The organism is Desulfovibrio sp. MES5 (genome assembly GCF_002237645.1).
Classification (GTDB): domain Bacteria; phylum Desulfobacterota; class Desulfovibrionia; order Desulfovibrionales; family Desulfovibrionaceae; genus Desulfovibrio.
This window is the reverse complement of record NZ_MJUZ01000048.1, coordinates 57,672-115,342: the sequence shown is the minus strand read 5'-3', so window position 1 is coordinate 115,342 and position 57,671 is coordinate 57,672. Positions and strand designations below refer to the sequence as shown.

The 57,671-nt window shown below is 56.9% G+C and carries 43 protein-coding genes, 1 tRNA gene and 1 riboswitch (1 of these 45 only partly in view); of the genes, 17 read left to right on the top strand and 27 right to left on the bottom strand.

Annotated features, from left to right (window positions below):
* Positions 1–277 precede the first annotated feature (277 nt).
* Positions 278–1,726, top strand: a complete 1,449-nt coding sequence (locus BCS36_RS11825; protein ID WP_291303125.1) for an RsmB/NOP family class I SAM-dependent RNA methyltransferase — start codon at positions 278–280, stop codon at positions 1,724–1,726.
* Between the two features lie 569 nt (positions 1,727–2,295).
* Here BCS36_RS11825 and BCS36_RS11820 read toward each other — a convergent pair.
* A complete protein-coding gene (locus BCS36_RS11820; protein ID WP_291303078.1) occupies positions 2,296–5,139 on the bottom strand; it encodes a carbamoyltransferase HypF in 2,844 nt (947 codons plus the stop codon).
* 193 nt (positions 5,140–5,332) lie between these two features.
* Here BCS36_RS11820 and BCS36_RS11815 point away from each other — a divergent pair, with 193 nt between their 5' ends.
* The 5 genes from BCS36_RS11815 (at position 5,333) to BCS36_RS11795 (ending at position 10,208) form a co-directional block, all read left to right on the top strand.
* Entirely contained in the window at positions 5,333–5,902 is a 570-nt protein-coding gene (locus BCS36_RS11815) for a helix-turn-helix domain-containing protein (RefSeq protein WP_291303077.1), read from the top strand.
* A 53-nt stretch (positions 5,903–5,955) separates the two neighbouring features.
* Positions 5,956–7,641 (top strand): AMP-binding protein, encoded by a 1,686-nt coding sequence (locus tag BCS36_RS11810; RefSeq protein WP_291303076.1) that lies wholly within the window; start codon positions 5,956–5,958, stop codon positions 7,639–7,641.
* 57 nt (positions 7,642–7,698) lie between these two features.
* Complete coding sequence (gene sppA / locus BCS36_RS11805) at positions 7,699–8,883, top strand: signal peptide peptidase SppA (protein WP_291303075.1); 1,185 nt, start codon at positions 7,699–7,701, stop codon at positions 8,881–8,883.
* A gap of 246 nt (positions 8,884–9,129) precedes the next feature.
* Positions 9,130–9,612, top strand: coding sequence for a hypothetical protein (locus BCS36_RS11800; protein WP_291303074.1), 483 nt, complete (start codon positions 9,130–9,132; stop codon positions 9,610–9,612).
* A 110-nt stretch (positions 9,613–9,722) separates the two neighbouring features.
* Positions 9,723–10,208, top strand: a complete 486-nt coding sequence (locus BCS36_RS11795; RefSeq protein WP_291303073.1) for a hypothetical protein — start codon at positions 9,723–9,725, stop codon at positions 10,206–10,208.
* A gap of 441 nt (positions 10,209–10,649) precedes the next feature.
* Here the strand turns inward: BCS36_RS11795 and BCS36_RS11790 are convergent, their stop codons facing one another.
* The gene (locus tag BCS36_RS11790; RefSeq protein ID WP_291303072.1) at positions 10,650–11,567 is read right to left on the bottom strand and encodes a diguanylate cyclase; all 918 of its coding nucleotides are present in this window, start codon (positions 11,565–11,567) and stop codon (positions 10,650–10,652) included.
* Between the two features lie 208 nt (positions 11,568–11,775).
* Positions 11,776–13,488 (bottom strand): 30S ribosomal protein S1, encoded by a 1,713-nt coding sequence (locus BCS36_RS11785; protein ID WP_291303071.1) that lies wholly within the window; start codon positions 13,486–13,488, stop codon positions 11,776–11,778.
* Between the two features lie 165 nt (positions 13,489–13,653).
* Positions 13,654–13,879, top strand: a riboswitch (cobalamin riboswitch).
* Positions 13,880–13,911: 32 nt separating this feature from the next.
* Between BCS36_RS11785 and BCS36_RS11780 the strand changes: the two genes are divergently transcribed.
* On the top strand, positions 13,912–14,832 hold the full coding sequence (locus tag BCS36_RS11780; RefSeq protein ID WP_291303070.1) for a sirohydrochlorin cobaltochelatase: 921 nt from the start codon (positions 13,912–13,914) through the stop codon (positions 14,830–14,832).
* A 415-nt stretch (positions 14,833–15,247) separates the two neighbouring features.
* A complete protein-coding gene (locus BCS36_RS11775; RefSeq protein WP_291303069.1) occupies positions 15,248–16,024 on the top strand; it encodes a transcriptional regulator in 777 nt (258 codons plus the stop codon).
* Positions 16,025–16,349: 325 nt separating this feature from the next.
* Here BCS36_RS11775 and BCS36_RS11770 read toward each other — a convergent pair whose 3' ends face one another.
* The 5 genes from BCS36_RS11770 to BCS36_RS11750 all read right to left on the bottom strand — a co-directional run bounded on the left by BCS36_RS11770 (position 16,350) and on the right by BCS36_RS11750 (position 24,906).
* Positions 16,350–16,919, bottom strand: a complete 570-nt coding sequence (locus tag BCS36_RS11770) for a hypothetical protein (RefSeq protein ID WP_291303068.1) — start codon at positions 16,917–16,919, stop codon at positions 16,350–16,352.
* 648 nt (positions 16,920–17,567) lie between these two features.
* Positions 17,568–20,702 carry a hypothetical protein gene (locus BCS36_RS11765; protein WP_291303067.1) on the bottom strand — a complete coding sequence of 1,045 codons (3,135 nt, stop codon included), beginning with the start codon at positions 20,700–20,702 and terminating at the stop codon, positions 17,568–17,570.
* A gap of 883 nt (positions 20,703–21,585) precedes the next feature.
* Complete coding sequence (locus tag BCS36_RS11760) at positions 21,586–22,866, bottom strand: phenylacetate--CoA ligase family protein (protein ID WP_291303066.1); 1,281 nt, start codon at positions 22,864–22,866, stop codon at positions 21,586–21,588.
* A 391-nt stretch (positions 22,867–23,257) separates the two neighbouring features.
* Positions 23,258–24,319, bottom strand: a complete 1,062-nt coding sequence (locus BCS36_RS11755) for an asparaginase (protein WP_291303065.1) — start codon at positions 24,317–24,319, stop codon at positions 23,258–23,260.
* A 74-nt stretch (positions 24,320–24,393) separates the two neighbouring features.
* Entirely contained in the window at positions 24,394–24,906 is a 513-nt protein-coding gene (locus BCS36_RS11750; protein WP_291303064.1) for a GNAT family N-acetyltransferase, read from the bottom strand.
* 571 nt (positions 24,907–25,477) lie between these two features.
* On the opposite strand from BCS36_RS11750, the gene BCS36_RS11745 reads away from it, so the two are divergent.
* Entirely contained in the window at positions 25,478–26,728 is a 1,251-nt protein-coding gene (locus tag BCS36_RS11745) for an MFS transporter (RefSeq protein ID WP_291303063.1), read from the top strand.
* Positions 26,729–27,718: 990 nt separating this feature from the next.
* Positions 27,719–27,795 (top strand) — tRNA-Met (locus tag BCS36_RS11740).
* Positions 27,796–28,075: 280 nt separating this feature from the next.
* Here the strand turns inward: BCS36_RS11740 and BCS36_RS11735 are convergent.
* The 10 genes from BCS36_RS11735 to BCS36_RS11690 form a co-directional block, all read right to left on the bottom strand.
* Positions 28,076–29,155 carry a DUF3644 domain-containing protein gene (locus tag BCS36_RS11735; protein ID WP_206215565.1) on the bottom strand — a complete coding sequence of 360 codons (1,080 nt, stop codon included), beginning with the start codon at positions 29,153–29,155 and terminating at the stop codon, positions 28,076–28,078.
* Positions 29,124–30,026 carry a restriction endonuclease gene (locus tag BCS36_RS11730; RefSeq protein ID WP_291303062.1) on the bottom strand — a complete coding sequence of 301 codons (903 nt, stop codon included), beginning with the start codon at positions 30,024–30,026 and terminating at the stop codon, positions 29,124–29,126. The genes BCS36_RS11735 and BCS36_RS11730 overlap by 32 nt, the downstream gene beginning before the upstream one ends.
* Positions 30,027–30,109: 83 nt before the next feature.
* Positions 30,110–33,052 (bottom strand): type I restriction endonuclease subunit R, encoded by a 2,943-nt coding sequence (locus tag BCS36_RS11725; RefSeq protein ID WP_291303061.1) that lies wholly within the window; start codon positions 33,050–33,052, stop codon positions 30,110–30,112.
* Between the two features lie 13 nt (positions 33,053–33,065).
* Positions 33,066–34,130, bottom strand: a complete 1,065-nt coding sequence (locus BCS36_RS11720; protein ID WP_164561354.1) for a macro domain-containing protein — start codon at positions 34,128–34,130, stop codon at positions 33,066–33,068.
* A gap of 8 nt (positions 34,131–34,138) precedes the next feature.
* Complete coding sequence (locus BCS36_RS11715) at positions 34,139–34,777, bottom strand: DUF4433 domain-containing protein (protein WP_164561355.1); 639 nt, start codon at positions 34,775–34,777, stop codon at positions 34,139–34,141.
* A 20-nt stretch (positions 34,778–34,797) separates the two neighbouring features.
* Positions 34,798–35,313: a hypothetical protein gene (locus tag BCS36_RS11710; protein ID WP_164561356.1), complete on the bottom strand. Its 516-nt coding sequence runs from the start codon at positions 35,311–35,313 to the stop codon at positions 34,798–34,800.
* A 19-nt stretch (positions 35,314–35,332) separates the two neighbouring features.
* Complete coding sequence (locus BCS36_RS11705) at positions 35,333–36,307, bottom strand: hypothetical protein (protein WP_164561357.1); 975 nt, start codon at positions 36,305–36,307, stop codon at positions 35,333–35,335.
* A 3-nt stretch (positions 36,308–36,310) separates the two neighbouring features.
* Complete coding sequence (locus BCS36_RS11700) at positions 36,311–37,681, bottom strand: restriction endonuclease subunit S (protein ID WP_206215566.1); 1,371 nt, start codon at positions 37,679–37,681, stop codon at positions 36,311–36,313.
* Positions 37,678–39,504: a class I SAM-dependent DNA methyltransferase gene (locus tag BCS36_RS11695; protein ID WP_164561358.1), complete on the bottom strand. Its 1,827-nt coding sequence runs from the start codon at positions 39,502–39,504 to the stop codon at positions 37,678–37,680. Before BCS36_RS11695 ends, BCS36_RS11700 begins: the two co-directional genes overlap by 4 nt.
* Positions 39,505–39,557: 53 nt before the next feature.
* The gene (locus BCS36_RS11690) at positions 39,558–39,800 is read right to left on the bottom strand and encodes a helix-turn-helix transcriptional regulator (RefSeq protein ID WP_164561359.1); all 243 of its coding nucleotides are present in this window, start codon (positions 39,798–39,800) and stop codon (positions 39,558–39,560) included.
* 73 nt (positions 39,801–39,873) lie between these two features.
* On the opposite strand from BCS36_RS11690, the gene BCS36_RS11685 reads away from it, so the two are divergent.
* Positions 39,874–40,137, top strand: coding sequence for a hypothetical protein (locus BCS36_RS11685; RefSeq protein ID WP_291303060.1), 264 nt, complete (start codon positions 39,874–39,876; stop codon positions 40,135–40,137).
* On the opposite strand, the gene BCS36_RS11680 is transcribed toward BCS36_RS11685, so the two are convergent.
* The 9 genes from BCS36_RS11680 to BCS36_RS11640 all read right to left on the bottom strand — a co-directional run bounded on the left by BCS36_RS11680 (position 40,132) and on the right by BCS36_RS11640 (position 49,015).
* Entirely contained in the window at positions 40,132–41,709 is a 1,578-nt protein-coding gene (locus tag BCS36_RS11680) for a relaxase/mobilization nuclease domain-containing protein (RefSeq protein ID WP_164561360.1), read from the bottom strand. The genes BCS36_RS11685 and BCS36_RS11680 overlap by 6 nt on opposite strands.
* On the bottom strand, positions 41,700–42,047 hold the full coding sequence (locus tag BCS36_RS11675) for a MobC family plasmid mobilization relaxosome protein (RefSeq protein WP_164561361.1): 348 nt from the start codon (positions 42,045–42,047) through the stop codon (positions 41,700–41,702). The genes BCS36_RS11680 and BCS36_RS11675 overlap by 10 nt, the downstream gene beginning before the upstream one ends.
* A gap of 184 nt (positions 42,048–42,231) precedes the next feature.
* On the bottom strand, positions 42,232–44,574 hold the full coding sequence (locus tag BCS36_RS11670) for a DUF6371 domain-containing protein (RefSeq protein ID WP_241158695.1): 2,343 nt from the start codon (positions 44,572–44,574) through the stop codon (positions 42,232–42,234).
* A complete protein-coding gene (locus tag BCS36_RS11665) occupies positions 44,571–44,783 on the bottom strand; it encodes a helix-turn-helix domain-containing protein (protein WP_164561362.1) in 213 nt (70 codons plus the stop codon). The genes BCS36_RS11670 and BCS36_RS11665 overlap by 4 nt, the downstream gene beginning before the upstream one ends.
* 245 nt (positions 44,784–45,028) lie before the next feature.
* Positions 45,029–46,060: a hypothetical protein gene (locus BCS36_RS11660; protein ID WP_164561363.1), complete on the bottom strand. Its 1,032-nt coding sequence runs from the start codon at positions 46,058–46,060 to the stop codon at positions 45,029–45,031.
* The gene (locus BCS36_RS11655; protein ID WP_164561364.1) at positions 46,023–46,361 is read right to left on the bottom strand and encodes a hypothetical protein; all 339 of its coding nucleotides are present in this window, start codon (positions 46,359–46,361) and stop codon (positions 46,023–46,025) included. Before BCS36_RS11655 ends, BCS36_RS11660 begins: the two co-directional genes overlap by 38 nt.
* Positions 46,358–47,200: an ATP-binding protein gene (locus BCS36_RS11650; protein WP_291303059.1), complete on the bottom strand. Its 843-nt coding sequence runs from the start codon at positions 47,198–47,200 to the stop codon at positions 46,358–46,360. Before BCS36_RS11650 ends, BCS36_RS11655 begins: the two co-directional genes overlap by 4 nt.
* Positions 47,194–47,793, bottom strand: coding sequence for a helix-turn-helix domain-containing protein (locus tag BCS36_RS11645; RefSeq protein WP_206215568.1), 600 nt, complete (start codon positions 47,791–47,793; stop codon positions 47,194–47,196). Before BCS36_RS11645 ends, BCS36_RS11650 begins: the two co-directional genes overlap by 7 nt.
* An 85-nt stretch (positions 47,794–47,878) precedes the next feature.
* A complete protein-coding gene (locus tag BCS36_RS11640) occupies positions 47,879–49,015 on the bottom strand; it encodes a tyrosine-type recombinase/integrase (protein ID WP_164561365.1) in 1,137 nt (378 codons plus the stop codon).
* Positions 49,016–49,382: 367 nt separating this feature from the next.
* Here BCS36_RS11640 and BCS36_RS11635 point away from each other — a divergent pair, with 367 nt between their 5' ends.
* The 6 genes from BCS36_RS11635 to BCS36_RS11610 all read left to right on the top strand — a co-directional run.
* Positions 49,383–50,042 (top strand): hypothetical protein, encoded by a 660-nt coding sequence (locus BCS36_RS11635; protein ID WP_291303058.1) that lies wholly within the window; start codon positions 49,383–49,385, stop codon positions 50,040–50,042.
* Positions 50,043–51,135: 1,093 nt separating this feature from the next.
* Positions 51,136–52,092, top strand: coding sequence for a glycosyltransferase (locus BCS36_RS11630; RefSeq protein ID WP_291303057.1), 957 nt, complete (start codon positions 51,136–51,138; stop codon positions 52,090–52,092).
* Positions 52,093–52,411: 319 nt separating this feature from the next.
* Positions 52,412–54,574 (top strand): polyphosphate kinase 1, encoded by a 2,163-nt coding sequence (gene ppk1 / locus BCS36_RS11625; RefSeq protein ID WP_291303056.1) that lies wholly within the window; start codon positions 52,412–52,414, stop codon positions 54,572–54,574.
* 1 nt (position 54,575) lies between these two features.
* Entirely contained in the window at positions 54,576–55,511 is a 936-nt protein-coding gene (locus tag BCS36_RS11620) for a hypothetical protein (RefSeq protein WP_291303055.1), read from the top strand.
* Positions 55,512–56,055: 544 nt separating this feature from the next.
* Complete coding sequence (locus BCS36_RS11615; protein WP_291303054.1) at positions 56,056–56,469, top strand: cytochrome c maturation protein CcmE; 414 nt, start codon at positions 56,056–56,058, stop codon at positions 56,467–56,469.
* 125 nt (positions 56,470–56,594) lie between these two features.
* Positions 56,595–57,671, top strand: partial view of a cytochrome c-type biogenesis CcmF C-terminal domain-containing protein gene (locus BCS36_RS11610; RefSeq protein WP_291303053.1) — the 5' portion only. 924 nt of this gene lie beyond the right edge of the window; the window shows 1,077 of its 2,001 coding nt (coding positions 1–1,077); the start codon lies at positions 56,595–56,597; the stop codon falls past the right edge of the window.

Sequence of the window (57,671 nt, the reverse complement as noted above, 5' to 3'; positions counted from 1 at the left end):
GTACCATACGGCCATCTCAACGGCTGTAGTGACGCCTGGAGCTCAAAAAAACCGATGATCAGATTTCCTGGGGCCGTGCCAGCCGTAAAAATTCGGCAGCAGTCAGGCCCAAGGGACCACCCGCGCCAGGCGCGGATGGCGTGGCGCCGCATGGATGCCACACGGGCGCACTATACTCGCAGTTGGCGCGCCACGCAACATCTTGAAAATGCCGTCAGCACGGATTTTCCGGCAAAAAGCTCTTGCGGCTCCGCCCGCCTGCCCATACTATGCCGCCATGTCCAAGCCCGCCGCCCGTTCATTCCGTATTGTCTGTGAGGATAGCCATACCACAGCCGTGGAGGCCCTGTTGCGCGCTCAGGGGTACGAATTCGAACCTGAGCCCTTTTCGCCCCTGTGCCGCCGCCTGCTGGCCGAACCGCGCCCTCTGGGCAGTTCGCTGGCGGCCTTTTTTGGCTATATTTACATCCAGGACCGCTCGTCCATGCTGCCGCCCGTGGCTCTGGCCCCGGCTGTGGGAGCCTCTGTGCTGGACATGTGCGCAAGCCCCGGCAGCAAAACGGGCTTTCTGGCGCAACTTGTGGGGCGCACCGGCTTTGTGCTTGGCAACGAGCCCTCGCCGACGCGCCTGGGCACGCTGCGCGCCAACCTGCACCAGTGCAACCTGATTCAGGCGGCCACCTGCTCCTACAGCGGCGACGCCCTGCCCCTGCACCCCCATTCGTGGAACGCCATTTTGCTTGACCCGCCCTGCTCCGGCTGGGGCACAGCCGAAAAGCACCCGCAGGTGCTCAAGCTCTGGCAAGGGGACAAGCTGGACACTCTCACCAGCCTGCAACAGCGCCTGCTGCGCCATGCCGCGCGCCTGCTGGCTCCCGGCGGGAGCCTCGTCTATTCAACCTGCACGACCAATGTGGCTGAAAACGAAGATCAGGTACGCTTTGCCGAAGAGGAACTGGGCCTTGTGCGCGAGCATCTTGCGCCCATTCCCGGTTTTGTGTGGGAAGAACTGCCCGGCGGCGAAGGCACCCTGCGTGTGGATGGCGCACGCTCCCAGGCTCAGGGATTTTATGTGGCCCGCCTGCGCAAGCCCGGCTCCATGCCGGACGGCGGAGCAGGTAGCGCATCGGACAACGGGCCGGACAGCAAGATGGAGAGTGGGATGGACAGCGGGCCAGACGCCGCATCCGGCAACGCGGACGGGTTTTCCCCAAGGTCTGTATCGGACTCCGAATTTCCCGGTTCCTCGCGCTTTGGGCGCAAAAGGGCTGGCCGGGCGTCCCGTCAAGCGCCCGGCCAATCACCCGGTCAGGCGCAGGCCCAGGCGTTAGGACAGGCACTGCCGCTGGACTGCCTTGCCGGGCCCACGTGCGACCCGGCCCTCCTGCCCCCTGGCGAGGCCGTGCTGTATGGCGAGCACGTACGCTTCATTCCGGCCCAGGCCGCAGCCCTTTTGCCGCAGAACTGCATCTGGCAGGGCGCGCTGCTGGGAAAACTTGGCGGCGGCAGGCTGGACGCAGCCCCGCGCCTGCGGGCCCTGATGCCCGAAAAGCCGGACGCGGCCTCAAGCCTTGTTCTGGAAGATATCAACGACATCAGCGCCCTGCTCAGCGGGCAGAGCCGCCAGACAGGGCTTCAGGGACGCGAGGCCGCCCTGTGGTGGCGCGACCTGCCTCTGGGTCGCGTGGCCCTCAAGCAGGGACGGGCTGTGGCCGGTTTCCGGTAGCCAGATTCAGGCGGCAAAACAGCCGCGCTTCACGCCTCCCGCACGCCCACTGACTGCAATCTTTGAGATTGCCGATGTTTCATCGCCGCCAGATTGCGCCGCTTGCGCGGACCTTGAACAAGCAAACTCTGAAATGGTGTGACGCCGTGAGGCGCGGCCTCTGCCCTCCCTTGCTTCAGATCTGCTCCCTTGCTTTAGAGCTGAAACCTCATTGGAGTAGACCAGGTCAAACTGCCTTTGAAATACTTCATATTTCAATTTGTCATTCTGCCGAAAATCGCATTTTTCGGCAGAATCTATACTACGTTGCGACGCTGCACTCTAGCGAAGCAAATTAAGGTTTTAAACAGTGCCGTCACGAGATGAATTTTCAGTCATATCAAGGAGAACGAGCCTTTTATGCAGGGAGTGCACTCTGATGGTACTCGACCGGAATAAACGGAGAAGTTCGACGCAGGAATGACTGAAAAGCGCTCGTGACGAAACTGTCTGGGGGGCGGGGGGTGTGAAAGTAAATTACTCCTGCCGGGACGTGCTGCCCGCGCCCGCCCGCAGCCCCCTCAGACCCCCTACTGCCCGGCCCTGGCGGCCAGCATTCTTCTGCCCCACACGGCCTGCCCCAGGGACAGGCCGCCGTCGCCGGGCGGCAGTTCATGATGGGTGAGCGCCTTCAGCCCCAGATGGTCCAGGGCCTGCGGCAGCAGCCGCGCCATAATGGCGTTCTGCATGACGCCGCCGCTCAGACCCACGGTGGTGATGCCAAGCGATCTGGCGGCTTTTCCCGCCATGCCCGCCAGAGCCTCCGCCAGACTCAGATGAAAACGCCCTGCCGCCTCGGGCACGGGCATGCCGTGCGCAAGGCCCTGCGCTACCCTGGCGAAAAGTCCGGCGCTGTCCAGTTCCAGCAGGCCGTCGCGCGCCGTCACGCCCACGGGCCAGATCATTCCCGAAATTTTACGCATGTCCGCCATAGGCGCGCGGCCAGCCAGCACGGCCCCAAGCGGGCCTTGCGCCCGGTTGGCCGCATCCTCCAGCCGTATGGCAGCCTGCCCCTCGTAGGTGGTTGTCATGCACAGACCGGCCTGCGCCGCCACGGCGTCAAACAGCCGCCCACAACTGGAAGTGGCGGGGCAGTTGATGCCGCGCGCCAGCATTTCACCCACGGCGCGGGAAGCCTGGGCATGCTCCGGCAGCCAGGGCGCGCAAGCCAGGGCGCTTGCCGCATCAAGACTGTCGCATTCTGCAGCCTGGCCTTTCAGGTTCTGGGTTGTCTGGCCCTGAGTTAGCGGGCCCTGAATCATCAGGCCTTGGGCTATGCGCCACGGTTCGCGCACTGCGGCGTCCCCTCCCGGCAAGAAGAAGGGAGAGAGCCGCCCAAGCCGCCGCCATTCCGGTTTGGCAAGTTCCATAACAAGCAGTTCGCCGCCCCATATCGTGCCGTCGTCGCCAAGGCCCGTGCCGTCCAGACACAAGGCCAGGGCAGGGCTGAAGCAGGCGTTCTCGGCCAGGACAGCGGCGGCGTGGGCCGCGTGGTGCTGCAAACGCCACAGGGGCAGACCTTCGCGCGCGGCGCGGGCTTCGGCATAGCGGGTGGAAAGAAAGTCGGGGTGCAGGTCGCAGACAAGGGCCTGGGGGCGAACCTCCAGCAGCTTTTCCAGATGCGTGACCACCTCTTCGTAAAAAGCCATAACCGCCGGGTTTTCCAGATCGCCCACATGCTGCCCCACAAAGGCTTCATTGCCGCGCGTGATGCAGACGGTGGCCTTGAGTTCGGCTCCTGTCCCCAGAACACAGGCAGGAACGGGGCTTGCAGCCTGCGTCGCAACAAAAGCGTCAGCCGTGCCCGCCGCTGCCTCTGTTACCTCCGTACCTGCCGCAGCCTCCATATCCTCCGTTGCCCGGCTGTCAGCCAGAAACACAGGGCGCGGCACATAACCCCGCGCGCGGCGGTAAAAAAGCGGTTCGCCCCTGCCGGGGCGCGATGCGCCGGAAAGGGCGGCCGCTGCCGGGCCCGTGTGCGGCTGCAGGGTAATGACGCTGTCGTCAACGCGCACCAGAATGTCCCTGTCGTGCAGCAGCCAGGCGTCCGCAAGATGCGACAGCCGCTCAAGCGCCTCCCTGTTGCCCAGGCAGATGGGCTCGCCCCCGGCATTGGCCGAGGTCATCACCAGAACAGGCGGCTGCGGCGCGCGGGCGGCCAGCCAGTCAAAAAGCACGCTGTGCAGGGGAGTGTTGGGCAGCATGAACCCCACCTGCCGCGTATCCGGGGCCACCTGCGGCGGCAGTGCGGGCGATTCTTCCTGACGGCGCGGGCAGAGCACAATGGGCTTTTCCGGGCTTACAAGCAGGGCTTCGTGCTCCGGCGTGAGATCACAGAGGGAGCGGACGGTCGCAAGGTCGCCAGCCATAAGCGCCAGCGGCTTGTGCGGACGGTTTTTATGCTGCCGCAACAGGGCTACGGCCCGGGCGTTGCGGGCATCACAAGCAAGCTGGAAGCCGCCGAGCCCCTTGATGGCCAGAATGCCGCCGTCAAGCAGCACCTGCCCCGAACGCTCCAGAGCGAGGCGCGCCAGGGCTTCCTTGTCCTGCGCGCAGCTTTGGCGATACGCGGCTTCCCCGGGCTTATCAGCGGGACACGGGCTTGCCGACTGAGCGCTGGCCGTATGTGGACGGGTTGACTGCTGCGAAGCTTCAGCCCCCGATCCGTCGCCCGAACACGGGATGGCCGACTGTACGCCGTCAGATTGCGAACCGAACACCTGCATGGTGGCTGGCTGCAAGCTGACTGACTCCGGACGGGTACGCCCTGCCGCCGCGTCTTCTTTGTCCACAAACCAGAGCGCAGGCCCGCAAACCGGGCAGGCCACGGGCTGCGCATGAAAGCGCCTGTCCGCAGGGTCAGTATATTCCGCCTTGCAGCGCGGGCACAGGGGAAAGCAGCTCATGGACGTGACGGCCCTGTCGTACGGGATGGAACGGGTGATGGTATAGCGCGGGCCGCAATTGGTGCAGTTGGTGAAAGGATAGTTGTATCGCGGATTTTGCGGATCAGCCATGTCTGCCAGGCAGTCGGCGCACACGCCCACATCCGGGCTGACCAGCACGCTGTGCCCGGCATGGCCGCTGCTCTGCACAATGGCAAAGGCGTCCTCCTGCTGCACAATTGGCAGGTCTTCCTCTTTCAGGCCGGTAAGACGGGCCAGAGGGGGAAGCTCCGCCTGCAGGCGCTGGCCGAAACGGCGCACCTCTTCCTCCACCCCCTGCACTTCCATGCGCACGCCTTCCGAGGTGTTGCCCACGGTTCCCGTGAGGCCGCCCTCATGCGCGAGCCTGTAGACAAAGGGGCGAAAGCCCACGCCCTGTACCTGCCCGGAAGCCACAAAAGCCCGCCGTACTGTGAGTTTTTCGTTCATGCGACACAGTACCGCACAAGCCGCGTTCTGTCAGCAGGGATGCCCCGGCGGCAGCAGTGATACCAAGGCTTGCGGGCGAGACAGCTTTTAGCTAGGTTGAGGCCCATATTGACGTTCCAATCACCTCAGAAAAGCCCGCCCGGACAGTCAGCGCTGCAACGCATCCAGGCCGGGTCACAGTCAGGAGCCCGCCATGCCCTCTGCCCGCACCATTGGTTCCCGCATACGGTCATTCCGTGAAGAACGCGAAGTTGACCTTGAAACACTGGCCCGGGATACCGGCCTTGACCAGAATTACCTGCAAAAGCTGGAGAGCGACGCCATCTACCCCAGCATCGGTCCCTTGCAAAAGGTGGCCCGCGCCCTTGGCGTGCGCCTGGGAACTTTTTTGGACGACCAGTTTACCCACGACCCCATCATCGCCTGTATCAGCAACGAGTGCGAAGGCGAAGAAGCCCTGCACACTGGCCGTATCCCCCGCCCCAGCTACACCTATCAGCCCCTGGGCAAGGGCAAGAACGACCGCAACATGGAGCCCTTCCACATCCGTATTTTCCCCGACGCCGGTGAGCGCAAAACCAGTTCGCACCAGGGTGAGGAGTTCATATTTGTACTCAAGGGCACGCTGCTTGTGGTCTACGGACGCGAAAACTACGTGCTCAAACCCGGCGAAACCATCTACTACAATTCCATCGTGCCCCACTTTGTGGGCGCGGCTGGTGACGAGCCGGTGGAAATTCTGGCCGTGACCTACAACTCGTAGGACAACTGAAAAAATTTCCGCCCGACCAACTCACGCGCGCCACAGGAGACACTATGGAAGAAAAAGTTCGCCAGCGTCAGGCCCAGTTTGAATTACGCGAATGGACACTGGGGCAGATTCTTGACCACACCATAAGCCGCTTCCCCGACAATGAGGCGCTTGTGTACGCCGACCGCGACTTTCGCCAGACCTGGCGCGAGTTTGGCGAGGTTGTTGACCGCTTTGCCAAGGGGCTCATGGCCCTTGGCGTGCAGAAGGGCGAAAAGGTGGCCGTATGGGCCACCAACGTGCCCTACTGGGTCGCCCTGCAATTTGCCACTGCCAAGATCGGCGCCATACTCATTACGGTAAACACCAACTACCGCGAACACGAACTGCGCTACCTGCTCACCCATTCGGAATGCGAGAATCTCTTTCTTATCGACAGCGTGCGCGACCATGACTATCTGGACACCCTGTACCGTATCGCGCCCGAACTGCGCGTGCAGGCCCGCCGCTCGTTCGTGTGCAAAAGCCTGCCCCACCTCAAGCGCGTCTGTTTTCTGGGGATGGAGAAGCACCGGGGCATGTACTCCGTGCCCGAAATCCTTTCCCTGTCCGTTATGGTGGATGATGAGGAGTACCAGGCCCGGCAGGCTACGCTGCAACCCTGGGACGTCATCAACATGCAGTACACCTCGGGCACAACGGGCTTTCCCCGCGGGGTCATGCTCACCCATGTGGGCGTGGGCCTCAACGGCTACTGGATAGGCCGCCACCAGAACTTCGGCCCCAATGACCGCGTATGCCTGCCCGTGCCGCTCTTTCACTGCTTCGGTTGCGTGCTCGGCGTTTCGGCCTGCGTCAATCACGGGGCCACCATGGTCATTCTTGAGTCCTTCAACCCGCTCAAGGTGCTGGCCGCCGTCGACGCTGAGCGTTGCACCGCGCTCTACGGCGTGCCCACGATGTTTCTTGCCGAGCTGGAGCACAAGCTCTTTCATCGCTTTGACATGTCCAGCCTGCGCACGGGCATCATGGCGGGGTCAATCTGCCCCGAACCCCTCATGCGTCGCGTCATCGAAGACATGAACATGAAGGAGATCACCATTTGTTACGGCCTGACCGAAGGCTCGCCGGTCATGACGCAGTCCGACATGCACGACAGCCTGGTACAGCGCTGCGAAACCGTGGGCTGCGCCATGCCGGGCATCGAGGTGCGCGTGGCAAATCCTGAAACCTGCGAAGAGCTGCCGCGCGGCCAGGTTGGAGAAATCCTTTGCCGGGGCTATAACGTCATGAAGGGCTACTACAATATGCCCGAAGACACGGCCAAGGCCATCAGCCCCGATGGCTGGCTGCACTCCGGCGATCTGGGCGTGATGGACGAAGAGGGCTATCTGCGCATCACGGGCCGCATCAAGGACATGATCATCCGTGGCGGCGAAAACGTGTACCCCCGCGAGGTGGAAGAATACCTTTTATCCATGCCCGGCGTTCTGGACGTGCAGGTGGTCGCCTTGCCCAGCTTCAAGTATGGCGAAGAGGTGGCGGCCTTCATCATTCCCCGTCCCGGCGTCGAGATACAGCCCGAAGATGTACGCGCGTTCTGCCGGGGCAAGATAGCCTGGTTCAAAATTCCAAAGTATGTTGCTATGATTTCTGGCTTTCCTCTTACGGCCAGCGGCAAGATACAAAAATACAAACTGCGCGAGCAGGCGGCCGAACTGTGGCCCGAAGCCATGCAGGCAAAATTGTAGGCGCTTTGCGCCTGCAACCGCGAAAGAGCCCTGGCCCGTTCCGCAAAGGATTACAACGTGAGTGATAAAGAATTTTCGTATGACGAGCCCCTGTCAATGATTGGGACTCCAAGCCCGTCCACCAACGGCGGCAACGGTGACAATGGCGGCAACGGCCGCAATGGAAGCAGGAGCGACAAGGACGCGGCCTCGGCTTCGCAGGTCGCCGGGCAGGCCGCGCAGCCCTCTGTCCAGCAGGTCGCCCCGCAGGCCGTCCAGGCGGGCTGCGCAACCGCCTGCCCTCTGGCCCAGATCCCGGCAGAGATATGGAAAACCCTGCTGCGTCGGCCCTTCCGCAAAAGGCGTCCCATTTTGTTCTGGGGCGGCGTCCTGCTGGTTCTTGGCCTGCTCGGCGGCCTTATCGTCAAGGCAAGCGATGATGGCAGTTCCTTCACCGGCGGTGGCCGCATCGCCCTTGTCTCGGTGAACGGCCCCATACTCTCCGCAGAGCCCACGCTCGAATGGCTGCGCAAGGTGGCGCAGAATCCTTCCGTCAAGGGCATCCTTGTGCGCGTGGATTCGCCCGGCGGCGGCGCGGCGGCCTCGCAGGAAATCTATGACGCCCTGAAAGAAGTGGCGCAAAAAATGCCTGTGGCCGTCAGCATGGGCTCCATGGCGGCGTCCGGCGGGCTCATGGTCAGCATGGCCGGGCAGCGCGTGTTCGCCAACCCCTCCACGGTGACGGGTTCCATTGGCGTGCGCATGGACGTGCCCCAGCTTCAGGGCCTTATGGACAAGGTGGGCGTCGGGCAGGAAACCCTTGTGGTTGGCACTTACAAAGACGCCGCCTCCTACATGCGGCCCATGACGCCAGAACAGCGCGCCTATTTTCAGGGCGTGCTCAACGACATGTATAGCCAGTTTGTGGATATTGTGGCCCAGGGCCGCAACATGCCGCGCGAGCAGGTGGTCAAGCTGGCCAACGGCAAGGTATACACCGGGCAGGAAGCGCTCAAGCTCGGCCTTGTGGATGAAATGGGCGGCCGCGAGCAGGCGCAACGCTGGCTGGCGCAGAAGACGGGCGTGCCCGTTGACCGCAAACTGCTGACCCGCCCCAAAGAAGGCAACTGGCTGGGACGTGGCCTCACGGCCATGCTCGGGCTTGATGCGGACTCCATCGGCGGGCTGGCGGCCCTTGTGGGCCTGCATTCAGCCGGCGGCCAGGCTGATCCTCGTACTCCGGCCTTTTTATACCAGTTTTAAGGAAACGCTGATTTATTCCGTTTGGCGGCGTTGCTTCACTTTTTTTGAAACAGTCGAGGACAGAAGAGTCCACTCCTGCTTCAAAAAAGAGCGCGCCTTGCCAAACGGAATAACTGCGCGTTTCCAAGAGGCTCTTTAATCAGCGTTTCCTTAACTGCGCGTTTATCAAGGCGGAGCACCAGGCCCATGGCGGACCATAAACCCGCAGTGGGCCGCGCCCGCCCGTGCCTATCCGGAGAACACATTATGCCGCTCCAGCGTTTCCTTACCTTTTTGCTGCTGGCCCTGAGTCTGCCGCTTATTGCTGTTCACGCCTCGGCCAAAAGCTACGAGCTTGCCTTTGTGACCGCTGACATTCCTGACTCCTGCAACTTTATGACGCGGGACGGCGCGCTCTTTGTGCTTGACGATGAAGACCATTTTTTCACCGTTAACGTAACCGACCGCGCCAAGGACGTTTCGCTGCAGCAACACGCCGAAAACCTGTCCCGCAGCCTCAAGGGCGGCCCCATCAGCAAGGTGGGCGACGACGGATGGGGCTTTACGGTGAAGATTGCCATGGTGCCCTTTGATGTGCTTGTCATGGCCGATGAAAAACATGTGGTGGAACTGTTCACCGACCTGAACAAGGCGGAATGGCCCGAAGACATCGGCAGCGCCTACGCCTCGGTGAAGGGCAAGACGCCCGAACTGGCCCCCCTGCTGCACAAAATCCTCACTGCAAGATAGCGTATAACACACCATATTTACTAAATTTTTACCGACATATTTTTTTATGGACAAATACCGGACAGCGTGACAAAGCTTGCCCAGCAATGCCCGTTTTTCAGGAGGACGAAATGCTGAAAAAGTTTCTCATGTTCCCCGTCTGCTGTCTGGTTCTTCTGGCCTTGGCCCTGCCCGCGCAGGCCAAGCAAGTGAAGTTCGCCCATTTCAGCATAGATGTGCCCGCTGGCTGCAATGCTCAGGAAAAAGACGGCGTCGTGACCGTAACGGCCTCGAAAGACGCTTTCTTTTCCATCGCCCTGTACACCAAGAGCGAGGCCAACAACCTTTCCGACAAGGATTTTGCCGCCAAGCTTTCACGACAGATGAAGGGCAGCACGCCCGAACCTTCCGAGGACGGCGGCTGGACCTTCACCGCCACCAGCAACGGCATGCTCATGAACGTGGATGTGGTGGCCGAACATGACTACCTCGTGATGTTCATGAGCGACGCCAGCGACAAGGAATGGCCCGCCTCGCTGCAGACTGCCTATGACTCCATCACCGGCAATGACGACGCGATCGACACGGTTCTGAGAAAAATCCTGTTCCCCGAATAGGGCAGTTTCAGCTTAAAACTGCTCCAGTCACAGCGGATATATGAAAACCGCCCGGCGTCAGACAACGCCGGGCGGTTTTATTATGTTCTGCATGCGCCGCCACGCAACGCCATGCCGTGCTGTACGCGGCGACATGCCGCGACACGGGCTGCAAACTGGCTGCAACACTCCACTACAGGCCACACGAGGGGCCACTTCGGGGCACGACAGGCCACGATGGGACGCGACCGCGCCACAATGGGCAGCGGCGGGCAGCGGTGAGCCACGACCGGGCCGGTGCGCTTGCATGCCCAAAGCAGATATGCTGCCGCAATGTTCGCAATGGCCAGCGCGCCGCTTTGGCGCGCATTTGCGCGGACACCGGCCGCAAGCGGTTCGCGTGCGCCCTTGCTGTGAGCGTCAGCCCGCGCAGCTCCGCAGCACGCAGCCCGTATCAGCGCCTTACCACAAGAGCGCGGCGCAAACCCGGTTACGACCAGCCTGCTTTGCAGCATACAGCGCCTTGTCCGCCTCATGCAGCGTTTGCAGACCGTCCCCCCGGCCATTGTGCTCACTACAGCCCAGACTCACGCTCACGGGCTTGCCGTCCGGCCTGAACACCGTTGTAGCCACAGCGCCACGTATTTTTTCCGCCGTGGGCACGGCATTGTTGAGACAGCAGTTCGGCAACAGAACCACAAATTCGTCTCCGCCATAGCGGCAGATTATGTCGCTGCTGCGCGCGCACTGGCGGATGGCCGCTCCCACTTCCCTGAGCACGCTGTCGCCCGCCAGATGCCCGAACGTGTCGTTGATGTCCTTGAACCTGTCCACATCCAGCATGACACAGCAGAATGGCCGTTTTTCCACCTTGACGTACCTGTCCAGCACGAGGTCGAGATACTTTCTGGTCTGCAACTGGGTGAGCGAATCCTTCAGGCTGCTCTCATCCGCCAGCCTGAACTTGTTGACCATCGAGTTCAGCTGGCTGCGCAGCGTGCCGATGGTTCGGCTCTGCTCCGTGATGTCCACTATCACCCCAAGAAAGCCGCGCACGTCGTTGGCGTCCGTAAAGCCGCCGCTCCAGTGCAGGCAGGTGTGCATCTTGCCGTCAGCGAACCTGTAACTGAAAATATGGTGGCTGAACTCTTGGCTCTCCAAGGTCGCCAGATCATCGGCCTGATACATCTTGCGCTCTTCTTCCGGCAAGTAGGGCAAGTCCAGTACGGACTTGCCCATAATTTCCTCGCGCTGAACGCCGAACATTTTTTCGTAGGCCTTGTTTACAAAAACAAAACGTAGATTCTCGTCTTTGAGAAATATGGCGTTGGGCAGCATATCCAGCACCATATTCATGTCGAATAGAGTAGAAGTATCCATAACGTACCATCCGGGCTGCGGACATGTTGCGTCACGACATTTTGTACGAGAAAAACCAGGCGAACATCTACGTTACAACAACGCAGGCCATGCGGCAAGGCGCGGCGCATAAAGGCCGTATGCCGCCCGCCACAGGTGTTCCGGTAACGGAATAATACAAAAAGGGCGCTCCCTGTGGAAGCGCCCTTGATGCTTTTCTCAAAACGGACTAGCCGTTTTCGCTCTCTTCGAACTTCTGCTTGAGCAGGTCGCCCAGGCTCTGTCCGGATTCCTGCGGCCCGGAATGGAATTCCTTGGGCTTGCGGCGTTCTTCTTCGTCCTTGATCTGCTTGATGGACAAGCCAAGGCGGCGCTCTTCAGCGCTGACGTGGATGACCTTGGCCTGGATTTCCTGGCCTTCCTTGTAGATTTCAGCCGGGGTCTTGACCTTCTTGCTGGACAGCTCGGAAACATGCACCAGACCTTCAATGCCTTCTTCCACTTCAACAAAGAGGCCGAAGTCGGTGATGTTGGTCACGGTTCCCTTGATGGTGCAGCCCACGGGGTAGGTGGTAGGCACATGGCCCCACGGATCGTCCACCAGCTGCTTGACGCCCAGGGTGAACTTTTCGCTTTCCTGATCAACGGTCAGCACTTTGGCCTGCACGGTGTCGCCGACCTTGTACATTTCGTTGGGATGGCGCACCTTCTTGGTCCAGGAAATGTCGGACACGTGGATGAGGCCGTCGATGCCGTCTTCAATGCCGATGAACATGCCGAACTCGGTGATGTTCTTGATGACGCCCTCAAGAATGGTGCCTTCGGGGTAGCGTTCAGCCACCAGCTCCCAGGGGTTGGGACGAACCTGCTTCATGCCGAGGCTGATGCGCTTCTTGTCGCCGTCAACGCCCAGGATGACCACTTCGACTTCGTCGCCGGTGTGGACCATCTGGGAAGGATGACGCAGTTTGCGGGTCCAGGACATTTCAGAAATATGCACAAGACCTTCAACGCCGGCTTCCAGTTCAACAAACGCGCCGTAGTCGACGAGGTTGGTGACCTTACCGGTGCACTTGGCGCCTTCGGGGAAGCGGGCGGAAATATCCTGCCACGGATCGGGCACAAGCTGCTTGAGGCCCAGGGAGACCTTGTTGTTTTCGCGATCAAAGGACAGCACCTTCAGGGTCAGTTCCTGACCGATGGTGATCATTTCCTTGGGATGGCGAATGCGCTTCCAGCTCATATCGGTGATGTGCAGCAGGCCGTCGAGGCCGCCCAGGTCAACGAACACGCCGTATTCGGTGATGTTCTTGGCCTTGCCCTGCACAGTCTGGTTTTCTTCGAGGGTGCGCAGCAGATCCTGGCGCTTGGAATCGCGTTCTTCTTCAAGCAGCACGCGGCGCGAAACAATGACATTGCTGCGGCGGCGGTTGATCTTGAGCACGCGGAATTCGAACTCCTGGTTGACCAGGGCGTCCATGTCCGGCACGGGACGCAGATCCACATGAGAACCGGGCAAAAATGCCTCGACTCCGCCGATATCCACGGTGTAGCCGCCCTTGATGCGGCGTACGATGTGGCCCGTGATGACCCTGTTGTTTTCCTGCACGTCTTCGAGCTGGTCGAAAACCTGCATGCGTTTGGCCTTTTCAAAAGAAAGGGTAATGGTGCCGTCGTTTTCGTTCTTGCGAACAACGTACACGTCCACCTTGTCGCCCACGGAAACGACCATGTTGCCAGCAGCATCGCGAAATTCAGCCGCGGGGATCTGCCCCTCGGACTTGAAGTTCACGTCCACCAGTACATTGTCTTCGTCCACGCGAACGATTTCGCCCTTGGTGATAGAGCCTTCTTCAAGGTCGCCAAAATCGGAAGTGAGGTAGTTTTCGAGAGCACTCTCGAAATTCATTTCGGTTTCGTGCCCGGTTTCCAAGCCTGCCATATGTCCAGCCTCCAAACATGATTTCCCTTTTTCAAAGAGAGGTCGCATATGTAGCAGAAATTTGCCGGAAGAACAAGGAAAAATACGTTCATAGCGGCCAAGAAAGCCGCGCTGCAGCCCCGGCGCAGCCCCTCATCCGGCGGCTGGCGCAAGCGCCCGCCCTCCTTGACATTTGGCGCGCCCTGTTGTCCTGTTGTCTTTTGGCGGGGAATTTCGTGCAAGTCGAAAACAGTCGCGCTGCGGTAAGAGGGGACAAGGTTTCTTTTCGCCTGCTCAGGATGGGCGGCGTTTGACAGCCAATCGCGCAAGCGGTGAAGGCGAAACCAAGGCGCTGGCCACACGGCCACACAGCCCTCAAGTCCGAACACCCGCCGGGGCCATAGCCCTTTGCGAACCTTTCAACGCGATATTGAGGAGGTTGCCATGCCGCGCACCCTGTCACACGTCGGTCTTCGCCCACTGCTTTTCGTCCTGCTGCTGCTCGCGGCGCTTGCCGTGCACGGCACAAGCTACGCCACAGACGCCGCTGCCCCCAAGGAAGGCATCTTGCTGGTGGCTTTCGGCACCAGTGTTCCCGAAGCCCAGCCCGCCTTCAAGGCTGTGGATGCGGAATTCAAAAAAGCCTTTCCCGGCTCGCCTGTGGTCTGGGCCTACACATCACAAATTATCCGTAAAAAGCTGGCCGAACAGGGGCATCCTGTGGGCGGCATCAGCGACGGCATGGCCCAGCTGGCCAAGGACGGCGTAAAGGTTGTGCGCGTGCAGTCCCTGCATGTTCTGGCCGGTGAAGAATTTACCGCCCTTGAAAGGGCCGTGCTGCTTGACGTGAGCAAGAACCCGGGCCGCTTTGAGGCCGTTTTTATGGGCCGCCCCATGCTTGAGTCAAAGTCTGACGCCCAGGAGCTTCTGGCCGCCATTCAGGCTGACACCAAAAGCCAGCGCGGCAAAAACACCGCCCTTGTGCTCATGGGCCACGGCCAGAGCCACGGCCGCGCAGACCTTGCCTTTGAAGGCGTGCGCGCTGTTTTCACGGCTGCTGACAAAAACATCCACATGGCCACGGTGGAAGGCGCACGCAGCTTTGAAGACCTGCTCAAGGAGCTCAAGGCCGCCAAGATCAAGCACGTCGTCATCGCCCCCCTCATGCTGGTGGCAGGCGACCATGCCCGCAACGACCTTGCAGGCGACGAGGACGACTCCTGGGCTACCCAGCTCAAAAAGGCCGGCATCAAGGTTGACACCCACCTCAAGGGTCTTGGCGAAACCCCCGGCGCTGCCGCCATTCTTGTGCGCCACGCCAAGGAAAGCACCGACGACCTGACCAAGGAACCCAAAAAGCCGTAACCGCCGCACCCGGCAAAACGCCTTTTTCTGGACGGCACAAAGGGCCGCACGGCCTCATCGATCAAGAAAAGAGCCTTTGGCGCATATCACTCAAGAGCCGCCCGCCACGCGGGCGGCTCTTGTTTTGCCCCCCGCCCTTCGGTCCTGCCGCACCGCCGCCCTGACCAACCCGACATGCTGCGGCAACGCGGCCCACTATGGCTTTTCGGCATAGCGTCGCCCTTTGTGCCAAGGCCTGCGGGCAGACCGCCAGATATCTCTGATACGCCGATCTATGCTGCCTATCACCGGCTTTTATCGTTTTGTTGTGGACTGGGGGGGTACACAATGCTGTTTTTTTCATGTAGCCTGCATAAAATTCCATAGCAACACTCTGCTGTCGGACATGATACGCAGATATGATCGGGAGGCCCGCATGCCCAAGCAAAGTCGCAAGATATCGCCACCGCGGCCCGCAGCCGCCCCCCGCCGTACCGCCAGAGCCGCCCGCGTCTATTCACCGGATGTGGAAAAAATCAACTGCCGCGTGGCGGAAGCCCAGGCCATCTTTGCCAACGCCAAACGCATGGCCGGTATGGTGGCCCGAACTCTGGGCCCTTTTTGCGAAGTGGCGGTACACGACTTCAGCGACCTTGAGCATTCCATCATTCACATCGAAGGCTCCCTTACCGGGCGCAATGTGGGCGCTCCGGCCACCAACATGGTCACCAAGGCGTGGCGTCAGGGCGGCGACAACGTGCAGGACATCATAGCCTATGCCGCCACAACGCCTTCAGGGCAGACGCTCAAATCGTCCATCAGTTTTTTGCGCACCAGCGAGGGGGAAGTCATAGGGGCGGTGTGCATACACTTTGACCTGACGGATCTGGAGCGCTTTCAGGGCGTGCTGCACGCCCTGCTGCGCTTTGAAAACGCCCCCGGCAAGGAGATGAGCGAGGCCTTCCCCTCCTGCCTTGGCGAAACCAGCGACGCCATCATCGAGACGGCCATACGGCGGGCGGGCAAGCATCCCGCAACCATGACCAGAGAAGAAAAGCTCAACTTTGTGCGCATTATGGATGAAGAAGGGGCTTTTCTCATCAAGGGGATGGTGCAGTATCTGGCCAAGGCCATGCGCGTGTCCATTTACACCGTGTACAACTACATGCGGCAGGTCAAGGACGACGCCAACCGCGAAACGTCGGCAAACTGAAACACCGTGCGTTGCCGGGACATGCCGCCGACGGGCAAAAGCCGCGACGGGTAAATGCCGCCGCTCCGGCGCATGAACCTGCAGGAGATTTGCGCCGGGTGTCGTGCTGGACGTGTGCCGTCACGTTGCCCCGTGACATTGTGCCGTGCCACTACGTGAAGGGAATGCTCGCGGGCAACTTACACAGTGGAATGCGCGGGGAAGTTACGCGGACGCCCGGCCAGCATACGCGAATGCCCGGCCCCTGTGAGGGAACGCCTCCGGGCTGGCCTGTCGCGCGTCCTCAAAAAGCAGGTCCGCCTGCGTTACAGGCATCGTTTCCAGTCTATGTGGCCAGTATAAAAGCCAATATGCCCCCCTGCACAGCCAAGGCTACGGCAAGGGCCAGACATTTTACGCCAAATCCGGGCCCGGTGGGGACGCATCCGGCAAACAACGCCCATATGCCCTGGAGGATGCGCTTGAGCGGCCACACCTGGGCCAGCGTCAGCCAAAACAGCCCCGCCCAGGTAAAATAGCGGATTTCGCCAATGGCCCAGAACCGTTCCAGCACCACGCCCATGTCTATCTGGTTGGCGCTGTAGGCGTCGCCTATGCCCTCCACAAGATCCAGAACCGCAGCTTCGCTGAAAACGATGCCCACCGCAGCAAACAGTCCCATCAGGCCCACCAGCAGCATGAAGAGCAGCCAGAACGTGCGCAGCTGCCACTGTGCGTGCTCTGCTGCCACAGCGTCCTGACGCGCCAGGGCCATGCGCCGCGCCACAAATGCACAGGGAAGCACTGGCAGGGGCAGCAGCCCCAGCATGGGCAGCCACAGGGCAAACGCGCCGCCAGCCAGACAGAGATATCCGGCCAGAAACGGCCAGGGCTTCAGCATATTGCCTGTGGGCATGGCGTCTCCCGCAAAAAGGTTGTTGGCGCAGCGAAGCGCGCTGTCGCATAATTGCATGACGCAACTTCGCGAGCAAGCGCCCAATGGCGAGCGGCACAATATTCATGCCAGCGCATTATATTTTATCCCCAACCTGACCGCTGTACGGCATACGCGCGCCGTGAAGGCGTAAACGCTTCCTGCCTGTACTGCTACGCACAGGAGCGGGCGCGCTACCCTTTGCGCTTAATATTTTGAGTGGCGACCCGCCCACACGCAACAAACCGCCGCTCCGGATGTACCGGAGCGGCGGTCCCCATTATGCCAAAGCGGCAGTGTCGCCCAGAGCAGATGCACCGTGAAACGATGTGACGCCTGAAAGACGCTGCCGCTGGCCCCCCGCTTCCAACCAGGAAGTACCTTGCACTGTGGCGGATCAGATCAATGTTGAAATGCTTGACTTTGAGGCATTGTCACTTTGCCGGCGAATACGGTTTCCGGCAGGATCTGGCCCGGTGCGGCGTTGGAACGGTTCACCTTTTACAAGGCTAGCACGCTCTATAATAAGAGTTTTAGGGGGTGGGGGCGTGGGGGAGGAGCCCCTTATGCAAAAGGGTCCCTCCCCCACAAAGCACTTCCCACCCATAAAGCATTTCAAAGCGACACGCCCTAGCCGCCGAACTCGGAGTGTATCTGATGCTGCGCCGCCAGCGTGCTCATATCATCGCTCACACTGTCGGAGTGCGCATCCTGGCTGAGGGTAGAAGCACCACCGCCAGAATTCCCGGATCCGCCGTCGTGATCGCCATGGCCTGAAAGCCCCGCCTCACGGTAGCCGTCGGGCAAATCGTCGGCCATGGCGGCCGAGAAGGGCACGGTGCTGTCAGAATAGGTGACGTCATAGCCGTTGAAATGACCGTTGTTCAGGTAGGCGTGCAGGTCTGCCTGGTCAGCGGCGCTCAGGCCGTTGACGCTCACATGAATGCCCTCAACATCGATGGAACTCAGGTTGTTTTGCAGCCAGGTGTCGTACTTGGCGATAAAGTCGGCGTAGGAGTCGGCCTTGAGCACCAGCAGATCATAGCCGTCGCCGCCAGTGATGGTGAGGTGGTTGCCCTGCACATGTCCGTCAATGGTCACGATGTCGTCGCCAGCGCCGAGGCTGATGCTGGTGGAGCCGCCGGTAACATCCCCGTGGATATTCACGCGGCCTTCACCAGTGCCCATCACAATCTTGTTGGCGCCGCCCGCGATATTGCCGTTCAACGTGAAGATGTCGTTGCCATCGCCCATGTTGAACGTGTTTGTTCCGCTGCGCAGGTTGCCGTTGATTTCGATATGGTCATCGCCGTTGCCAGTGGTAACGGTATTGATGTAGCCGCCAATATCTCCATTGAGGGTGACACTGTCGCCGTGCGCATCCCCGGCATGGCTGCCGCCCCGGATAAGATTGATGCCGCCCGCATTGCCGTACATGGCGTATGCCTGCCCGGCGGTTCCGGCCTTGGCCGTGATGACCACCGTGATGGCGCTGTCTGTATTTTCAATGATGTTTTGAGTAGAAGCGCCCCAGCCGTCACGGGTATACATGCCGTAGGCCCAGCCGTCGTCGCTGCCGCTGGCATCGGCGGTAATGTTTACGTTATTGACGTTGGTGATCTTGTTGGTTGCGCCGCCCCAGGCCGCATTCATGCCAAAGGCTCCCGCCTTGGTATCCATATAGTCGGTGGAAAGCGTATGGGTACCCGTAAAGGTGGCGTTTATATTCAGCGTGTCATTACCGCCGCCGCCGTCAATGATCGTCTGGCCGCTTGCCTGCGCGCCAAGACCGATGGCCGCAGCTCCGTTGTGGGCGGAAGCGTTGAGGTTGATGACATCATCCCCGTCTCCGGTATTGATGGTAGTCGTACCGTAGTTGGTGGAGAAAATGCTGACGCCCCAACTGGGCGCATCGGCCGTGATGTTCAGCTCATTGTCACTGCCCGATGTATTGATTTTGACGTCGCCGCCATAGCCCGCATAGATGGCCGCAGCCGTGCCCTTGGGGGATGCGGCGTCCACTGTGGCGGAGATGTCCACATCGCCCGTGTTGATGTTGATGGCCGACTTGCCGCCCTGACCGGCCTGATTCAGGTTGCCGGAGGCCGCAAGCCCCAGAGAGGTAAAGCCCGCCGCCCGGCCGCCAGTCCAGGAGACGCCGGTGTAGGGACTGTCATAAGGCGATGTTTCCTGATAGGCCGTGGCGCTGAACTTGCCGTCGCTGGCGGTGTCGATATTGATGGCCGTACCCGCCGTGGTGCGGAACACGCTGCTCATTACCGTGCCATCCGCTCCGCTGCCCGCATAGGCATTGGTTTCACCGCTGACATTCTGCCCGCTGATGTTCACAATGGCCTGGTCCTTGGTATACACAGAAGTCGCCATATAATTGACAGTGCCGCCTGTGACGGAACTGGAAAAGTTCACGTCGCCCTCGGCCTGCACGTTCACGGTGGACTTGCCGCCCCCCCATATGCCTGCGGCTGTCTTTTCATTGGATCCAGCCGTGAAGCTTATGTCCTTGCCGTGCACATTGGCTGTCGCTTCGTAAAAATTGCCGCTGCCGTCCTTGTCGCCTCCTGTGATCAGGGCCATGCTCGATCCCCCGTCCGCTGATGCGCCCATGTTCACATCGCCCTTTGTTCCGGCGTCAATGGTGATGGTCCCAGCGTCAACTCTGCCATATGCGGAGGTACCGTAGGCATTGCCGTTTTCGGCCCTGGAGGAAACGTCTATCTTGCCCGCGGCGTCATGCGCAAAGGTGATGTCCGTATTGAGTGCGCCATAGGCATTGCCGGAAGCCGTGGTGTTTTCCACAACAGCGCTGTTGTAGTCCTCGCCGCCCAGCGTGATTTTTTCTCCATTAACATTCTTGCCGTGCGAATCGTACCATTCGCCCTTGAGGGGGCCGCCAAGGTCTGTTTCAGCTTCGCGCTGCGCAGAGTCGTAGGAGGAACTGTCATTGCCCAGCAGCTCCATATTGTAGGTCTTTCCACCCACGGTCACTTCAAGCACGGAGTCAAACTTTTCGCCAGCGGCCAGAGCGGCCTGACCCGCCGCCGTAAGCGTGATGGTGACAAGACCGGTGACAGGGTCGATAACCGGGGCGTTAAAATAGGCCGAAGAGCCGCCCGCAAAGGCCAGGCTCACCTGGCTGGCGTCCGTGACAAGATTGCCGTTTTCGTCAATGGCCTGAAACACCATGGACTGACCGGCGTCAGAACCCACCACAAGGCGTGCATGGTAGCCGGAAGCGGCGCCGCCACCACCTCCACCGCCGCCTCCGCCGCCAGTTCCCGGCACGTCCGGCCCCTGGCCACCGTCATCGCGGCCAAGCTGGCTGTCCGTGGCCAGCGTGTCCTGAGCGACGCTGGCTGTCTGCATGCTCCAGTCCAGGCCGCCAAGATGGTCAATGCCCGAATCAAGGCTGGAGTCGGCGTGTTCCGTATAATGTGCATTGCGCGTGGCGGTTGTGGGCCCGGCTGCGGGCATGAGGTCGTCCTGCCCCAGGGCGCTGAAAAAGTCCTTGCCGGAAACCATTTGCCCATCCACGATAAAATCGGGCGTGTTTTCACTGGTATAGTCGGCATAAAAACCGTCAAGACTGATCTTTGCGCCGTCCTCGAACGTAAAGGTCAGGGCGTCGCCTTCGCGGCCCAGCGTGGCGTCAGTGGTGGGAAAATCCAGAACAATGCGGTCTTCCGCCGCATTGGTGATCGCGGTCTGCTGTCCGAACTGCGGACGGGTAAGATGAATATTTGCCATAACAAACTCCTGAAATGTATCCGGACAGGGGCCTGACAGAAGTCAGGCTGACGCAAAGGCCAAATCTGCCCTGAAGTCCCGCCAGAGCTTTGCGCGCCCTTCGCCAAGGCGAAAGGCAGAAGCGTCTCTGCAGGACAACGATTCGTATTTTAAAGATATTTACTGGAAGAGGAGAACAGACAAAAGCTTGAAGGCCATTTGCCGGGCTTGTAAAAAGCCAGATAAGGCAGGGGGAGCAACCTCATGGGCAGATCGCGTGACTTGCTCACAGTTTAATAATAGTGTTCTAGTATTATTTGTCAAGCATCAAGAATCGTCCGTGGAGCAAGGCTCACTTTAACGTGCGGATGAACCTCTTTAACATATACCGGCATTTTACGCTTTTATACAGAATCACATATCTTGAAAAGATTGTTTTTGCGCAGCATGGACGCGGCACCATATCCGCGCCTTCTTCCCTGGATGACACTGGACATATCTTACTAAAAATAAAAAGGATATACATGCTTTCACCGTGCCCCGGCATTGCCCTTTGCAGCGGGCTGGCATCGACGGCGTAACCGGGAACAGAGCGCACACATGAGCCTGCCGCGCATCTTTTCAGCGTAAAAACACCAGACTCTGGCCGCCATAAAAAACCAGCGCCTCCGAAACTGTCCAGTTTCGGAGGCGTCGGCCAATGTGAGCTATGAAGGCAACCGGAATAATGAAGCCAATGAGGACAATCCTAGCGCTACAAAAAAACAATAAAGGCTTTAGGGGGTGGGGGCGTGGGGGCGGGCCCCTTTTGCAAAAGGGGCCCGCCCCCACAAAGCATTTCAACCTTGAGCATTTTCAAAATGAAATTGCTCTAATCGCACTCTGGCGGCTGCGCGAACCCGTCTCAGCGCTTGTCCACAACACGCCGCGATTTGCTGAACGTGCGCGGCAAGGCGGCGTAGTCCACCACAGCCACCTGCATGCGGGCCAGTATGGCCTTGTGCAGCCTATGCTCCAGAGCCTGCGCCAGCGCGGCGTCATTGCCGCTGCCAACGCCCTGGGCGCGCTCCACAGTCAGGGTCAGGTGGTCAAGGCCGCGTTCGTCGCGCGTGAGCTCCACCTGGTATTCGCCGCCGAGTTCCGCAAATTCGCCTATGACGGCCATATACTGACCGGGGTAAATGTTGACCCCCCGATAGATGAGCATGTCGTCGGAACGGCCAAGGATGCGGTCATGCCTGGGCATGTTCAGCCCGCAGGAACACCGGCCCGGCAGCAGGCGGCAGAGGTCGTGGGTGCGGTACCGCAGCAGGGGCACGGCCTCCTTGCGCAGACTGGTGACGACCATTTCGCCCACTTCGCCCTCGGGGACGGGTTGCAGGGTGACGGGGTCAAGCACCTCGATGATAAAGAGGTCGGCCCAGTAGTGCAGGCCCTCGTGCGCGTCGCAGTCAATGGCCGTGCCGGGGCCGTACATTTCGGTCATGCCGGCGATGTCGTAACAGCCCTGAAGCCCCAGCTTGCTTTCGATGGTCTGGCGCATTTTTTCGCTGCGCGCTTCGGAACCGCAGATCATCTTGCGCAGCTTGATTTTTTTGCCCAGGTCCGCCCGCTCCACTTCTTCGGCCAGCAGCAGGGCCATGGATGCAGTGGCCCCAAAACAGGTAGTCTCAAGGTCTTGTAAAAGCTGCAGGTGCATCTCAAGGTTGCCCGGCCCCACAGGCACGGTCAGCATGCCAAGTTTTTCGCTGCCGCCCTGAAAGCCCACGCCCGCCGTCCAGAGGCCGTAGCCCACGGCGATCTGCATGCGGTCTTCAGCCGTAAGCCCCGCCAACTCATAGCAACGGGCCATCTGCAGATTGAATGTCTCCACATCCGCAGCGGTATAGGCCAGAATTTTGCGCTTGCCAGTGGTGCCGCTGGAAGCGTGGATACGCACAACGTCAGTGGGCGGAACGCAGAGCAGGGGCAGGGGATAGCCCTCGCGCAGGTCGTCCACGTCCACAGTAGGCAGGCGGGCAAGGTCGTCCAGCCCCAGCTGGTCGCCTGGGTTCAGTCCACAGGCGCGAAGCTTGCTGCCATACTGGGGGGAATTCCAGACGCGGGCCAGGGTGTTGCGTAAGCCTTCTTCCTGCTGGCGGCGGATATCTTCATCTTCAAGCTGGGGAATGAAGCGGTAGGACATGCTTCTGCGGCTCCTTCAGGCTAGAGCGAATTCACGTTGAAAACGTGCAGCCTCAATGTTCAAAACACGCTCGTTACGGGCGCGACCGCGCAACTAGTAGCGCCGATCTTCGCGGCAGCCCTTGCAACGCGGGAGCCTTGCTGGAAGCCCGGCCCCAAAATACGATGCGCGATTGTGCTTCTTTTACGCCCCGCAGGCAAGACTTGATCATTCCACGCCTGCAATGCCCGCAAAGGCCAGCCCATACCGCAGCACAGCCACGGAGGCGCTGGCGTTTTCAGCCCGGCAGCCTGGGCCTTTGCACTTGCCCCGGCGTGCCTGGCCTGCGCGCCCGCCGTTGCCCCGCGCAAACGCCTGCGCAGCCGCCCGGGCAATTTCACCTTAAAGCGCCCTAAACCTCGCGGCAGTGCGTGAACGCCCGGCGCACACTCGCCACCCGCGCTTCCGGGTCGCGCGCTCCCTGGCGCTCGGCCTCGGCCAGAGCCAGCATGAGCAGCACCCGTGCCTTGGGCGTTGAAAGCATGCCCGACGCTATGAACGACGCATATTCTTCAAGATCCGTCACAGGTGCGCCTCCCGTGCGGCTGGCGCGCACCACGGGTTTGCCCTCTCTGACGGCCTGATCCAGAGCCTTGCGGACATCTGACGGCATGGAGCCGTTGCCCATGCCCGCAACGACCAGCCCGGACGATCGCTCCAGAGAAAAGAGCGCGGCGTCCAGCGGCATGCCCGCGCAGGCGTACAGCACATCCACGCGCGGCAGATTGTCCTGCCCGGCATGGGCGGCGTAGGTTCCGGCCAGGGCAGGGCCGTCTTCGCCGCTGTGATAGAAGACGGGCCGCCCATTGATGACGCGGCCAAGCAGGCCGGATTCCAGAGCGCGGAAGGCCTCCACGTCCAGCGTCCCGGCCTTGACCGCCGTGCGGGCAGAAATGATGCGCCCGTTCATGACAATAAGCGCCCCGCGCCCGCGCGCCTGCGGGCTGGCGGCCACGGCCACGGCGTCCCTGATATTGATGGGGCCGTCCGCGCTGAGAGAGGTGGCCGGACGCATGGCCCCTGTGAGCACCACCGGCTTGGAACTGCTCATGGTCAGGTGCAGGTAGAAGGCAGATTCTTCAAGGGTGTCGGTGCCGTGGGTCAGCACAACGCCGCACATCTCTTCATCTTCAAGGGCCTGGGCGCAATCCCGCCCAAGTTTGGCCCAATGGCAGGGGCGCATGTCCTCGCTGGGCAGGTTGCCGCACTGACGGCTGGCGATACGCGCCACCCCTTCAATGCCGGGCAGGCTTTCCAGCATGCATTCCACGGACAGAACGCCTGCCTGATAGCTTATCTGCTCCAAAGGAGTGTCCGCCACCCCGGCAATCGTGCCTCCCGTGCCCAGCAGGGCCACCTGAGGCAGCGCGGCGGATTCAGAACAATTGGCATTCACATGTGACATAGGACTCATGAGGGCTCCCGCCGCACCGGCCTTCCACGCCTCGCGGCGGGGCATCGTGCGCGGCATTGACGGCTTTGCGCGTTTCAGTTCTCTGTATATTCATCCTGCAAACCTAACTGCTGCGGCAGTCCGGACGCTGTCCACAGCATGGCGATTTGCAGCTGCCCGGTATGGCCGCAGAGGCTTTCGCCCACGGGCGCGAAGCCCATGCTTTTATAAAATGCCAGCGCTCCCGTGTTGGCGCGGTAAACATCAAGCCGCAGCCGGTTCCGCCCACCCAGCACATGCCGCAGAAGCGCACTGCCAATCCCCTTGCGCCAGTAGGCAGGAGCCACAAAAAGCGCGGCGAGCAGGTCTTCGCCTTCAGGCCTGCACACGGCTGCGAAGGCAATGGGGCGGTCAGCGCCCCGAAACAGCGTCACCTGTGATGCGGGCAGATAGTGCCGGGCCATGGCCTCACGCTGCGCGCTCCACAGCGCCGGGTCCACAAAATCGTGCGCCAGCAGGGATGCCTCAAGCCAGATATCCGCGCAGGCCGCGTAATCCGCTGGACTTCGGGCCAGCTCGGGCTGTGCGATGACGTTATGGATGTTCATACTGTTGCGTTCATGATTATGCGAGGGGGCCTGGCGCGTCAACGGCGCGCAAACCGGCACAGCTCGCGGCATGGCGGCACGACGCCGCTTGATCCGGCCTGGCTGTCGAAGTTCACGACCTTCCGCCGCGTGCGCGCAGGGCTATGCTGGCTTCAAATGAGGCAAAACCGCCACAGCATGCGGCAGCCCGTGGCAAAGATGGCCATGCAGGGCGTCCACGACAGCCTCCGCTCTGGCTGGCCCTTGCCGTGCCGGAATTTTCGGTGGCCCATACGCTCCTTTAACGGCCTGCGCCCCCTGCGGGGCAATCGCCGTGCAGCAAGGGGCAAGCCCACGGCAGGGCATCTTAGGGGCAGGCATCCTGGGGCAGGCATCCCGCTGCGGCGCGCCGCTCGCCGGATACGGCTGGACCTGTACGGTCAGGAGCGGCAGGCAGCACCCGTTCTTGCGCCTCCAAGGCCACGGCAGCTAAAAAATGTAGACCATTTATTTCAACCAATAAACATTATTATATAAAATTTTGCACCCCTACCTCCTTGGTTTTACTTAGATATTAGCGTAGGTTGCGCCGATGGACAAAAAAAAGATCTCTCTCGTTTCGCTGGGGCATCTGTCTTGTGACATAAACGGTGGAGCCCTCCCCGCAGTTCTGCCCTTTTTGCGCACGCACTATGGACTGTCGTATCAGGCCACAGGCGGACTGATGTTCGCATACTCCTGCCTTTCGTCCATCATTCAGCCGCTCTTCGGCCTCATGGCGGACAGGCTCTCCAAGCCCTGGCTTATCCCGCTGGGTGTGTTTCTGGCAGGCATCGGCCTGACTGCCGTGGGCTTCATGTCCAGCTACTGGGCCATTTTCGCGGCCATTGGCATCAGCGGCGTGGGCGCGGCGCTCTTTCATCCCGAAGGCGCGCGTTTTGCCAACAAGGTGTCCGGCGAAAGCAAGGGCACGGGCATGAGCATTTTTTCCATTGGCGGCAATACGGGCTTTGTGGTGGGCCCCCTGCTGGCCACATTTTTTCTGACCATGTTCGGCATGCCGGGCATGGTTATCTTTGGCCTGCTGGGCACGGTCATGGCCTCAATTCTTCTGCTGCTTATCATGCGCATGGTCGCGCCCGAAGCGGCGGCTGCGGCGCAACGAACCGCACAGGCCGCCTACGGGCAACCCAAAAACGTTGAAAAAGCGCACTCCGCCAATGCCGCAGACAGCACCGGAAAATCCGGCGAAGATGCAGTGCTGCAAAATAACTGGCGCGAATTTTCAAAGCTCACCGGAGCCATCATTACGCGCTCCGTTCTTTTTATTGGCTTTAATACCTTTATACCCCTGTACTGGGTGAGCGGCTTTGGCCAGAGCAAGGCCGCCGGCGCCGTGGCACTGACCGTCTTTTGCACGTTCGGCGTCTTGAGCAACATACTTGGCGGCGTTCTGGCAGACAAATATGGCTTCCGGGCCATCGTGCGACTGGCATTTGCCCTGGTCACGCCCGTTGTGCTGGCTTTCAGCCTGATGCCCAATCTTTACGCCGCCTACGCCATGCTGCCTCTGCTGGGCTTTGTTCTTTACGTGCCCTTCAGCTCGCTGGTCGTGCTTGGACAGACGTACCTTGCCAAAAATATTGGCTTTGCCTCTGGCGTGACGCTTGGTCTGGCCACGAGCTTGGGCGGCGTGTTCGCGCCCGTGCTTGGCTGGGTGGCCGACAATCACGGCCTGCCGCGCACCTTTCAGTGCCTGGCCCTGGTGGCCCTGGTGGGCACCATATTTGCCTTTACCCTGCGGAAGGATGAAGAAGGAAAAAAAGCCGGCAAGACGGCATAAAACCACAGCCCGCACCAGAGGGGCCTGGGTGCCGAGACTGCCCGCCTGAATTGTTCGCCTGCCTGTCCTCTGGCCAGCCCGCCAATGAGGGCACAGATCGGCCTCTCCGCCGAGACTGCCCGCGCCTGCGCATGGCGCATCCGGTTGAACGCCCTCCAGGGGCAATGATTTTTGCTCTGACGCACAGCGCGCCCGCCTGACATTCAGGCGGGCGCGCTTGTTTTTTCTGCACAGTGCACAAAATGGTCTGGCAATCCCAAAGCCGCCGTTCGCCCTGTTGCCAGTGTGTCACCCATGTGCGCTGATGCAAATAACTGCGCGTCCTTTTTGTGCGTAAACACAATAACATCATTATTTTATTAAGTATTTTACGACACACAAATGTTACTCATCTGCGGCTCGACGAGGCGTTTCAAACCCGCCCCGGTCGTTCGTTATGCCTGAGGATGTTTTTGATCGCTGTCGTTGATGGTCGCAACGTTCAGTAAATACTGTTCCTATCTCAGCTAACACTACAATATTACAGCTGAAAAATATTAAGACCATTGTGCGTAAAAAGCAGCACGATTTTTTGACGTGAAGCGCAAACTCGCCTTGAAATGGCGTCACGGCAGCGCTGCGGACGCGAGACGTGAAGGAGTCCACTCAGGTTCGCCATGCGCCAAACGCCAGAAGTTGCGCCTGCAGGCATCGAGGAGAACGGCTCAATCGAGGAGAACGGCTCAAAGGAGTTTTTACCCAGACAGATACTTGCAAGCCTGCCTGGTGTGCGAGTGGAATGCGCGTGGAGTGCGGGGGGTACGTGCGCGTGAGGGGAAACGCGGGGGATGAAGGCGTCTGCATACAGGGCAGACGTGCCGGGGCACACGCCAAAGCTCCCGCCTATCTGCCTGATATTTTTGACGCACAAAAAAAAATTTACGATTATGCTTGACACCTTGGCACCAAAGGGCTACTTATCTGTTTCGCAACAACACACTGTTGCCGTGTCGCGGGGTGGAGCAGCTCGGTAGCTCGTCGGGCTCATAACCCGAAGGTCGTAGGTTCAAATCCTGCCCCCGCAACCAAGAAATTCAAGCGCTTATGGAATCCTAACCATAAGCGCTTTTTCTTTTTCCTAACCTATTCCTAACCAGAAGGGAAAAATGGGGGGTAGGGGATGTCGTGGATTGATCGGCCTGACGGGGTTTGAAGAGGCTTACGGTGTGGGCTGGAGTTCGGTGGGAGCATGGTGGGAAGAGGAAGCTTGGTGCGGTGCTCTTCCTGTTGGTCAGAAAAAATAGACGGCGCAAGGTAGGTGTCCTAACCACGCTCCTAACCATTTTCTAACCTTCGCGGGACGAGCCCTCAAGCCAACTGGATGTCATCTTTCTTTGTGTAGTGCTTATCAAATTCCTTTAGAATATTAGGGTTAAAGTATGGCTTTTTGCCACTTTTAGGCTTGCTGTCATCAAGATATTGTATTCTCCCATACTGAGCATTGATTTCCAGCGCCTTACGAATATCGTGATATTTCTTGGTTACTTTAAAGTCTGAATACTTTTCTTGGCACTTTGCTGTCAGCATTTTATAATCCCAAGGATATTTATCACGGATTTGCTCTGGTGTAAGCCGAACAGCAGGCGCATTAGGGTCATTAGTAATTTGGGCGCTTAGGGCGCCCTTCGCCTTTGATCGAACAAAATTTAACTCTATATTTACAGATATTGAGTAGTCAGATGTGTGATTTTCTTCCTGTATTTCAAAGTGTTCAAGAAAAGACAAAAAGTTTTTCTCTTCAGCATTGAGGATAAATCCATCAACAGAGGAAGGCAAATCAATGAGAGCAATAGGCATAAGATGTAGCTCAAACTCAGAGAGAGCTCTACCAAACCAGTCCCAGACAGCCGTAGCAAAATTTTTTACACAAGCAGCGCCAATTTCCTGAAGACGAGCCCTGAATGCGGGAGATTGATTGTAAAAATGGACAGAAGAATCCCGTAGTTCAATCAATATTTGTATATTATCCCAAGCTAGTTGATGAAGAATTTTATTTTCTGTAAGCTTTTTCCCCAAATAGCTTAGACTATGTGTGAATGGGTTGTTTGCATCTGTTCGCTTGATGTATTTTTTATTGCTTTTTTTGCCGCCAGATATTGTTCTTGACTCGTATACATACAAGCAGCTTAATTTGTTTTTGTTGTCAGCAAGCAATTTTGCTTTTAATAGAAGCTCCCAGCCGTTAATTGCTAAAATTGAAAATGCTTCTGTGCGGTATGGAAAGCTAGGTTTATTATAGATTTCAATGGCAGCAACCATTGCCGCTATCCCTCTATCCAGTAATTCCTTCGCCTTTGATTTCATTGAGTTACCGCTTATTATAATGGCTTCTAAGATTTCGAAGCGTTCAGCTACTTCACTCCCCCAACTCCTCAAAGAAATCAACATCCAGCCTTTTCAATTCCAGAGTCCTGTAGCCCCGCACACCGATACCATGCTGCACCATAAGGCGTGCCAACTCGTTGCCATCAATAAGGCGCAGGCGCTTGTGACTGCGCTCGGCGTATTCGCGGGCCGCTCTGGTATAGCGGCTTGTGGTAACAAATACCCCCTTGGTGATGCCGTGGGCGTCCATTGCCCCGGCAAATTCGCGGATTTTATCCGGCCCAATGGGAGAATCTTGTCCGTACTTCTTGGCTTGCAGGTAGATCACATCCAGGCCAAGCACGTCTTCAGTAATGATGCCGTCAATGGCTCCGTCGCCTGAGCCGCCTGTCCTTTTGCCAAGACCGCCAGCACCATAGCCAAGGCCAAGCATCAGCTTCACAATCAGCCGTTCAAAGTCGGCATCGTGCATAGCTTGCACACGTTCTTGCAGATCAGATTGCAGAGCGGCGTTCAACTCGGCAAAGGCAGCTTCAACACGCTCTTCGGGGGTTCCCTCTTCTGATGCGGTCGGAGCCTGCTGCGAACCTGTCTCTTCGCCTGCTTCAGGTGTGGTGGTGACACTACGAAACTGGCGATAGTTTTCAGAGCGGGCCATCAGAAAGTTAAGATCAATGCGCTGAGGATTCTCAGCAAGGGCTTGTTGCCCTTCCGGCGTGATGCCGTATACGCCCCGTGCCTCACGCCGCAACATGCCTGCTTTGGTGAGGTGAACAAACGTCCAGTATACTCTGTTTGCAACGCGAGTCTGCCTGCCGCTGGCCAGCATTTCCTGCCTGTCTTCATCTGACAAACCAAATTCGTCAGAAACTTGAGCGATGGCTTCCGCTGTTCGCAGCGGGCCGTTGGCGGCCAAGCGTAATACAGGCAACATAAAGCTTTGGAAATCAGGAACGGCCATAATGAACACTCACTCGCATGTTGAACGTCAAAACAACATCAGGCAGCCAAGCCGCTTTACGCCACCTTGCTTTTCTCCGCATATGTCACGTCAAATACCAAGTCCGACAGCCACTTCCAGAAGGAAGGATTGTCAGTGCATTGTTTATAAAATTCAACGTTGTCATGCATGGTGTTGAGCACGGCATTGGTAAGGGCCTTGTCGCACTCCATGCGAGCATTTTGCTTGTCGGAGTTTTTGAGCGCGTTCTGGTATTTCTCATCCCGCGCCACCATAGCGGGCAGTTCGCGTATCTGACGTCGCACATTGTCTTCGTCTTTCCAGTCAATGCCGCCAAAGAGATCATTGAAGGTATTCAAAATCTGCGTGAGGTGATCCAGTTCCGCCTCCGGCTTGCCGCCAGCGGTGCCGCTGGGTACGGGGTCAACCTCGGCGTCCTCGTCTTCGGGCTGCATATCAATGGCGGCACGGGCCTCGGCGCGGTAGCTGTCCAGATCAATGGCACTCAGGATGCCTTCGGCAAGGTCGTCGTCCTTGGGTGAGGGCAGCTTGGGAATGAGCAGGGTCAGGAAGATGGAAAGCTTTTCCCATTCCGCATTGCCATAGGGCAAAATGGCCCCCAGAAAGCCGTACAGGCGCACAAACGACTTCGCCGCGCTTTTGATGGCAATCTGGTCGTCAAGGATCAGCGCCTTGTAGTTTTCGGCGCACTGGTCAAGATACGGGTCAAGCTTGTCTCGTTCCGCCCCGTGCAGAAACAAGTCCACCACAGTATCAATATGATATTCGGTGTACACCTGATGCTGCTCAAGGACTTGGATAAGGTCGCTCAACTGGTTGGGGTCTGTTTCTGCTGAAAGAATGGTGGTGCGGTAATAGCGTGAAAAAGCGTCCACAATGGTGTCTGTGTCGTTGGCAAAGTCCAGCACACAGGTGTCGCGCTTTTGAGGATGGGCACGGTTAAGACGCGAAAGTGTCTGCACCGCCTTGATGTCCGTCAACACCTTGTCCACATACATAGTGTGCAGGAGCGGCTCGTCATAGCCCGTCTGGAACTTGTCGGCCACCACAAGAAAGCGGTACTCATCCTTGCGGAATTCCTTCTCAATGCGCGAGCTGGGAAAACCGTTGATGCTATCCTCCGTGGCCTTGGGGTTGACCCCGTATTCCCGTTCGCCGGAAAAGGCCACAATGGCCTTGTAGGGGCTTTGGCGAGCCTGCAAATGCCCGTTGATGGCCGTGTAGTATTCCAGCGCCCTGTCGATACTGCTTGTCACCACCATTGCGCGGGCTTTGCCGCCTATCTTGCCCTTGCCCGCCACCTGGGCGTGGAAATGTTCCACCATGATTTCAGCCTTGCGGCTGATGGCCACACTGTTGCTTTCTACAAAATGGCGCAGTTTTTTCTGGGCTTTCTTTTTGTCGAACAGCGGATCATCGGTGATGGTTTTGGCCAGCTTGTAATAGCTCTTGATAGTCGTGTAATTTTGCAACACGTCCATGATGAAGCCTTCCTGCGTGGCCTGCTTCATGCTGTAGACGTGGAAGGGCCGATGCTTGGTTTCGCCATCTTCAGCATACGGCACGCCGAACATTTCCAGCGTTTTGTTCTTGGGCGTGGCGGTAAAGGCGAAATAGCTGGCGTTGGTGAGCATTTTTCGTGTTTCAATGAGCTGGTTGACCATATCTTCCATGCTCATGTCCGCATCGGTCGCGTACTCACCGGAAAGGGCAATGTTCATCTTGGCCGACAGGCTGCCGCTCTGGCTGGAGTGCGCCTCGTCAATGATGATGGCAAACGATGCATTCTTATGGTCGTTGCCGATTTCATCCAGAATGTACGGAAATTTGTGTACGGTGGTGATGATGATTTTTTTGCCGCCGGCAATGGCCTTGCGCAGGTCGCCGGAATGCTCCGCCCATTGCACGGTGTTGCTCACCTGCATGAACTGCTTGATGGTGTCGCGTATCTGCTTGTCCAGATTCACACGATCCGTCACCACAATGACGGAATCCACCACGGCCTTGCCGTCTTTTTGCAGCCCCACCAGTTGATGCGCCAGCCAGGCAATGGAGTTGGATTTGCCGCTGCCCGCCGAATGCTGGATGAGATACTTGTGCCCAACACCCTTGCTCTGTACATCGGCAAGAAGCGAACGCACCACCATAAGCTGATGAAAGCGCGGAAAAATCTGCTTATGGCTGACTTTCTTGGTGTTCTCGTCAACTTCAGCAACAACCTGGGCGTAGTTTTCGATGATGTCGGCAAGGGAAGTTTTTTGCAGAATGTCTTCCCACAAATAGGCCGTCTTGAGGCCGTGCGGGTTGACGGGATTGCCTGCGCCGTCGTTGTGTCCTTTGTCAAAGGGCAGAAACCACGATCCCTTGCCGTTCAGCCGGGTACAAAACTTGACCCGCGCATCATCCACCGCAAAATGCACCATGCAGCGTTTGAACTGAAAGAGCAATTCGCGCGGATCGCGGTCATTCTGGTATTGCTTGACCGCATCGTCCACGTTCTGCTTGGTGAAGCTGTTTTTCAGTTCAAAAGTCATCACGGGCAAACCGTTGATGAACAGGCACATGTCCAGGGCAAGGCGGGTTTGATCGGATGAAAACTGTAGCTGGCGGGTGACGCTGAAAATATTTTGACCAAAGCGTTCTTTGGCTGCCTCATTTTTTTCTGAAGGAAGCTGATAAAAGAAGTCGAACTTTGCGGGATAGGCTTGCACCCCTTTGCGCAGCACGTCCACAATGCCGCGTTTGGCAATTTCACCCTGCACGCGATCAAGGAATTTCTGGCGGCCAAGCTCGGAGTTGGCCCCGATTTTGGCAAACTCCTCCGGCTGAGTGTTTTCCAGAAAACGCAACAGGCGCGGCACATCCACGGCATGAGCGCGGTCATAGTCGGCATTGCAGCCTTGTTCATAGCCGCCCACATGCACAAGGTGGCTGACAATGAGCGATTCGAGGCCGGATTCCTTGATGTTTGTGGGCATGGGACAATCCTTGCTATGCGTGTGCTGCGGGCTTTGACCAGCCTTCCAACCAGCCTTGGGCCTGCAACACGCCAGCGGCAAGGGCAATCTGCCGCTCCGAAAACTTCTTTTTGCGCGGGTTCCATGCGTAGAGGCTTTGGGTGAGTGCTTCCAAGGATTTCGGGGCCTCGTTGGTTGCCACCCAATGCACCGAAGCCAGCAGCTCTAGCCCAAAGGATGATTCAAAGCCCTCCACCAATTGGAATACGCGCTCAAGGCGTGCCTGCGTTTCGGGATGCTGCGCAAGCATGGTAGCCGCATCTTTTTCTGCGCCGGGAACTATGCTGAGGGGCTTATCTGGCGCGTCGCCACCATCGGCATACCCGGTCACATAAAAGCCCTCTATGGCGTGCAATGCATGGCGTAAATTTTCCGCATAGGGGCCAAACGTGGCTTTTTTATATTTAAGATTGAGCGTTTCACCCGCAGTTTGCATAAAATACATGAGCTTATGCACTTCCAGCAGTGTCACAAAGGGATCGAGCAGGCCCCGCAGATAGCGATCCATGAGCGACACCAGTGCGGCGCGTCCGGGGGTCATGTTCGGAGCCTTGGGAGCATGGGCCATTTCTTCGCTTTTGGGCGCACCATTGGGTTCAAAAAGAATGATACGGACATTGGCAAGGCCGGAAAGACGTTGTTCAATAGCCGTCCGCACTGTGGGCCAATCCAGCCCGCCTAGCCCGCATCCCAGCGGGGGAATGGCAATAGAGGTGATGCCCCGCTCCTGAATCACGCGGACAAGGTCATCCAGACCTGCCTCAATATCATTAAGGCTGCTCTTGCCCCGCCAATGTCTCTTGGTTGGAAAGTTGATAATAAAACGCGGTGCCGTCAGCGTGCCCGTGGCATACACAAACATGCTGCCCGGCACGACTGCTTTGTTTTCACAGGCAGCTTCGTATGCCTTGTAGTTAGCAGGAAAGGTCTTCTTGAACTGCAAGGCAATGCCCCGCCCCATAACACCTACGCAGTTGACGGTATTGACAATGGCGTCGGCTTCCTCTTTGAGAATGTCTCCGCTTTTGTATTCAATCATGATAAACCTCAATAATACCAGCTTGGGATAACAGTTGCCGGGGGGGTGTGCGCAGCGTCACGCAGTGCCATATTGACCTGTTGCTGAATGGCATTCGACTTAACGCCAATACGCTCTACCAGTGTCCAAGGGAATTCATCTTCAAGCAAAAACTCCGCTTGCTTTTCTTCTTGATGTCCCCGCCAATAGTTTGCTTCAATAATATTCCAGTTGATTTTATCCAATTCTGCAATATTACGATAGTCGTCAAAGTAGGATGAGCCAGCATTAGAGCTCGTGAAAGCCCAGCGCTTTTGGTTCTGGTCAGCCCATGCGGTTACAGCATACAGGTCGGCCTCAAGGTGCACAATGGGGTCTTGGCCGCCTCGGTAGGTGAGGTCGGGATGGTTGTTTTGGTAAAACAAATACAGCATGACAGAACGCGGACAAAAATAGAAGGGTACGCAATCACCCACACGCAAGGCGGGGTGGCTGCTGAGGCCAAGGGTCAAGCGGCGTGCCTTGATGTTGGACATGCCAATGGTGGTGCCCACGCCCTGCTGCGTTTGCATATGGGCGTCAGAATAGAGGTACCCGGCAGCGATGATGTGGGGCAGCCTGTCCACATGGGCAATGTGATAGATTTTTGGCTGTGCGGGTACGGGCATGGCGGCTCCTGTCGTTATTCTTACAACATTCCAAGACGGCGCTTCAGTTCAGCAATCTGGCGATCTTTTTCCTCAAGCTCCTGTTGTCTGCGAAGTCGCCATGCACATTGTTCTTCCTCTGCTTGGCGTTGCTGCTCTTGTCTCTCGCGCATAAGACGTTGTAGCTCAGTTGTGAATTGAGTGCTCTGGTTTTGGTAGGACTGGAGCCACGGTGGTGTAGCAGTGGCAGCCGAATAGGCTTGCCTTGGCTGGTTAGCAGCCTGAACATGCTGTGCGCCTTCGAGAGCCAGCATTACGGCATTCCCAATGGTCAAGGCATAGCGTTCTTTTTCCGAGGCAGAGTTAGCGTAAGCAGATTCTGACAACAGTGCGGCCATTGCCTGTGCCTGTTTGGCGGGGGTATCCGCCGTTAGACCATCAAGCAGGGCTACGCCCTGTTTAATCCCGTTGGCTACCTGATTTACTGTGCTTCCTGGCGGCGTGGAAGCTCTGGCAGCCTCGGCGGCAATTTTGAGGAACATGGTGAGCGGGTGCATATGACCTCTCATAGAGCTTTTACATGCAGTGTTTGGCTACAGACTTGAGACGCTCATGTTTATAAAATTTCAAAAGGGTTATCATTTTTGGAATGTAATCATTAACATAGTCTTCCACCAGCTTTTCCAAATTTTTTACAATACCCATTTTTAGCTCGTCAACATTATCCAGAGTGATTTTTAATTGCTCAACAGTACGTAGATTTTCTGAAAAATCCTCTCCTGGATATTTTTCTATCAGCATGCGCGTATTGCTTTCAAGATTCATAATATTTACTGTGTCAATCTTGTTTTTAACAAGTCTTTGTACGTCTATAATTCTTTCACGAATATGGGCTTGCTTTGCGTTGATGGCTATAAATTCTTTTTTAATTTTATAAAGATTGCATGTATTTTTGCAAGCATCGCATTTGCTCATTATATCAAATATTTCTGTTGCAGCGTTTGTATAAATATTATCAATGTTTATTAATGAAAGCTTTTCGCTTATCTTACTCTGCATTGTATGCAAGTAAGATACATACTGTTCGCGTGATATGTATGTAAGTGTTGCAAATTCATAGTATGTATTATTACAAAAATATGGATCTATTTTTTGTACGAAATCAGAAAGCACGTCATACTCTTTCTCTATTTTACGAATCTCTTCTTCTCTTATCTGGGCCTTTTTCATTTGGCGTATGGACAGAAAAACACCACCAAATGTAATAGCTCCGCCAAGATAGCCACCTAAAAAGCTGACCCACTCTTTGTACTCAACTCCCGGCAAAGGAGGAAAGAGCGTGTACGCATTAACAAAAAACAAAATAGGAACTATTAAAAATGGTATGGCAACACACGCAATAAGCAGAAAAAATAAATATTTATTACGCGAAAAGACTTTCATCAACTGAGCCATGAATCTTTCGCTTTTAGCATCTTCTTGCAACCCAAGAGATGCAAACCACTCCGCAATGCTTTGCCGAGGGGGGAACTTTTCCTCTTGAGTATCCATTGCTTAGGCCTCGCATTCCAAAGTATCTGCGTCATCACCATCCACAGCTTCTTCTGTGGTGAAATCTTCTTCAATATCAATTGTGAGGCTATCAGGAATATTGATATGGCGCACATCCACCTTGCCTGTCACCACATCGGAGATAAGGCGGGTGCGGTACTCGGTGAGGGTTGCAATTTCCTCACCAATGATCGTAATTTTCTTTTGATATAATGAATCAAGGATATTTAGTTTTTGAACGATAGCCTCCTGAATGCTTTCTTCTGGAAGGGGAATGAGCATTTGACCTATCCGTTCGACATTCAAATTTCCCTGAGTGTTCACAGGAGCTTCTTTCAATAGCTCTGGCTTCATCGCTAAAAATAAAAAGTACAAATACTCTATGCTGGCACACCTCGGAATAAATCCAACAATACTATCAGGGAAACATGCATTAAATTTCAATATTGAAACGTCGCCTATGTTAGCGGCAATTGTCATGACAAGAGTGCCGATAGGGAATTCTTTGCTTACGGCAAACCCAAGTGAGTTGAGCGTTTGCTTGTATGATTCAATATATTTACCAGACTGTGCAACATCCCCTGTTTGAATAAATGGGAATTTCCCGCCATATAAGCGCTCATCATTTCGAGGGCGGTGGTTAAACTTACCCCGCAAAATTTTGGAGACCTGCTTTATCTTAAGAACCTCCCACCCCTCAGGTATCTGACCTATCCAAGCAATGCCGCTGTCTTTCATGGGGGCGTTGGGGTCGAGGCCCTTGGTCACGGCCTGATTGATGATGGCCTGTTTCTTCTCTTTGAGCAGGGCAATCTGTTGTTGCTTGATCCTGATGAGCTGGTTGATTTTGCCGACCTTGGCGTCAAGGTAGCGCACGATCTGGTCTTGCTCTTCGCGGGGAGGGATAGGAATAGAGTGCTCTCTCAGTTTTTTGTAATCAACATTTTGGCCTTCTCGAATCCCTGTTACACAGACCTTCAACAAATCAAGAAAACACGGAATTTTTGCAAAATACCTAAAATATCCCGGCACCATTTTTGAAGATGAGATCATTACTGTATAAGCAGGACTGATGATTCCATCAGCGTGGGAATATTCAATGCCCCCCTGAAACGAGCGCAAGCTGATTACAAAATCGCCTTGGCGCACAAGTTTCAGAAGGTGGAGATCTTTCGTTGCTTCTACAGTCCTTGATCCATAATCCTTTTTTAGAACAACACCTTTATTTTGTGTTGCTGCCAACAAGGGCTTATCAGGATGACCTTTTTCAATTCGTTCACTGAAAAGGCGCTTTACTTTTTGGAATTGCCAGTGCGCAGGGATCTGGGGCAGCCAAAATTCATCTGTGCATTTATACTCCCCATACCCCTTCATGCCAGATCCCCCAGAATCTCGGCCATGAGGCCCTGGCTCTGCGCTTCCAGCGCGCGCAAGTCCGCCGTGATTTCCTCAAGGGTGCGCAGTTGCACGGGCTTGTAAAAATATTTGGTGAAGCTCAGTTCATAGCCGATGACGGTCTTGTCTTCGTCCACCCAGGCGTTGGGGGCAAAGGGGCGCACCTCTTTTTCCACAAAGGCGTCTATGCCGCCGGGATAGGTCAGCGGCACCTGCTCTGTGTCGGTCAGCTCTTTGTCAGGCTTCATCTGGCCTTTTTTGTCTTTCTGCGGTTGACCTTTGGCGTTCAACAGCGGCTGGAGCACAGTTATCTTCCAGTAGCCGAATTCCTTGTTGTCAAAAATCTTGCTGTATTCGTTTTCCTCAAACTGCATATACAGCTCAAGAATCTGGCGGCGCAAATCACGGCCAATGGTGCAGTTTTTTTCGCCCAGATTTTTGCGCAAGGGCTCTTTGAGGCTGGTAGCGTCGATGAGCTGTATCTTGCCCTGTCGCGCCTTGTCCTTGCGGTTGGAAAGCACCCAGATGAATGTACCGATGCCGGTGTTGTAAAACATCTTTTCCGGCAGGGCGATAATGGCCTCCACCAGATCGTTTTCAATCATGAAACGGCGGGCATTGCTTTCGCCCTGGCCTGCGTCGCCGGTGAAGAGCGACGAGCCGTTATGCACCTCGGCAATGCGGCTGCCAAGCTCGGTGCCGTGCTTCATCTTGGAAATATTGTTCAGCAAAAAGAGCAACTGCCCGTCGCTGATGCGCGGGATCATGCTGAACTTGGGATCATCCTTGAAGCTGGTGACAAAGCGGCTGTCCAGAATTTCCTTCTTGCCGCCCATTTTTTCGGCGTCCACCTTCCATGTTTTGCCATAGGGGGGGTTGGAAAGCATGAAGTCGAATTGCCGCGTGGGGAACTGATCGGCAGACAAGGTGGAACCAAAGGCGATGTTTTCGGCCTGATCGCCCTCGCCCTTGAGCAGCATGTCGGCCTTGGCAATGGCATACGTTTCCGGCGCGGTTTCCTGCCCGAACAGGTGAATGGAAACCTTTTTGCCCTGCTTTGCCGCGAGGGCATGCAGGCGGTCTTCCGCCACGGTGAGCATACCGCCCGTGCCGCTGGCCCCGTCATAGCAGGAGTAGGTAGCGTCCTGAATGCGGTGGGCAATGGGCTTGAAGATAAGGTCGGCCATCAGCTCCACCACGTCGCGCGGGGTGAAGTGTTCGCCCGCCTCTTCGTTGTTTTCTTCGTTGAAGCGGCGGATCAGCTCTTCAAACACCGTTCCCATGCTGTGATTGTCCAGCGCGGGCAGGCGCTCGCTGCCGTCGTCATGCAGCACAGGTTGGGGGCTCAGGTTGATGAGCGGCGACACGAATTTCTCAATGACAGCCCCCAGGATGCCGCTTTCGGACATGGTGTCTATCTGCGCGCGAAATTTGAACTTGTCCAGAATCTCCTGCACGTTGGGCGAAAAGCCATCCAGATAGGCCATGAAGTCGGACTTGAGTTGTTGTTCCTTGGCGCGGGATGTCAGGTCTTTGAGGCAGAAGGGTGAGGCATTGCAGAAAGCTTGCCCTGCTGCCTTGCACAGGGCCGGGGTCTGATTGCTGATCTTTGCTCCGTCCATGGTCTTCTTCATGGCGAGCACAGCGTCCTTGGTGGGTTCCAGCACCGCGTCCAGACGGCGGATCACCGTCATGGGCAAAATAACGTCGCGGTACTTGCCGCGTGTGTAAATGTCGCGCAGGCAGTCGTCCGCAATGCTCCATATGAAACTGATAATCTGATTGTGGACTTGGCTGGTCATCCTTTCCTCTATGTGCGTGCTGCCCGAACATGTCGTCAGCAACAGACTGCATGTTATTGATGGTCGTTTGTGTGGTGCGCTTCCATAGCCAGAATCAAGGCTGAGGCCCTTATCTCCAACGCTGTGGCCAGCGCAAAGAACATCTCCAGATTCGGGAATTTCTGGCCGCTTTCCATCATGCTTATGTAGGACGTGACCACGCCCACCTTTTCGGCCAGCTCTTCCTGGGTGAGCTTCTTTTCGGTGCGAAAGCGCTTGAGAATCGGGCCAAAGGCACGGGATTTGGTCTTTTTCATTCATAGACCATATCCGATTGCCTTTGATTTGTTTTTCACCTATAGATGAAAAAACTACCTATAGGTGAAAAATATGCGGTATGCAACCGGCCCGTTATGCGCCTTCCACTCCGTGCCCGACACGGTAGCCTTTGATGCTGTAAAGCAGAGGTTGTATGCGGTCAGTGGGTGCGCGAATTATTATGAGCTGGCGGAGTTCTTGGACACCAAGCCCGCCAAGCTGTCTGATGCACGGCGGCGGCTGCACATACCTGTAGAATGGCTGCGCACGGCATTTTTGAAAACCTATGCGAACCCCGTATGGATTCTCACCGGAGAAGGCCAACGCGCGTTATAGCCCCATGCCCGGCCCACGGGAGCGTTGCCGCTCCCGCAATCTTTCTACTTGCCGGGCAACAGCGCGTTCAACCGCCTCAACAAGGGCTGTAAGCTCTCGTACACAGCGTTCAAGCGCGTCAAGTGCGCGGTCAAGGCCGCTTGTTCGGCTTGCAGGGTTCGGACTGCGTTCTTGAGGGTCGCCAGCTCCCCGCTGTGGTGTTGCAGGGTCTGGGAATGGGCGATCTGATTGTTGCGCAGAAGCTGTTCCGTCTGCGTCAGGGATTCTTTGAGCATCCGTTCCAGTTCGGTCATGGTCTATTTCCTCACGATGCGCCATGCGTCGCGCTTGCCCGCCATGCCGCTGTTGATGATTGTCCAGCCCTCCGGGGTCAGCAGATAGTCCTTGCCCTCTGAGCGCAGGGGTTCCAGCCCCTTGAAAGTGTTCCAGATTGCGGCACTCTCCGTTTCCAGTGCTTCTTTCTGCTCCTTGAGCGTCACTATCTCTGTCCGTAGGTTCGATACCTGCTTCCCGGCCAGTGTCATCAAGCCCCAGCCCCCCAGGCCCGCGCCCATCAGGATGCTCAGGCTCAGGAGCAGGCTCCGCAAGCATGCCCAACCAAAGGCGCGGTGCAGCGTCCGGCTGCGGGAGCTGATGCTGCTTTCCAAATTCCCAAGCTGGGCGAGGATAGCGGCCTCGGTTGTACTCAGCGCGTTTTGCGATGACTGCCGCAAGCTCTCGCTCAAGGCGCTGAACTGTTGCCGGGTCAGGCTCTCCATCTCCTGCCGCTCCTGTTCGGCCTTGACCCTCACTCGTTCGGCCAACGAACTGGCTGAAGTCCCAATGTTCTGCATACATGCCTCCTTTCAGGCGCAATTTCTCCCCGCTGTCAGGGTCTTTGACGGTGATGTAATCCTTGCCTGCCCGGTTGATCTCCAGTCCGGCCTCTTGCAGGGCCATGAACACCTCGGCGCGGTTGGAGGCCTGCCCTTGCTCCACCTTGGCCTGCACGTATTCGTGAATGGCCTCCTTGGCAGTGGCTCTATCATCCGGCGTGGGTGTCTTGCCCCAGCGCAGTAGCCGCGCCCGGTGCAAATCCGCATGGGCCGGCGTGTACATGCGGGTGCGGGCCGGATCGTCGGGCCTGGCCCATCCCTCCCGGTGGTTGTGCAGGTCGCGGAACAGGTCAAAATGCTTCTGCCAACCGGGCGGACAGGGGTTGAATGCCTTGCCGCTGGCAAGCTCCACACGCGGAATCACAAAGTGCAGTTCGTGGTGCCCGGCGTGAACGTGCCGCACCCAGAGGATATTGCGCTGACCCGCCTCCAACCCGGCAAAGGCCAGAGCTTCAAAGTCGTCCATGACGCGCTGCTCCTGCTCCGGCGTCACCGTGTCGTCGGGGTGCCACGACAAAGCCCCGGCGGTGAAACGCCATTTGGTGTCCAACGAGTCGATGAGCGAGCGCGTCACCTCCGGGTCGCCGCGCAGCACATCCGGCAGGTGGGCGTCGCGTCCGGGGTAGTCTTCGCGCACAAGGTAATTGGTGGGGCCTTCGCCCGCGCCCTGACCGTGAGGGAAAACTTTCATGTACATGGCGCTTCCTCTGGTGCGGATGCGGGGGGCGGTGTGTCTGTTCGGACAGCATTTTCGAGGCTGACCAGGGCGGTAAGCACGTCTAGGGCTTCAGCGCGGCTCTTGTGGATATTGGCCCAGCGGGCAAGCTGGTTGAGGTTCGCGCCGATGCGGGCGAGCTGCCGGACGCGCTCTTTCTCCAGAGGCGTCTGCCGCAGCCGGTAGTCCAGGGCACGCTGGCGGATGAAATCCGTCACGGTCTGGCCCTGGGCAGCAGCCTTGGCGGCGATGGCTTCCTTCTCCGCCGGAGTGACGCGCAGCTTAATCCACGCGCTGCGGGTGTCGCGCTCCGGCTTCATGGTTTTGGCCTTTGGGCTTTAAAGGGGGTCGAGGGGGCGAAGCCACCCGCCAGCCCCGGCAGGGGGCACCGCGTCAGCGTGTGCCCACAACGGGTAGGCTGGCCCTCGCCTTTAACGCCATAGGTAGGCACGCAACGCTCTACGGCTGCGAAATATGAAAAAAGCGAAAGAAGCGAAAAAAGCCTCATGAGCGGGCCTCCCTTTTTTCGCTAAATTCGCCTTTTTCGCTTTGTTCGCTTATTACGCGCAACGCTATTATGAGCCGGGGGCGGCCTGCGTTTTTCTGCTTCTGGATGCTGATGCGCTGTTGCCCTTCCAGTTGTTGCAGGAGCGGTTGCAGGCGCTCGCGGGGCACATGACGGTTGAGGGCGGCGCTGAGTTCCGTGGCTGTGAGCGGCCCGGCCTTGAGCGCCTCCAGCACCTTTTCCTCCAGCGGATCGGCCACGCGGTCGCCAAAAATATACAGCGCCGACTCCTGCGCATAGTTCCACATGGCCAGGGCCGCTTTCAAGTGGTTTTCGGCAATCTGCTCCGCACCGTCCAGCAAGGCGTAGATGAGGGCAAGCCGCAAAGTCTGGGCCTCGGCACGGTTGATGATGCTCCCGGCAAGACCGCTGTGCTCCTGCGAAAGCTCAGTGTACAGGCTTTCCCACAGCGCCACGGCGGGCGGCGTCATGGTCATGGTTCCGCGTCGCTGGGCAAGGCCCACCAGCCGCCAGAGTTCGCGCTGCAACGGGGCCAACTCCACGTCCGGCATTCGTGCAGGCAAAGGCACCAGTTTGGCGCGGCGGGCACAAACCCAAAGGAAGCGGTTGCCGAAACCGTTCACGGCCTGCACTTCACCCAGGCACACGGCCAGTTCCTGCATAGTGATGTGAGTCAAAATGCTGATGTGCGCCCCGCGCACAGTCACGGGGTTGTTCTTGGTCAGCGGCGCATAGTCGCCGGAATCCCAGAAGCAGCGGATGCCCATAGAGAGCGTGTTGCCTTCACGCTTGGTGCAGGCCAGCCCGCTGGCGAACTCCTCGTCCAGAATGATGAGGCGCTTGTCGCCCTTCTCGCGGATTGGCTCGTTGGGATTCTGGCGCTGGTGGCGCTCGCGTTCTTCGTCCGTTTCGTCGCGCACATGGTGAGCCAAACCTTCGCCGGTGGAGAGCGGGCCGCCGCTCTCTCTGGCGGACAGGGCCACGCCCCAGCCTTTCAGGTCGGCAGGTTGGCAGTGTTCGCGGCCAAAGAGCTTGGTCACGGGGTGGCGCGACGTGCCCTTGCGGGCCTTGCTGGAATTACCGCAGATGACGGCAAAGAGGCGTGGCGGGTGGATGGTCTCGCCAATATAGAAGTGCGGGCCAAGGCCGGAGCGCCCGCCGTAGCTGTAGACCTCTGCGCCGAAGCGCACCAGGGCGGTGACGCACACCGCCGCCGGGTCGGCCTCGCTGTTGCGGGTGGCAAGGCGTACAAAATCACCCAGCAGGCCGGGGCAGGCATCCCACGAGAAACGCGGCCACTCTTTCAGGGTGAGGTCGTCGGTGTCGGGCGGCGGGGGTGTGTCTACTTGTATTGCGGCCATATGGCCGCCATTGCGCGACGAGACGGAGCGGTAGAAGTCTTCCACCGTCAACGCATCCTGCAAAGCGGCGTGTGGGTTGAAGCCTTCCGGCGCAGGATCGGCTACGTCCCATTTCTCAGGAAGACTCGCTGATGGCAGCACCACACGGATGCTGGCGGCGGTACTCTTCAACAGAGACGCAATTTCCAGCGCGCCTTTGAAGCCCGGCTCGTCGTTATCCGGCCATATGATGACGACACGGCCCGTCAGCGGCGACCAGTCCGCTTTGCCCACGGCATTGGCCCCGCCGCTCCAGGTAAGCACGGCATACTGCGGGAAGAGAGCCTGGGCTGCGTCCGCTGTCTTTTCGCCTTCCACCAGTAGCACGGGACTGTCTGTACGCTGAAGGCCGGGCAAGCCGTACAGCGGGCGCGGCTCTGGCAAAGCCTTCCATACCCATTGAGGTCGGCCAGTGCCATAGTGCCCAAAACACAGCGGCAGAATGACCTTGCCTTCAGGCGTTTCAAAACGGGCCACATGGCCAAGGGTGCGGCCCTGTCCATCAGCGTAACGCCACAAGGCAGAGGCCTGCCCGTGCTGTGCATGGTGGCGCGGCGGCTCGGGTGAGGACTCCGGCACGGGCAGGATGACACTGAACGCGGCGGGCTGCTGGATCGGCTGCGGCGCGTTCTGTCCAGTGTCCACGTGATACCGGCGCGCAAGCTCCTGGGCGGCCTTGCCCTGGCGCATGTTCCAGACCTTGGCGGCCAGGGCGATAACATCGCCCCAGCTTTCGCCTGTAGCAAAATCGCTGCCCTTGCCTGTCTCCAGGTTTGTGGCGCAGGACGTGCCCGCGTCGCCCTGCAACGACGCGCACACATAATCTCTGCCCGAAATTCGTCCGCCGGGCAGAAGGTCTGCCAGCACTTCCGGCAAGCGTGGGGCAAGGGCGGCTTTGACCTGCTCGAAGATGCTGGTCATTTGCTACCCCGCAGTTGAGGGGCCGTGTCGGTGGTATGCACGCCCCGCGTGGCGAACCAGGCTTCCAATTCAGCCAGATCGTACATAACGCGGCTGCCGAGCTTGAAATAGCGCGGGCCTTTCTTGCGGCAGCGCCACAGTTCCAGAGTGCAGGGCTTCACGCCGAGGTAGGCGGCGGCTTCCTGGGTGTTGAGCTTCTTGCTGGGCATATTCGATTCTCCTTTCATATTTTGGCCGTAGCGCTATGGCTTCCGGCTTGTTTTGAAAGAAGAATATCCAGCTTGAGGAATAGTAAAATTTGCCGCCGTGTTCTTGCCAAAAAAAAAGAATCTCAGGGTTCTGTGAACCAATGAGATTTTTTCAAAAATATCTTTATATTATATAGTGTTAAGTTGGTTGCGGTGCGTTGGAGTTCACACAGAAAAATTCACAGAACCCCTATATTTTTGCCCTGTCAGCGCTTTGGGTTACGCCCGCCGCCACGCTTTGCCAAGTCTCCCAAGCCCTCGCGTATGGCTTCCATAGCCCACCCATTCAAATCAAATTCACTCTTAGACTTAGGCTTCTTGTCTTCTGAAGGCTGAACAGCTTTTCCGGCAAGCAAGAGTTGCTTTATCTCCTCTTTTAAATCCGGGAACTCTTCCACTGCCACATCAAAAGCTGCCTGAATGTCGGTACGGGTATATGGCCTCTCGCGGCTCCCCTGCTCACACAGGGCATTCACAAGGGGGCCAGCTACCCGCCAGAAGACAACCCTGCGGATCGAGCTGTTGTCTATTGCTGTTTCACGACCTGACTGTGTTTTGCAGATATTGCGTAGTTTTTCATTATCTTCCCGTAGTTTATCAGCTTGCGCGACTGTTTTGGCTAACGTATCTGTAAGCGCATTTATCTCTATTTCTTTTTGAGCAACAGCAGCTGACTCCAGTGCGGATATTTCCTTCGCCAGTTCCTGCACCATTTGTTCATATGTTGCGGCACGTATGCATAGTCTGTTGTCGCCTTTATAGTATTTAATTTTTTCTTTGTTCATCAGGAAAACATATCTTTTTACAGTAGCATCTTCTAAATAATCATTTAAAATAGGGACACTCGATACATACAGTGGTATTTCTTGCTTTATAATATAGGCTATTTGGTCATTGAGTTCCAAAAGTCCTAAGCTCTTCATGGCGTGTGAAAACTCAACAATTTTGTCCATCTTTTCGCTGAGGGCGATATGAAACTTAAGAGAAGCCTTCATGGCAAAGAATACAACTGACGCGAGCACCAGTGCAGTAAAAATTATCAGTGAAGTTATGATGATTGGTTTTGTCGCAATTTTAGACGCATACAGCCATTGCAGGGCAGCACTTCCAAGCAAAAAACATAGTGCGGTTACTCCGACAGAAAATAACGCTTGTGGTACATCCTTCCGAATCAAGAACTGCCTAACACCAATCCAAAACTCAGGTGTTGTCATTTGACGAATGCGCTTCAGCATCACACCTGCCCTCCGGCATGTAGTCTTTGTCCCACATCTCACGGTATGAGTACACGTAACTTGCAGTCGCTTCGGGATCAATCGCGTAGTAGTATCGGCACAATTTTTTGAAGAGCACCAAGATGCGGTCATCAAAGCCGAAATCCAGCATACAGCTCAAAAGCCATTCAATCCGTTTGGGGTCTTTGCAGCCTTCGCGGGTAATGTCGCCAACTTGTATTGCAAAGCCTGTTTCTGCCTTGCGGGCAAGGTGATTGCGGGCTTCTACAAGCGGGCGAAGCTCTTCAACGAATGCCTTTATCATGCCAGCACTTCCCACCTGCCGCCCTTGGCCGGGCCAACGCGGCGGATGAGCCCTGCTTTACGCATGTCAGCTATGGCGCGTTCTATCGTTCGGGTGGTGACGCCTAGGCGCTCGGCGAGCTGCGGGGTGGTCTGGGTGTTGTTATGGCGCAAGGCCTCCAAAATTTTCCCCGACATTTTCCCCGACATTTTCCCCGACATTTTCCCCGACATTTTTCCCGACATTGTCGCCGGAATTGTCGGGGAGCTTTCCATCAACGTCAGTTCCTCCAGAGCCTTTCGCTTGATGGTTGCCGTAAACAAACATCCTTCATGGTCATTCACGAAATCGATGTCCGGCCAAGCCTTTAAAGCGCGTTTGATGCCTGAACCGAGGCCGTGGTAAGGCAAGAGCCCCTTGGCCACATACGACACAAGAATGGGGTTGCGGATATTGGAGTTGCCTTCTTTGATTTTTTCCACGGTCAGGTTGTTGGGCAGATGACCGGGGCTGATGATTTCGATGCGATTATCAAAAATGAAGATGCGTATGGCCGCGCTGACCAGGTAATCCCGATGCACCAGGGCATTGACCAACAACTCTTCAAAAACGCTTTCGGGAATTTCAGGCTGACCCGGCGAGTTCACGCCGCGCCCTGCCTGTACTTTGTGCAGGTTACGCATGATGAACGACTGTGTGTAATCAAACACTTGGCGAAGCGGGCCGGAAAAGTCCTCGGTGTCTATATAGGCATTGGCATGAATCGCATTGCCAGGGTAGCGGATGGCCTTGACCACAAATTGCGGCACAATCCATTCCGGGCGCTCAGTGAACATGAGTACCCCGGCGAGGTTCAGCACACCACTGTCGGAGCCATGTTCATGTTTTGCAACAGGCGCAGCAGATCATCAGGTGCTTCAGGGAACTCGTGTGTGTGGTGTTTATGGAGAAAATCCCGAAAACGCAGCCTGTCCAGCTTGTCGATGCCCGCCTTGGTGGGGAGCTCGTCAGCGTGAAACTGTGAACTGATCTGGAACAGGCGGCGCAACTCCTCCTTGGAGTTTACCCGGCGCTTGTCGGAACCTGCTTTCAGCCAGATGACGCCGTTTTTATCAAAATATGGCTTATCCAGTCCCTTGGGCACGGTGAGCACGATCACCAGATTGCCGTTTGCCAGCAGCACGTTCTCGGTGAGCACGGTCAGCGGGCTGCGCACCAACTGACTGGCGGCATTGCTGATAAGTTGATTGATGCGGGCCACATCCTTGTGGGAAAGGCCCGGCACAGTGTTGTGATCCGTCACGCCAAGATAGATGGTGCCGCCGTCAGAATTGGCAAAGGCCGCCATTTCCGCCGCCAACGATTCGGCATTGTGGATGTCGGCTTTGAATTGGCGGGAACTGTCTTCTCCCAGGGCAACCTGGGCAAGCAGGTCATGTTCGGTAAGGGGCATGGCGGGCCTCACTGCGTGTCTATGTTGTTCTGACGGCATCATACTGTGTCAAAGCAGGGCTGCATAGTGGCGAAATGATAGGGCGTCACAACCCTGCCAATATCTTCGCCGCCGCGTTACCCGCTGCCGTCATGGATTCGGGCAGAAACTGGCCGTATTTCTTCTTGGTGAACTCGGCGTTTTTGTGGGTGAGCATTTCCGCGATCATGTCCAGGGTGAACTGGCCGCTGTTGGCCAGGGTCACGGCGAAGTGATGCCGCAAGCCGTGGAAGGGCCGGAACTTGGGCGGCAGGTTGGCGGCCTTGCGGATGGTATCCACGGCGCTGCAATCCTTGCGGAGATTGCCGTCCTTGCCGGGGAAGACATAGGGACTGCCGGGAAAGCGTTCGCCCTTCCAGGCCAGTTGGGCGCGGATGACCTCTTCAGCCACGTTGCTGAGGCCTATGGACACGGACTTGCCGCCCTTGGGATCGCGGATGCGGATAAGCTTCATGTGAAAGTCGAGGTCGCCCACTTCCAGTTTAAACATTTCGCCGCGCCGCATCCCTGTAAAGAAGGCCAGCAAGAGCATGTTGGCCACGTCGCGCACGGGCCATTCCTTGAGCACGGCCAGAAAGCGTTGGGCCTCGTCCGGTTTCAGATATTCGATGACCTCGTTATCCTTGACCGGCATTTCGATCTGAAAGCTTAGGGCCGGGCAGCGGTTGGTCTTGTAGCCGAAGTTGACGATGCGCCGGAGCAGTTCCAGAGCATTCCACACGGTGGCGGGTTTGCGGTCGCTCAGGGACTTGCGCAACTCTTCGATGACCTGGGGCGTGATCTCGTTGACGGTGCGCTTGCCGCACAGCGGGAGCAGGTGGTTCTTGTAACGATTTTTGTCGGTGACAATGCCCTTGAGCGTGGGGCCTTTGATTTCAAAATAGGCGTCGCCGATTTCCTGAAAGGGGCGGTTCTTTTCACTCTGCTCGCGGCGGATCTCTTTGGCGGTTTTGACTTCCTCACCGTGCCGCACGGCCTTGACGCGCTTGGCGCGGATTTCTGCCGCCACTTCCGCGCTGTAGCCTTCGGATATTCTGCCGACCTTCTCCCAGATCAGACGTCTGCCCGAACGGAAGTTGATGAAGAAACACAAGTCAGGCGCACCGTTGAATACCTCGTCCAACTCGTACACATAGACGCCCGCCCACTTCTTGGGGTGATACCGTTTGTATTTTGAGGCCATATGTGTACTCCGAACTCAGGCAGAAGGTTGTATTTAGGGGCGCTCTCCTTTCCTAACCACGATTTCAGTCCTAACCTATTCCTAACCACAAGGCAAGATTGTCTCGGTTCTGTTCGGGTTGCGTCAAAGCAGTTACTCATATATTTATTTGAAAATAAAGGATATTCAAATCCAGTCCTAACCAGTCAAAGCCCTTCAAATGTCTTCAAAAAGGGCTCATAACCCGAAGGTCGTAGGTTCAAATCCTGCCCCCGCAACCAGATTTTTCAAGCCCTTACGGAGACGAGCCGTAAGGGCTTTTTTCGTAAGCTGATTTTATTCCTACCACTATTCCCACCTTTTTGGGAGAGAATTTGGAGGTCAACTCATGCCAAACAGTCAATCTCTTGCAATGTCAGCTTTTGATATGATTTCACTGATAGCTTCGCTATCTTCTCTGATTGTATCAATAGTAGCGATTACTCTTTCTATCATTTTTTATATCCTTTCGACAAAAGCAGCAAAGGATATGGAGAATCAATCTAAAAACATTGAATCTTCTGTAGGAAAGCTAGAAAGCTTATTCGACAGGCTTTATGCTGATACATTTTCAATGATGAAGGATACAGTATCAGACATGAGGAAGCAGCTTTGGTCAAATCCATCAAAAAGCACTGATGAAACAAATTATATCAAAAAGAAAGAAATAGAAGAAATAGTACGAAATTCACTTGGTACAGAGCTTAAAGGAGAGAATAATATTGATAAAATAGTAAAAGAAATTGAAGAAAAGTTAAACAAAATAGCATTTCATACAAAAGATCCGCAAAGAGAAGCTGTTGTGCTTGAAGCTATAAAAAAGCTATCCCCAATTTCATTTGGAGGGCTTGTAAAAAAAATGGCAATAAAAGAAAGCAGCATAGTTGGGGATATATTTGAGCTCCGTAATAGGGGTATTATTACGTGGAATGGCTCTGACGACGAATTGGGGCGTGAGAACATTATTTCTATTGTAGATAGTGATATCAACCTCAAGAAAAACGAGTAAATCTACCACAAGAACAATAATAAATTCGTGTGATAGATTATTTTATCGATTTTATGACTGTACAATTTTCCTAAATAGCTTCTGACAATTAGGCGTATTCCCAATTCTCCGGGATTATTCCGGCATTCCTTCATGTTCGCCTCAAACGCGGCCTTATTCTCCGGGGCATGTACCAATCAATGGTCTTTAACTTTTTTCTTCATGCAACCCTCTGGGTAAAAAAGAAACAGCGCAATCAACACCAATGGGGATGATTTTTTAATTTCACGGCTGTTCTCTCTTCGATACCCGTCCGACCTTTATTTCATTCTCCAGCTTACTAATTGCCAGAATTTCCTTGGTCCTCTTAAATATTTGCCATGGAGCTATGATAAACTCGGCAAGCACGGAAAGACAAAGTTTAAGGAACAAGTAAACGATCAAGTCCGCCCCGGTGGTCAAAAACACGGGCAATGGCAATGAATTTATAAACTGCCTGCCCCAATAGGCCCCGGCGAGCATCAGGCCGATAATGATTCCACCTTCTGGTTTGTCTGGACATTGAAAGCCACAAAAGAGGCAACACCCACAAAAATTAACCAGGTTACAGCGAGGTTGAGGTAGAGCCGCCGCGCACATATCCATTATACGCGTGCAAGCAAGCCATGCAGTGAAAGAAAAATTTAAACTTTATTCAAGAATATTAAATTATTTCCAATAGATAATAGCCAATCGAATTCAATAAGAACATATAATAGGATGCTCATAACCCGAAGGTCGTAGGTTCAAATCCTGCCCCCGCAACCAGATTTTTCAAGCCCTTACGGAGACGAGCCGTAAGGGCTTTTTCTTTTGTCCTACCCCATTCCTACCCGGCAAGGTTTGCTTGGTTGTAACGCGCGCCTTACAGGCAGGGGCCAGCGCGTTTTTGCGTTGCAACCGCCCTGGCGGTCGGGTGGCAGGCGTGCGCCGCAGTCTTGCGAATTGCTGTAAGACGCATTACCAATAATACTCATACAGGCGCACAATCGCCTCAGGCTCCGGCATTTTTCTTCGGCAATTGGCGCAGCCACGCGGAACAGCTGGCCGCGCAAGCCCCCCCGTGAGGTGGCCCATGAAAATTGCATTTTTGCACGGCAAGGGTACAGATTATTTTTTGCATGGCATTGTGGAGGAACTTTCTGCACGGCATGAGGTGCGCGTCACCGGCACGACGGATATGGATGAAATACAGGCCCTTCTGCACTGGGCCGATGTGGCGTGGCTGGAATGGGCGGCCTCGCATGCCCATGCCGCCAGCCTTGTTGAAGACGCCTGTCCCCTGGTTTGCCGCCTGCACAGCTATGAATGCTTTGTGCCCCTGGGCATCGTGTGGAAAAACATATCCAGAATGGTTTTTGTTTCTCCTGTTATTGAGATGCTTTTTAACGCGCAGGCTGCGGGCGTGCCGGGCGAAGTCATGCTCAATGCCGTGGAAGCGCGCAAATTTCCCCTCAAGGCTTCACGCGAACGCACCGGAAAAATCGCCTGCGTGAGCCTGGCTATGAACGCCAGCAAAAACCTGCCCTATGCGCTCCAGATGTTCCACACGCTCTGGCGGGACGACCCCTCCCTGACGCTGCATCTGACCGCCGAGCCGCACGGCGGCGTTGAGGATCAGCGCACCTTTACCTATCTTACCTTCATGGTTGAAAACCTTGGCCTCAAGAAGCACGTGTTTTTTGAAAAAAACGTGCCCAGAGACAAGATGAATGACTGGCTTGAGGACAAGGATTGCCTGATATCCGCCAGCATTTTTGAAAGCTTCGGCTACAATATTGCCGAGGCCATGTGCAAGGGCATCAAGCCCATTATCAACAACTTCTGGGGTGCGGGATTTTTCTTTCCCAAGCAGTACATCGCCAACACGCTGGACGACGTGCGGCGCATCTACGCCACGCCCGCAGACCCGGAAGCGCTCCGCGCCTTTATTGAAAAGCGCTACTCCCCACGGCGTCTGGCTGCCCAGGCCGAAGGCGTGCTGCTCAGGGCTGTTGAGGAAAGAAGCACGGTACGGGCGACAGAATACTAGGCCGAATGCCACATTGAAATTCTTTGTGTGGGAGGGGACACTTTTGCAAAAAAGTCCCTCCCACATGCCTCCGCCCCTAAAATCCTCATAGCATTTCAGACCTTTTTACCGTTGAAAAAGGGTACACGCTTCAGCGCAGCACACGAGTGCAGCGCCCGCATGTGACGCGTTTTCCACACGGTCAGGCAAGATTCCTGCGCAAATCCGCCCGCGTGTGGCGCAAAAATATACTTGCGTTCCTTTTGTCACATGATCTTCACACAGGGATGTTACATGCACAGGCATACCATAACATACTGTGGAGCCTGGAGCTTTGATCATGAAAGACAGTGGCAAGATGAACAACAGGGAGTTGAGCTGGTTGTGCTTTAACGAGCGCATACTGCAGGAAGCCCGCGACCCGTCCAATCCTCTCGTGCAGCGGCTGCGCTTTCTGGGTATTTTCTCCAGCAACCAGGACGAATTTATCAAGGTGCGCGTGGCTTCGCTGGCGCGCCTTTCACGCAGCCGCGAACCGGGAAAAATACTGCTCATGGGCGGCCTCAGCCCACAGGAAGCCCTGCACCGCGTCAACAGCAGGGTGGCCAAAGGGCAGGCCGCCTTTCGCGAAACGTATGCAAGCATCCTTGCCGCCATGCAGGAACAGGGCATACGGGTGCGCAACGAAACCCAGCTCACCCCCGGGCAGGAAAAATTCTGCCGCGACTATTTCACCCAGGTCATCAATCCGCAGCTGGTTCCCCTCATACTCAACAAGAGCGCCAATCTGCCCTTTCTTCAGGACAGTCACATCTACCACGCCGTCAAAATGCAGCCCGCCAGCGGCAACAAAAACCGCTACGCCATCATACGCATCCCCGTGAGCTCCGAATGCCCGCGCTTTGTTGAAATGCCTTCGCCCGCCGGGTGCAGCGACATCATCTTTGTGGACGACATCATCCGCCTCTGCCTCAACGACATCTTTTTCATGTTCAACTACGACTCCATTTCGGCATACACCTTCAAGGTCATGCGCGATGCGGAGCTGACCCTGGACGACGACGTGTCCAAAAGCCTCATTGAAAAGATGGAAGAAGGGCTGGAGCACAGGCTGCGCGGCCGTCCTGTGCGGCTTATCTATGACCAGGCCATGCCACAGGACCTGCTGAACCTGCTGGCGTCAAAGCTCCGCCTCAAGAGCGGCGAACTTGACCCCGGCGCGCGCTACCACATGATGCGCAGTCTCATGAACTTTCCCCGTGTGCGGGCCGACCTTGAAAACCGCGTCATGCCGCCGCTGGAACACCCGGACATCAAGCCCTTTTCCAGCATCCTCAAGGTGGTGAAGCAAAAGGACATCCTGCTGCACTTTCCCTACCACCCCTTCAATCATGTTGTGGACTTTCTTGGCGAGGCCGCCATTGACCCCAAGGTCACGGACATTTCCATAAGTCTGTACCGCACGGCCGACCATTCACGCATCATCAACGCGCTGGTCAACGCGGCCCAGAACGGCAAGAAGGTTACCGTATTCGTGGAGCTGATGGCCCGCTTTGACGAGGAGCGCAACGTCAAGACCATCGATATCCTGCACCAGGCGGGCGTCTGCATCATCCACGGGTTGCGGGATCTGAAGGTGCACTGCAAGCTTGTGCTGGTTGAACGCACCGAGGGCCGTAAAAAAACGGGCTATGTCTACATCGGCACCGGCAATTTCAATGAAGACACGGCGCGGCTCTACAGCGACGTGGGTCTGCTGAGCGCCGACCAGCGTTTTGCCGAGGACGCGCGCAGCATTTTCAATTTTCTTGGGGCCTCGCACAAGCCCATAGCCAGCAGGGATCTGGTGGTGGCCCCGCACAACATGCGCACCGTGTTTTCGCGGCTTATCGAAGCGGAAATACGCAACGCCCGCGCGGGCAAACCGGCCTACATCTATGCCAAACTCAACAGCCTGACCGACGAGCGCATGATCAACCTGCTCTACAGGGCGGGCAAGGCCGGGGTGGAGGTGCGCCTTATCATACGCGGCGCCTGCTGTCTCAAGCCACAGCAACCCGGTCTCAGCGACAACATCTGGGCTATCAGCATTGTGGACAAATTTTTGGAGCACGCCAGAATCATCATCTTCTGCAACAATGACGCGGAAAAGGTCTTTATTTCCAGCGCGGACTGGATGCCCAGAAACCTCGACAGAAGGCTTGAGGTGGCTGCCCCGGTATACTGCCCGAAACTGGGCCAGACCCTCAGGGACATCTTTGCCATCCAGTGGTCAGACAACATCAAGGCCCGCGTGCTTACCGACACCTGCGCCAACAGCTACCATACGGGGCTTGCGTCCATTCCCTGCCGGTCGCAGACCATGCTGCACGACTATTACCGCCACAAATCCCACCAGCACAACGGCGTAAAACCGGCGCAGCAGCCTGCGCCCAGGGATAAATACTCCGTCCCCGCTGCCGCGCCTGCTGCGGCTCCCACTCCAGCCGCATGCGGAGAATGAGATGAAACTGCAAACCGTTGCCGCCATGGACGTGGGTTCCAACGCCATCCGGTGCCTTATCAGCGACGTTACGGGGCTGGGGCCGGACAAGCCCGTAAAAAAGAGCGCCTACCTGCGCATCCCCGTGCGCCTTGGGGCCGACGTTTTCACCAGCGGCCGCATCTCGGACGCCAGACAGCACATGTTTCTGGAAGCCATGACGGCCTTTGTGCACCTCATGCGGGCCTACGACGTGGACCACTACCGCATCTGCGCCACCAGCGCCATGCGCGACGCGGCCAACGGGCCAGCCCTCATCAGCAGCGTGAGCCGCGCCACAGGGCTTGAAATTTCCATCATCTCGGGCGTGGAAGAGGCAGAGATTCTCTTTGAGGCCAATACCTTTTCCGCCTGGGCAGACCCGAACGAAACCTCGCTCTATGTTGACGTGGGCGGCGGCAGCACCGAAATCATCGCCGTGAAAAACAATACTCTGCTGGAGGCCCAGTCCTTTCAGGTGGGCACGCTGCGCATGCTGGCCCAGGTTGTTACGCCGGAAGAATGGCTGCGCCTTGACGCCCATCTGGCGCGCATGGCCGAAACCTACAAACCGCGCCAGATCATCGCCTCTGGCGGCAACATCAACAAGGCCGCGAAGCTGTTGGACAAAAAAGAAGGCAAGGCCGCCAGCCGCGCAGAGCTGCAAGCCCTGTATGAAGATCTGCGCAACCTGCCCTACAACGAACGCATGACTAGGTACCGTCTCAACCAGTACAGGGCCGATGTCATCGTGCCCGCGCTGGAGATATTTCTCACCGTGGCGGCTAGATCGGGCGCGGGCAGATTCATCATCCCCAAGGTGGGCCTCGTGGACGGCATGGTCAGGCACATGTGCTTTTACGGCGGGGCGGAACAGGCCCGGCGGCCCCCTGCTCCCTCATTTCGGGATATTCCGTGATTGCTTTGTGGGGGAGGGGCCCTTTTGCAAAAGGGTCCCTCCCCCACACCCCCACCCCCTAAAACCTTTATTCATATCCACTGGCCTTCCGCGACCGCCGCAACAGTCAGCCACAGCATCCCTTTGGACAGCAAAACTGGCGCGGCCAAGGCCCCCGTAAAAAAAGTTTCTTTCAGTCAACATTCGTGCAAGCTCTCGCACCGGCTGCCTCGCGTGCCGCTGCGGCGCGTTCCAGCGTTACCCGACGGGCTGCCTTTCGCGGCTTTTTGTTTCAAGTAATTAGCCACTTACCTAGTTTGATGATGGGGAATAACGGGTAACAGCCATCTGTGGCCCGATCACAAAGTCCGCGCCGCACCCTGCTTCGCCCCTCTAATAATAATTATTCCCATCTTGTCAGAGGGCAGGAAATGGTCTAGGTTGTTTTTCGCACAGACGCGTCTGCCGACCCAAAGCCACGGGTCACACCTTCATGCGCACGACACGCCGCCCACGGCGCGTTTCGCCTGTGATCAAGCGCGTATACCGCAGGAATGAGGTAATCATGGCCCGCAAAAAAAACACCAGCATCTATATAGTCGCCCTGCTGCTTTTTCTCGGCGGCGTCGGCTATCTGGCCTATTCGGGCTTTTCGGAAAACAGCGTGTATTTTCTTAATGTTTCCGAAGCCAGAGCTTCCACGCCAGACAAACTGACGGCCGCCCGGCTTTTTGGCACAGTGGCGGCTGACGGCATTGAAAAAGGATCATCCGGCTCTGGCGTAAATTTTCTGCTTGAAGACAAGGACAATGCCAGCCAGACCATAGCCGTCAGGTACAGCGGCACTGTGCCCGACACGTTCAAGGCGGGCGCGGAAGTCATCGTTGAAGGCGGCATGGACGCTCAGGGCAGCTTTGTGGCCAAAACATTAATGACCAAGTGTCCTTCCAAATATCAGAAAGAAAACCGCCAGAGCTGACGGCAAAGCCGACAGTTTCCCAGGCCCGGCACAGTGCCGGAGAGTAAGCGCATGGGGCCAGCCCTTCCGTGAACGGAAGCGCGCGGCCCCGCATTACGGCCTCAGAGCCTTGTAAAAGGAGTCCCATGTACGTTTTTGCCTTTGCCCTCCTTCTGTTGGCCCTGCTCGCCTCTCTGGGCGGCGGCGGCCTGGCCCTGCTGCAATTGTGGCAAGGACGCGAAGACTCCCTGCGTATTGTGGAAAAAGCCCATGTCGTGATCAGCGGCGCGCTGCTGATCGCCTCCGCCATTCTGCTGCACGCGCTTTTCTGGTTTGATTTTCAGGTGCAGTATGTGGCCAGCTATACCGACCGCATCCTGCCGGTCTTTTACCGCCTGACGGCCTTCTGGGCCGGGCAGCCCGGCTCCATGCTCTTCTGGGCGCTGGCCGTCGGCGTCAGCGGATCCCTTTTCGCCTGTACGCGCGCGTTCAAGAATCTGAGCGGCTCCACCCGCCTGTGGTACTGGACGTTTTTTTATTCCATCATGGGCTTCTTTGCCCTTATCCTTACCAGCTGGAGCAATCCCTTCATGCTGCAAAGCCCCGCCCCGGCGGACGGCAACGGCCTGAATCCCCTGCTCCAGAACCCCGGCATGATCATCCATCCGCCGCTGCTGTTCCTTGGATACGGCGGCTTCACCATTCCGGCCTGCCTTGCCCTGGCGCAGGCGCTTTCGGGGCAGGCGTCCGTTGAAGGCGCGTGGTACCGCATTTCGCGTCCGGCCATCATTTTGGCATGGCTGTTCCTGACTTCCGGCATCGTGCTTGGCGCGTGGTGGGCCTATATGGAACTCGGCTGGGGCGGCTACTGGGCATGGGACCCAGTGGAAAACGCCTCCCTCATTCCCTGGCTCATCGGCTCGGCCGCCCTGCACACCCTGATTATTGAAGACCGCCGCAACAAGCTTGGACGCGTCAACGTGGCCATGATGGCCCTGACCACGGTTTCGGCTTTTTTTGCTACCTACCTTGTGCGCAGCGGCATTATTGACTCCGTTCACGCCTTTGGCGACGGCGGTGTGGGCACGCCCCTCACCTGGTTCGTCCTCGCCGGGCTTGTGGTTTCCCTCTGGGTGCCCCTGATGGCCCCCAAGCAGGGCCGCCCCCTGTCTGGGCTGGACAGCCGTGAAGGCTTCCTCACCCTGGTGGCCTGGGTGCTGCTC

What these genes read in the sequence shown, in the direction of transcription:
- BCS36_RS11785 (WP_291303071.1), bottom strand. Translation starts at nt 13,488, where the DNA reads ATGGCAGGCTTGGAAACCGGGCACGAAACCGAAATGAATTTCGAGAGT.
- BCS36_RS11790 (WP_291303072.1), bottom strand. Translation starts at nt 11,567, where the DNA reads ATGGATACTTCTACTCTATTCGACATGAATATGGTGCTGGATATGCTG.
- BCS36_RS11645 (WP_206215568.1), bottom strand. Translation starts at nt 47,793, where the DNA reads ATGCCCCTTACCGAACATGACCTGCTTGCCCAGGTTGCCCTGGGAGAA.
- BCS36_RS11615 (WP_291303054.1), top strand. Translation starts at nt 56,056, where the DNA reads ATGGCCCGCAAAAAAAACACCAGCATCTATATAGTCGCCCTGCTGCTT.
- BCS36_RS11715 (WP_164561355.1), bottom strand. Translation starts at nt 34,777, where the DNA reads ATGCCCGTACCCGCACAGCCAAAAATCTATCACATTGCCCATGTGGAC.
- BCS36_RS11685 (WP_291303060.1), top strand. Translation starts at nt 39,874, where the DNA reads ATGCGGTATGCAACCGGCCCGTTATGCGCCTTCCACTCCGTGCCCGAC.
- BCS36_RS11700 (WP_206215566.1), bottom strand. Translation starts at nt 37,681, where the DNA reads ATGAAGGGGTATGGGGAGTATAAATGCACAGATGAATTTTGGCTGCCC.
- BCS36_RS11720 (WP_164561354.1), bottom strand. Translation starts at nt 34,130, where the DNA reads ATGATTGAATACAAAAGCGGAGACATTCTCAAAGAGGAAGCCGACGCC.
- BCS36_RS11775 (WP_291303069.1), top strand. Translation starts at nt 15,248, where the DNA reads ATGCCCAAGCAAAGTCGCAAGATATCGCCACCGCGGCCCGCAGCCGCC.
- BCS36_RS11655 (WP_164561364.1), bottom strand. Translation starts at nt 46,361, where the DNA reads ATGATAAAGGCATTCGTTGAAGAGCTTCGCCCGCTTGTAGAAGCCCGC.
- BCS36_RS11710 (WP_164561356.1), bottom strand. Translation starts at nt 35,313, where the DNA reads ATGCACCCGCTCACCATGTTCCTCAAAATTGCCGCCGAGGCTGCCAGA.
- BCS36_RS11725 (WP_291303061.1), bottom strand. Translation starts at nt 33,052, where the DNA reads ATGCCCACAAACATCAAGGAATCCGGCCTCGAATCGCTCATTGTCAGC.
- BCS36_RS11730 (WP_291303062.1), bottom strand. Translation starts at nt 30,026, where the DNA reads ATGTTGCCTGTATTACGCTTGGCCGCCAACGGCCCGCTGCGAACAGCG.
- BCS36_RS11745 (WP_291303063.1), top strand. Translation starts at nt 25,478, where the DNA reads ATGGACAAAAAAAAGATCTCTCTCGTTTCGCTGGGGCATCTGTCTTGT.
- BCS36_RS11780 (WP_291303070.1), top strand. Translation starts at nt 13,912, where the DNA reads ATGCCGCGCACCCTGTCACACGTCGGTCTTCGCCCACTGCTTTTCGTC.
- BCS36_RS11675 (WP_164561361.1), bottom strand. Translation starts at nt 42,047, where the DNA reads ATGAAGCCGGAGCGCGACACCCGCAGCGCGTGGATTAAGCTGCGCGTC.
- BCS36_RS11670 (WP_241158695.1), bottom strand. Translation starts at nt 44,574, where the DNA reads ATGACCAGCATCTTCGAGCAGGTCAAAGCCGCCCTTGCCCCACGCTTG.
- BCS36_RS11630 (WP_291303057.1), top strand. Translation starts at nt 51,136, where the DNA reads ATGAAAATTGCATTTTTGCACGGCAAGGGTACAGATTATTTTTTGCAT.
- BCS36_RS11735 (WP_206215565.1), bottom strand. Translation starts at nt 29,155, where the DNA reads ATGTTGATTTCTTTGAGGAGTTGGGGGAGTGAAGTAGCTGAACGCTTC.
- BCS36_RS11680 (WP_164561360.1), bottom strand. Translation starts at nt 41,709, where the DNA reads ATGTACATGAAAGTTTTCCCTCACGGTCAGGGCGCGGGCGAAGGCCCC.
- BCS36_RS11635 (WP_291303058.1), top strand. Translation starts at nt 49,383, where the DNA reads ATGCCAAACAGTCAATCTCTTGCAATGTCAGCTTTTGATATGATTTCA.
- BCS36_RS11755 (WP_291303065.1), bottom strand. Translation starts at nt 24,319, where the DNA reads ATGAGTCCTATGTCACATGTGAATGCCAATTGTTCTGAATCCGCCGCG.
- BCS36_RS11640 (WP_164561365.1), bottom strand. Translation starts at nt 49,015, where the DNA reads ATGGCCTCAAAATACAAACGGTATCACCCCAAGAAGTGGGCGGGCGTC.
- BCS36_RS11820 (WP_291303078.1), bottom strand. Translation starts at nt 5,139, where the DNA reads ATGAACGAAAAACTCACAGTACGGCGGGCTTTTGTGGCTTCCGGGCAG.
- BCS36_RS11690 (WP_164561359.1), bottom strand. Translation starts at nt 39,800, where the DNA reads ATGAAAAAGACCAAATCCCGTGCCTTTGGCCCGATTCTCAAGCGCTTT.
- BCS36_RS11815 (WP_291303077.1), top strand. Translation starts at nt 5,333, where the DNA reads ATGCCCTCTGCCCGCACCATTGGTTCCCGCATACGGTCATTCCGTGAA.
- BCS36_RS11620 (WP_291303055.1), top strand. Translation starts at nt 54,576, where the DNA reads ATGAAACTGCAAACCGTTGCCGCCATGGACGTGGGTTCCAACGCCATC.
- BCS36_RS11770 (WP_291303068.1), bottom strand. Translation starts at nt 16,919, where the DNA reads ATGCCCACAGGCAATATGCTGAAGCCCTGGCCGTTTCTGGCCGGATAT.
- BCS36_RS11760 (WP_291303066.1), bottom strand. Translation starts at nt 22,866, where the DNA reads ATGTCCTACCGCTTCATTCCCCAGCTTGAAGATGAAGATATCCGCCGC.
- BCS36_RS11810 (WP_291303076.1), top strand. Translation starts at nt 5,956, where the DNA reads ATGGAAGAAAAAGTTCGCCAGCGTCAGGCCCAGTTTGAATTACGCGAA.
- BCS36_RS11705 (WP_164561357.1), bottom strand. Translation starts at nt 36,307, where the DNA reads ATGGATACTCAAGAGGAAAAGTTCCCCCCTCGGCAAAGCATTGCGGAG.
- BCS36_RS11695 (WP_164561358.1), bottom strand. Translation starts at nt 39,504, where the DNA reads ATGACCAGCCAAGTCCACAATCAGATTATCAGTTTCATATGGAGCATT.
- ppk1 (WP_291303056.1), top strand. Translation starts at nt 52,412, where the DNA reads ATGAAAGACAGTGGCAAGATGAACAACAGGGAGTTGAGCTGGTTGTGC.
- BCS36_RS11665 (WP_164561362.1), bottom strand. Translation starts at nt 44,783, where the DNA reads ATGCCCAGCAAGAAGCTCAACACCCAGGAAGCCGCCGCCTACCTCGGC.
- BCS36_RS11825 (WP_291303125.1), top strand. Translation starts at nt 278, where the DNA reads ATGTCCAAGCCCGCCGCCCGTTCATTCCGTATTGTCTGTGAGGATAGC.
- BCS36_RS11795 (WP_291303073.1), top strand. Translation starts at nt 9,723, where the DNA reads ATGCTGAAAAAGTTTCTCATGTTCCCCGTCTGCTGTCTGGTTCTTCTG.
- BCS36_RS11750 (WP_291303064.1), bottom strand. Translation starts at nt 24,906, where the DNA reads ATGAACATCCATAACGTCATCGCACAGCCCGAGCTGGCCCGAAGTCCA.
- BCS36_RS11765 (WP_291303067.1), bottom strand. Translation starts at nt 20,702, where the DNA reads ATGGCAAATATTCATCTTACCCGTCCGCAGTTCGGACAGCAGACCGCG.
- BCS36_RS11800 (WP_291303074.1), top strand. Translation starts at nt 9,130, where the DNA reads ATGCCGCTCCAGCGTTTCCTTACCTTTTTGCTGCTGGCCCTGAGTCTG.